Source organism: Arthrobacter zhaoguopingii (genome assembly GCF_009828605.1).
Classification (GTDB): domain Bacteria; phylum Actinomycetota; class Actinomycetes; order Actinomycetales; family Micrococcaceae; genus Arthrobacter_D; species Arthrobacter_D zhaoguopingii.
Genome location: NZ_WIAE01000002.1, coordinates 224186 through 277004 on the forward strand (window position 1 = coordinate 224186; position 52819 = coordinate 277004).

Annotated in this window: 64 protein-coding genes (2 of these 64 cut by a window edge); 37 read left to right on the plus strand and 27 right to left on the minus strand. The window is 65.9% G+C overall.

What is annotated here, in order from left to right:
• The 10 genes from GVV77_RS03890 to GVV77_RS03935 form a co-directional block, all read left to right on the plus strand.
• Positions 1–141 carry the 3' end of a gamma-glutamylcyclotransferase family protein gene (locus tag GVV77_RS03890; protein WP_246199624.1) on the plus strand. It extends 198 nt beyond the left edge of the window, so the window shows 141 of its 339 coding nt (coding positions 199–339); its start codon lies off the left edge, out of view; it ends in the stop codon at positions 139–141.
• Between the two features lie 339 nt (positions 142–480).
• Entirely contained in the window at positions 481–1575 is a 1095-nt protein-coding gene (locus GVV77_RS03895) for a ferredoxin reductase (protein ID WP_246199625.1), read from the plus strand.
• A gap of 17 nt (positions 1576–1592) precedes the next feature.
• Positions 1593–2750 carry a fatty acid desaturase family protein gene (locus tag GVV77_RS03900; RefSeq protein ID WP_159616537.1) on the plus strand — a complete coding sequence of 386 codons (1158 nt, stop codon included), beginning with the start codon at positions 1593–1595 and terminating at the stop codon, positions 2748–2750.
• 131 nt (positions 2751–2881) lie between these two features.
• Positions 2882–5752: an FAD-binding and (Fe-S)-binding domain-containing protein gene (locus tag GVV77_RS03905; protein ID WP_159616539.1), complete on the plus strand. Its 2871-nt coding sequence runs from the start codon at positions 2882–2884 to the stop codon at positions 5750–5752.
• Positions 5753–6318: 566 nt separating this feature from the next.
• On the plus strand, positions 6319–6648 hold the full coding sequence (locus tag GVV77_RS03910; protein ID WP_159616541.1) for a DUF4190 domain-containing protein: 330 nt from the start codon (positions 6319–6321) through the stop codon (positions 6646–6648).
• A 27-nt stretch (positions 6649–6675) separates the two neighbouring features.
• Entirely contained in the window at positions 6676–6864 is a 189-nt protein-coding gene (locus tag GVV77_RS03915) for a TetR/AcrR family transcriptional regulator C-terminal domain-containing protein (RefSeq protein WP_159616543.1), read from the plus strand.
• Positions 6865–6927: 63 nt separating this feature from the next.
• Positions 6928–7539, plus strand: coding sequence for an HD domain-containing protein (locus GVV77_RS03920; protein WP_159616545.1), 612 nt, complete (start codon positions 6928–6930; stop codon positions 7537–7539).
• A gap of 61 nt (positions 7540–7600) precedes the next feature.
• Positions 7601–8020 (plus strand): hypothetical protein, encoded by a 420-nt coding sequence (locus tag GVV77_RS03925; protein ID WP_159616547.1) that lies wholly within the window; start codon positions 7601–7603, stop codon positions 8018–8020.
• Between the two features lie 89 nt (positions 8021–8109).
• Positions 8110–9090: a DUF2332 domain-containing protein gene (locus tag GVV77_RS03930; protein ID WP_159616549.1), complete on the plus strand. Its 981-nt coding sequence runs from the start codon at positions 8110–8112 to the stop codon at positions 9088–9090.
• Between the two features lie 56 nt (positions 9091–9146).
• Positions 9147–9602 carry an ASCH domain-containing protein gene (locus tag GVV77_RS03935; RefSeq protein ID WP_159616551.1) on the plus strand — a complete coding sequence of 152 codons (456 nt, stop codon included), beginning with the start codon at positions 9147–9149 and terminating at the stop codon, positions 9600–9602.
• Positions 9603–9711: 109 nt separating this feature from the next.
• On the opposite strand, the gene GVV77_RS03940 is transcribed toward GVV77_RS03935, so the two are convergent.
• Positions 9712–10602, minus strand: coding sequence for an alpha/beta fold hydrolase (locus GVV77_RS03940; RefSeq protein WP_246199652.1), 891 nt, complete (start codon positions 10600–10602; stop codon positions 9712–9714).
• Positions 10603–10797: 195 nt separating this feature from the next.
• Here GVV77_RS03940 and GVV77_RS03945 point away from each other — a divergent pair, with 195 nt between their 5' ends.
• Entirely contained in the window at positions 10798–11334 is a 537-nt protein-coding gene (locus GVV77_RS03945) for a helix-turn-helix domain-containing protein (RefSeq protein WP_159616555.1), read from the plus strand.
• A gap of 86 nt (positions 11335–11420) precedes the next feature.
• On the opposite strand, the gene GVV77_RS03950 is transcribed toward GVV77_RS03945, so the two are convergent.
• Complete coding sequence (locus GVV77_RS03950) at positions 11421–11810, minus strand: hypothetical protein (protein WP_159616557.1); 390 nt, start codon at positions 11808–11810, stop codon at positions 11421–11423.
• 355 nt (positions 11811–12165) lie between these two features.
• Here GVV77_RS03950 and GVV77_RS18270 point away from each other — a divergent pair, with 355 nt between their 5' ends.
• The gene (locus GVV77_RS18270; protein ID WP_246199626.1) at positions 12166–12657 is read left to right on the plus strand and encodes a hypothetical protein; all 492 of its coding nucleotides are present in this window, start codon (positions 12166–12168) and stop codon (positions 12655–12657) included.
• A gap of 214 nt (positions 12658–12871) precedes the next feature.
• Here the strand turns inward: GVV77_RS18270 and GVV77_RS03960 are convergent, their stop codons facing one another.
• Positions 12872–13249 (minus strand): hypothetical protein, encoded by a 378-nt coding sequence (locus GVV77_RS03960; RefSeq protein WP_159616559.1) that lies wholly within the window; start codon positions 13247–13249, stop codon positions 12872–12874.
• A 541-nt stretch (positions 13250–13790) separates the two neighbouring features.
• Here GVV77_RS03960 and GVV77_RS03965 point away from each other — a divergent pair.
• Positions 13791–14066, plus strand: a complete 276-nt coding sequence (locus GVV77_RS03965) for a hypothetical protein (RefSeq protein WP_159616561.1) — start codon at positions 13791–13793, stop codon at positions 14064–14066.
• Positions 14067–14222: 156 nt separating this feature from the next.
• On the plus strand, positions 14223–14828 hold the full coding sequence (locus GVV77_RS03970; protein ID WP_159616563.1) for a GNAT family N-acetyltransferase: 606 nt from the start codon (positions 14223–14225) through the stop codon (positions 14826–14828).
• Between the two features lie 50 nt (positions 14829–14878).
• On the opposite strand, the gene GVV77_RS03975 is transcribed toward GVV77_RS03970, so the two are convergent.
• Positions 14879–15259, minus strand: a complete 381-nt coding sequence (locus GVV77_RS03975; protein WP_159616565.1) for a MerR family transcriptional regulator — start codon at positions 15257–15259, stop codon at positions 14879–14881.
• Between the two features lie 176 nt (positions 15260–15435).
• Between GVV77_RS03975 and GVV77_RS03980 the strand changes: the two genes are divergently transcribed.
• Positions 15436–16959: a SulP family inorganic anion transporter gene (locus tag GVV77_RS03980; protein ID WP_159616567.1), complete on the plus strand. Its 1524-nt coding sequence runs from the start codon at positions 15436–15438 to the stop codon at positions 16957–16959.
• Between the two features lie 227 nt (positions 16960–17186).
• Positions 17187–17696, plus strand: a complete 510-nt coding sequence (locus GVV77_RS03985; RefSeq protein WP_159616569.1) for a hypothetical protein — start codon at positions 17187–17189, stop codon at positions 17694–17696.
• Positions 17697–17814: 118 nt separating this feature from the next.
• Here the strand turns inward: GVV77_RS03985 and GVV77_RS03990 are convergent, their stop codons facing one another.
• The 5 genes from GVV77_RS03990 to GVV77_RS04010 form a co-directional block, all read right to left on the minus strand.
• Complete coding sequence (locus GVV77_RS03990; protein ID WP_159616571.1) at positions 17815–18183, minus strand: DUF7793 family protein; 369 nt, start codon at positions 18181–18183, stop codon at positions 17815–17817.
• A gap of 157 nt (positions 18184–18340) precedes the next feature.
• Positions 18341–18835, minus strand: a complete 495-nt coding sequence (locus GVV77_RS03995) for a hypothetical protein (protein WP_159616573.1) — start codon at positions 18833–18835, stop codon at positions 18341–18343.
• Positions 18817–19128, minus strand: coding sequence for a hypothetical protein (locus GVV77_RS04000; protein WP_159616575.1), 312 nt, complete (start codon positions 19126–19128; stop codon positions 18817–18819). The genes GVV77_RS03995 and GVV77_RS04000 overlap by 19 nt, the downstream gene beginning before the upstream one ends.
• Positions 19128–19712, minus strand: coding sequence for an RNA polymerase sigma factor (locus GVV77_RS04005; protein ID WP_159616577.1), 585 nt, complete (start codon positions 19710–19712; stop codon positions 19128–19130). The genes GVV77_RS04000 and GVV77_RS04005 overlap by 1 nt, the downstream gene beginning before the upstream one ends.
• 258 nt (positions 19713–19970) lie before the next feature.
• Positions 19971–20840, minus strand: coding sequence for a hypothetical protein (locus GVV77_RS04010; RefSeq protein ID WP_159616579.1), 870 nt, complete (start codon positions 20838–20840; stop codon positions 19971–19973).
• Positions 20841–21317: 477 nt separating this feature from the next.
• Between GVV77_RS04010 and GVV77_RS04015 the strand changes: the two genes are divergently transcribed.
• The 7 genes from GVV77_RS04015 to GVV77_RS04045 all read left to right on the plus strand — a co-directional run bounded on the left by GVV77_RS04015 (position 21318) and on the right by GVV77_RS04045 (position 26801).
• Positions 21318–21743: a hypothetical protein gene (locus GVV77_RS04015; protein ID WP_159616581.1), complete on the plus strand. Its 426-nt coding sequence runs from the start codon at positions 21318–21320 to the stop codon at positions 21741–21743.
• A gap of 120 nt (positions 21744–21863) precedes the next feature.
• Positions 21864–22814 (plus strand): aminoglycoside phosphotransferase family protein, encoded by a 951-nt coding sequence (locus GVV77_RS04020; protein ID WP_159616583.1) that lies wholly within the window; start codon positions 21864–21866, stop codon positions 22812–22814.
• 127 nt (positions 22815–22941) lie between these two features.
• The gene (locus GVV77_RS04025; RefSeq protein WP_159616585.1) at positions 22942–23562 is read left to right on the plus strand and encodes a hypothetical protein; all 621 of its coding nucleotides are present in this window, start codon (positions 22942–22944) and stop codon (positions 23560–23562) included.
• Positions 23563–23748: 186 nt separating this feature from the next.
• Positions 23749–24801 carry a S66 family peptidase gene (locus tag GVV77_RS04030; RefSeq protein WP_159616587.1) on the plus strand — a complete coding sequence of 351 codons (1053 nt, stop codon included), beginning with the start codon at positions 23749–23751 and terminating at the stop codon, positions 24799–24801.
• Complete coding sequence (locus GVV77_RS04035; RefSeq protein WP_159616589.1) at positions 24764–25372, plus strand: GNAT family N-acetyltransferase; 609 nt, start codon at positions 24764–24766, stop codon at positions 25370–25372. The genes GVV77_RS04030 and GVV77_RS04035 overlap by 38 nt, the downstream gene beginning before the upstream one ends.
• 186 nt (positions 25373–25558) lie before the next feature.
• The gene (locus tag GVV77_RS04040; RefSeq protein WP_159616591.1) at positions 25559–25894 is read left to right on the plus strand and encodes a hypothetical protein; all 336 of its coding nucleotides are present in this window, start codon (positions 25559–25561) and stop codon (positions 25892–25894) included.
• A 235-nt stretch (positions 25895–26129) separates the two neighbouring features.
• Positions 26130–26801: a DNA alkylation repair protein gene (locus GVV77_RS04045; protein WP_159616593.1), complete on the plus strand. Its 672-nt coding sequence runs from the start codon at positions 26130–26132 to the stop codon at positions 26799–26801.
• Between the two features lie 17 nt (positions 26802–26818).
• On the opposite strand, the gene GVV77_RS04050 is transcribed toward GVV77_RS04045, so the two are convergent.
• The 4 genes from GVV77_RS04050 to GVV77_RS04065 all read right to left on the minus strand — a co-directional run bounded on the left by GVV77_RS04050 (position 26819) and on the right by GVV77_RS04065 (position 30144).
• Positions 26819–27958 (minus strand): PQQ-dependent sugar dehydrogenase, encoded by a 1140-nt coding sequence (locus GVV77_RS04050; protein ID WP_159616595.1) that lies wholly within the window; start codon positions 27956–27958, stop codon positions 26819–26821.
• 109 nt (positions 27959–28067) lie between these two features.
• A complete protein-coding gene (locus GVV77_RS04055) occupies positions 28068–28781 on the minus strand; it encodes a VOC family protein (RefSeq protein ID WP_159616597.1) in 714 nt (237 codons plus the stop codon).
• A 122-nt stretch (positions 28782–28903) separates the two neighbouring features.
• Positions 28904–29302, minus strand: a complete 399-nt coding sequence (locus GVV77_RS04060) for a YunG family protein (protein ID WP_159616599.1) — start codon at positions 29300–29302, stop codon at positions 28904–28906.
• Positions 29299–30144: a class I SAM-dependent methyltransferase gene (locus GVV77_RS04065; protein ID WP_159616601.1), complete on the minus strand. Its 846-nt coding sequence runs from the start codon at positions 30142–30144 to the stop codon at positions 29299–29301. The genes GVV77_RS04060 and GVV77_RS04065 overlap by 4 nt, the downstream gene beginning before the upstream one ends.
• A 144-nt stretch (positions 30145–30288) precedes the next feature.
• Between GVV77_RS04065 and GVV77_RS04070 the strand changes: the two genes are divergently transcribed.
• From GVV77_RS04070 to GVV77_RS04090, 5 genes are all read left to right on the plus strand, one after another.
• Positions 30289–30705, plus strand: coding sequence for a GNAT family N-acetyltransferase (locus GVV77_RS04070; RefSeq protein WP_159616603.1), 417 nt, complete (start codon positions 30289–30291; stop codon positions 30703–30705).
• Positions 30706–30800: 95 nt separating this feature from the next.
• Complete coding sequence (locus GVV77_RS04075) at positions 30801–31313, plus strand: GNAT family N-acetyltransferase (RefSeq protein ID WP_159616605.1); 513 nt, start codon at positions 30801–30803, stop codon at positions 31311–31313.
• A gap of 102 nt (positions 31314–31415) precedes the next feature.
• A complete protein-coding gene (locus tag GVV77_RS04080) occupies positions 31416–32840 on the plus strand; it encodes a dihydrolipoyl dehydrogenase family protein (RefSeq protein ID WP_159616607.1) in 1425 nt (474 codons plus the stop codon).
• 322 nt (positions 32841–33162) lie between these two features.
• Positions 33163–34557, plus strand: a complete 1395-nt coding sequence (locus tag GVV77_RS04085; RefSeq protein ID WP_159616609.1) for an FAD-binding oxidoreductase — start codon at positions 33163–33165, stop codon at positions 34555–34557.
• Positions 34558–34566: 9 nt separating this feature from the next.
• A complete protein-coding gene (locus GVV77_RS04090) occupies positions 34567–34809 on the plus strand; it encodes a hypothetical protein (RefSeq protein WP_159616611.1) in 243 nt (80 codons plus the stop codon).
• A 184-nt stretch (positions 34810–34993) separates the two neighbouring features.
• Here the strand turns inward: GVV77_RS04090 and GVV77_RS04095 are convergent, their stop codons facing one another.
• The 3 genes from GVV77_RS04095 to GVV77_RS04105 all read right to left on the minus strand — a co-directional run bounded on the left by GVV77_RS04095 (position 34994) and on the right by GVV77_RS04105 (position 38022).
• Positions 34994–36184, minus strand: a complete 1191-nt coding sequence (locus tag GVV77_RS04095) for a glycosyltransferase (RefSeq protein ID WP_159616613.1) — start codon at positions 36182–36184, stop codon at positions 34994–34996.
• 150 nt (positions 36185–36334) lie between these two features.
• Entirely contained in the window at positions 36335–36556 is a 222-nt protein-coding gene (locus GVV77_RS04100; protein ID WP_246199628.1) for a hypothetical protein, read from the minus strand.
• The gene (locus GVV77_RS04105; protein WP_159616615.1) at positions 36553–38022 is read right to left on the minus strand and encodes a glycosyltransferase family 2 protein; all 1470 of its coding nucleotides are present in this window, start codon (positions 38020–38022) and stop codon (positions 36553–36555) included. The genes GVV77_RS04100 and GVV77_RS04105 overlap by 4 nt, the downstream gene beginning before the upstream one ends.
• Positions 38023–38521: 499 nt before the next feature.
• Between GVV77_RS04105 and GVV77_RS04110 the strand changes: the two genes are divergently transcribed.
• Complete coding sequence (locus tag GVV77_RS04110; protein ID WP_159616617.1) at positions 38522–38989, plus strand: hypothetical protein; 468 nt, start codon at positions 38522–38524, stop codon at positions 38987–38989.
• A gap of 16 nt (positions 38990–39005) precedes the next feature.
• Here GVV77_RS04110 and GVV77_RS04115 read toward each other — a convergent pair whose 3' ends face one another.
• The 7 genes from GVV77_RS04115 to GVV77_RS04145 all read right to left on the minus strand — a co-directional run bounded on the left by GVV77_RS04115 (position 39006) and on the right by GVV77_RS04145 (position 43174).
• Positions 39006–39386, minus strand: a complete 381-nt coding sequence (locus GVV77_RS04115; protein ID WP_159616619.1) for a VOC family protein — start codon at positions 39384–39386, stop codon at positions 39006–39008.
• Between the two features lie 240 nt (positions 39387–39626).
• On the minus strand, positions 39627–39863 hold the full coding sequence (locus GVV77_RS04120) for a hypothetical protein (protein WP_159616621.1): 237 nt from the start codon (positions 39861–39863) through the stop codon (positions 39627–39629).
• 117 nt (positions 39864–39980) lie between these two features.
• A complete protein-coding gene (locus GVV77_RS04125; RefSeq protein WP_159616623.1) occupies positions 39981–40820 on the minus strand; it encodes a sigma-70 family RNA polymerase sigma factor in 840 nt (279 codons plus the stop codon).
• 87 nt (positions 40821–40907) lie between these two features.
• Positions 40908–41669: an ABC transporter permease gene (locus tag GVV77_RS04130; protein ID WP_159616625.1), complete on the minus strand. Its 762-nt coding sequence runs from the start codon at positions 41667–41669 to the stop codon at positions 40908–40910.
• A complete protein-coding gene (locus GVV77_RS04135) occupies positions 41666–42481 on the minus strand; it encodes an ABC transporter ATP-binding protein (protein WP_159616627.1) in 816 nt (271 codons plus the stop codon). The genes GVV77_RS04130 and GVV77_RS04135 overlap by 4 nt, the downstream gene beginning before the upstream one ends.
• A complete protein-coding gene (locus tag GVV77_RS04140) occupies positions 42471–42845 on the minus strand; it encodes a DUF1048 domain-containing protein (protein ID WP_159617001.1) in 375 nt (124 codons plus the stop codon). The genes GVV77_RS04135 and GVV77_RS04140 overlap by 11 nt, the downstream gene beginning before the upstream one ends.
• On the minus strand, positions 42845–43174 hold the full coding sequence (locus tag GVV77_RS04145) for a PadR family transcriptional regulator (protein ID WP_159616629.1): 330 nt from the start codon (positions 43172–43174) through the stop codon (positions 42845–42847). Before GVV77_RS04145 ends, GVV77_RS04140 begins: the two co-directional genes overlap by 1 nt.
• 207 nt (positions 43175–43381) lie before the next feature.
• Between GVV77_RS04145 and GVV77_RS04150 the strand changes: the two genes are divergently transcribed.
• Positions 43382–43783 (plus strand): VOC family protein, encoded by a 402-nt coding sequence (locus GVV77_RS04150; RefSeq protein WP_159616631.1) that lies wholly within the window; start codon positions 43382–43384, stop codon positions 43781–43783.
• 46 nt (positions 43784–43829) lie between these two features.
• Here the strand turns inward: GVV77_RS04150 and GVV77_RS04155 are convergent, their stop codons facing one another.
• On the minus strand, positions 43830–44702 hold the full coding sequence (locus tag GVV77_RS04155) for a pentapeptide repeat-containing protein (RefSeq protein WP_159616633.1): 873 nt from the start codon (positions 44700–44702) through the stop codon (positions 43830–43832).
• A gap of 304 nt (positions 44703–45006) precedes the next feature.
• Here GVV77_RS04155 and GVV77_RS04160 point away from each other — a divergent pair, with 304 nt between their 5' ends.
• The 3 genes from GVV77_RS04160 (at position 45007) to GVV77_RS04170 (ending at position 47112) form a co-directional block, all read left to right on the plus strand.
• Positions 45007–45771 carry a class I SAM-dependent methyltransferase gene (locus tag GVV77_RS04160; RefSeq protein WP_246199629.1) on the plus strand — a complete coding sequence of 255 codons (765 nt, stop codon included), beginning with the start codon at positions 45007–45009 and terminating at the stop codon, positions 45769–45771.
• 172 nt (positions 45772–45943) lie between these two features.
• Positions 45944–46453, plus strand: coding sequence for a TetR/AcrR family transcriptional regulator (locus GVV77_RS04165; protein WP_159616635.1), 510 nt, complete (start codon positions 45944–45946; stop codon positions 46451–46453).
• Positions 46450–47112, plus strand: a complete 663-nt coding sequence (locus tag GVV77_RS04170; RefSeq protein ID WP_159616637.1) for a GAP family protein — start codon at positions 46450–46452, stop codon at positions 47110–47112. Before GVV77_RS04165 ends, GVV77_RS04170 begins: the two co-directional genes overlap by 4 nt.
• Before the next feature lie 3 nt (positions 47113–47115).
• Here GVV77_RS04170 and GVV77_RS04175 read toward each other — a convergent pair whose 3' ends face one another.
• Positions 47116–48849, minus strand: coding sequence for an ABC-F family ATP-binding cassette domain-containing protein (locus GVV77_RS04175; protein WP_159616639.1), 1734 nt, complete (start codon positions 48847–48849; stop codon positions 47116–47118).
• Positions 48850–49042: 193 nt separating this feature from the next.
• Between GVV77_RS04175 and GVV77_RS04180 the strand changes: the two genes are divergently transcribed.
• The gene (locus GVV77_RS04180; RefSeq protein ID WP_159616641.1) at positions 49043–49708 is read left to right on the plus strand and encodes an SDR family oxidoreductase; all 666 of its coding nucleotides are present in this window, start codon (positions 49043–49045) and stop codon (positions 49706–49708) included.
• Between the two features lie 41 nt (positions 49709–49749).
• Positions 49750–49953, plus strand: a complete 204-nt coding sequence (locus GVV77_RS04185) for a hypothetical protein (RefSeq protein WP_201291339.1) — start codon at positions 49750–49752, stop codon at positions 49951–49953.
• A 99-nt stretch (positions 49954–50052) separates the two neighbouring features.
• Here the strand turns inward: GVV77_RS04185 and GVV77_RS04190 are convergent, their stop codons facing one another.
• Complete coding sequence (locus GVV77_RS04190; protein ID WP_159616643.1) at positions 50053–50775, minus strand: AAA family ATPase; 723 nt, start codon at positions 50773–50775, stop codon at positions 50053–50055.
• A 199-nt stretch (positions 50776–50974) separates the two neighbouring features.
• Between GVV77_RS04190 and GVV77_RS04195 the strand changes: the two genes are divergently transcribed.
• Together GVV77_RS04195 and GVV77_RS04200 are read left to right on the plus strand one after the other, a co-directional pair.
• On the plus strand, positions 50975–51553 hold the full coding sequence (locus GVV77_RS04195) for a GIY-YIG nuclease family protein (protein ID WP_246199630.1): 579 nt from the start codon (positions 50975–50977) through the stop codon (positions 51551–51553).
• Between the two features lie 210 nt (positions 51554–51763).
• Complete coding sequence (locus tag GVV77_RS04200; RefSeq protein ID WP_246199631.1) at positions 51764–52273, plus strand: GNAT family N-acetyltransferase; 510 nt, start codon at positions 51764–51766, stop codon at positions 52271–52273.
• 142 nt (positions 52274–52415) lie between these two features.
• Here the strand turns inward: GVV77_RS04200 and GVV77_RS04205 are convergent, their stop codons facing one another.
• Positions 52416–52819, minus strand: the 3' portion of a protein-coding gene (locus GVV77_RS04205) for a MarR family winged helix-turn-helix transcriptional regulator (protein WP_159616645.1). Its footprint extends 22 nt past the window's final position; 404 of the gene's 426 nt are visible here — the last part of the coding sequence; its start codon lies off the right edge, out of view; its stop codon occupies positions 52416–52418.

Sequence of the window (52819 nt, forward strand, 5' to 3'; positions counted from 1 at the left end):
GATTTCGTCGAAGGCACGGTGTTTGAGGTCTCCGACGAGGAGCTCGCTGCGGCCGATCTCTACGAGGTGGGCGAGTACGAGCGGGTGCAGCTGCGCCTGGAATCAGGAATCCACGCCTGGGTCTACGCCGATGCCCCCTGACATGGGCCCCTCAGGAGGGCACCGGCGCCCGGCGTGCTGCTGCGCCGGTGCATGGCTCCGCCGTTAGTAAGCACACTTGCTATTGTTCCTCCCGCTCCGTATCGTCTAAAGAGTAGAGCGCAACGGTGGAGCACCCTGCGCGTGCGCCTCTGCCATACGTAACCCGGTCCACTTTGGGCCGTTGGATCCGTTGACGGTCTCACTACATAATTAGGAGGATCCCTGTGTCGAACAACACCAACGCCGCCCGAGGTGGTCCCCCTGCTGGAGTTTCGGCCTCCGCAAGGCGATCAGTTCATTCCCCGCTAAGACTGAGGTAGACCCGTTTTGTTTCGTCACTTGGCGCGTGCCGCCTCCGCCCTCACGACTCCGCTGACCCCGGAGGACTTCCTCGCGTTGTTCAATCCGGTGCACTCCTCCCGCCAGCTCCGCGGGATTGTGACCCGCGTGGTCCACGAGACCGAGGACTCAGCCACCATCTACTTCCGGCCGGGCCACCGCTGGCAGGCCCACCAGGCCGGCCAGTGGGCGCGCATCGGCGTCGAACTCGACGGAGTGCGCCAATGGCGCTCGTACTCGTTGACCACTGCGGCCGGCCACGATCCCGCGATCACCGTGAAGGACGCCGGTGCCGTCTCCCGGGTGCTGGTCCGCGGCACCAAACCGGGCGATGTGCTCTTCCTTTCGCCCCCTCAGGGTGACTTCGTTCTGCCCGAGCACCCGCGGTCCCTGCTCATGCTCACGGCCGGCAGCGGCATCACCCCCGTGATGTCCATGATCCGCACCCTCATCCCCCGCCGCCCCGACGCCGATGTGGTGCTGATCAACTCAAACAGCACCCCCGAGAAGAGCCTCTTCCGTGAAGAACTCGCAGAACTCGCCGACCAGTTTCCCAACCTGACGGTCCGCCACTGGTTCACCAGCGCCCGAGGGCGCCTCGAGTTCACCGCCAAGACCATCGCCGATCTCTGCCCGGACTGGCGCAGCCGGGCCGCCTACGCCTGCGGGCCTGAAGGTTTCCTGAACGACGCCGAGGAACTCTGGAAGAGCGAGGCGGCCCTCGAGGCCGCCGGCACGTCGCCGGGCATCGCAGCCGGAGCCGAAGCGAAGGGCGCCCGCCCGGGAACCCTCACCGTCGAGCGCTTCAGCACCGACCTCACGGCGGGTGCGGGGCACGACGGCGGAGTGGTCGTCTTTGAACAGTCCGACCGCGAGGTTCAGGCCGACGGTGACACTCCCCTGCTGGATGCGGGCGAGGACGCCGGCGTGTTGATGCCCAGCGGCTGCCGCATGGGTATCTGCCACAGCTGCCTCGTCCCGCTGCGCAGCGGACAGGTCCGCGACCTCCGCACGGGCGAACTTCACAACGCCCCCGGCCAACTCATCCAAACCTGCGTGTCGGCCGCGGCCGGTCCCGTAAGCCTCGACCTCTAACCCCTCGAAGGAGCCCCATGACCACCACGCTGACCCGCCCGGGCGCCCTGGCGACGTCTGGCCATCCCCTGGTCCGTCCCGATGCCGCCAAGCACCTCTCCGATGAGCAAATCGCCGAGCTCGGCCGTGAGCTGGATGCTGTTCGGGACGAAATCCTCGCCAAGCGCGGGGCAACCGACGCTGCCTACATCCGGCGCATCATCAAAATCCAGCGCACGCTCGAATTCACCGGACGCGGTGCTCTGATGTTCAGCAAGTACAAGGCTGCCTGGGCCGCCGGCACGGCCATGTTGAGCCTTGCGAAGATCCTTGAAAACATGGAGATCGGCCATAACGTGCTTCACGGCCAGTGGGACTGGATGCGCGACCCGGACATCCACTCCACCACCTGGGAATGGGACTTCGTCACCCCGGCGCGCTCCTGGCAGCACACCCACAACGATCTCCACCACCGGTGGACAAACGTCATCGGTAAGGACAAGGACATCGGGTACAACCTGCTGCGGATGGATGCCGACCAGCCCTGGCGCCCGTTCAACCTCGGCAACCCGCTGTACAACGCGATCCTGGCTCCGGTGTTTGAGTGGGGCATCGCGCTCTACGACCTCGAAATCCCCGACTATAAGGAGGGCGTGAAATCCAAGGAGGCGATGAACCGCGACCTCAAGGCCGTCGGACTCAAGGCACTCAAGCAGTTCTCCAAGGACTACGCCGCCACGCCCCTGCTCGCCATGGCCACCGGCTCCGGCCGCCGGGCACTCTATGGGACCCTCGCCGCAAACGCTATCCGCAACTTCTGGGCCCACGCGGTGATCTTCTGCGGCCACTTCCCCGACGGCACCGACACCTTCACCGAAGAGATGGTTGAAGGCGAGACCCGCGGCGACTGGTATGTCCGCCAGATGATCGGCTCGGCGAACATCTCCGGCTCGAAGTTCATGCACCTCATGACCGGAAACCTCTCCCACCAGATCGAGCACCACTGCTTCCCGGACCTGCCGTCCAACCGGTACGCCGAGGTGGCGGTGAAGGTGCGGGAGATCTGCGCCCGCTACGGCCTGCCCTACACCACCGGTCCGCTTCCGAAGCAGGTTGGGTCCACCTGGGCGAAGATTTTCAAGCTCGCCCTGCCCCCGAAAAAGACCTCCCGAAGCCCGAAGTCCTCTCCTGCCTGAGCTTTCCGACATTTGCAGCGTGCCCCGGTGTCGTCGACGCCGGGGCCCGCTGCGCAGGATGGTGGCAGGCCCGCCGGCGGGTCCGCTGAGTCGGGCGGGTCCGGCGCGCCGCAACAGATAGCATGCTACTCATGACCGTGCTGGCCTTGCCGAGCTCCCTGGCCGGCACCCTGCGTGGCCGGGGCATCTCGGACGTCCGCGACGACGAAACCACTCGCTCCGCCTACTCGAGCGATGGCTCCCTGTACCGGGTGAGGCCGTCCGTCGTCGTTTTTCCACGGGACGCCGACGACGTCCTCGCCGCCCTGGAGGTGTGCCGCGACCGCGGGGTGCCGGTCACCTCCCGCGGGGCCGGGACGTCGGTGGCCGGCAATGCCGTGGGGACCGGCGTGGTTCTCGAGTTCAGCCGGTACATGAACCAGGTTCTCGACCTCGATCCGGAGGCCCGCACGGCTGTGGTGCAGCCCGGCGCCGTGCACGCCTCCCTGCAGCGCAGGGCGCAGACGCAGGGGCTCCGGTTCGGACCGGACCCCTCGACCCACAACCGCTGCACCATCGGGGGGATGATCGGCAACAACGCGTGCGGCTCGCGCACCCTGGCCTACGGGCGCACCGTGGACAACGTGACGCACCTCGACGTCGTCATAGGGTCCGGAACCCGACTGATGCTCGGCCCCGACGGAACGCCCTCCACGCCGGAGACCGATGCGCTCCGCGCGCTCGTGCAGGGCGAACTTGGCACGATCCGGACCGAACTGGGCCGGTTCGGACGCCAGGTCTCCGGCTACGCGCTCGAGCACCTGCTCCCCGAGCACCGGTTCGACCTGCGCCGCGCGCTGGTCGGAAGCGAAGGCACCCTTGCGGTGGTGCTTGAAGCAGGGGTGCGCCTCGTCGCGGACCCGGCACACCGCACTCTGGTGGTCCTGGGCTTCGCCGACATCGGCTCCGCCGGGGACGCGGTGATGGACGTCATGGGCTTCCGTCCCACCGCCTGCGAGGGGCTGGACTCGCGCATCGTCGACGTCGTCCGGAGCCGTAAGGGTGACCATGCGGTCCCGGAACTGCCTGCGGGCGCCGCCTGGCTTTTCGTCGAGATCGCCGGCGAAGACCCTCTGGAGGTCGTAGACCGCGCCCGGCGCCTCAGCCGCGCGGCGGCCCTTCCGGCCCGGGTGATCACCGATCCGTCCGACGCGGCGGCGCTGTGGAAGATCCGCGAGGACGGGGCGGGCCTGGCGGGCCGCTCCCCGGCAAACATGCCCGCCCATTCCGGCTGGGAGGACTCGGCCGTGCCACCGGAGCGCCTCGGGGACTACCTTCGGGACTTCGACGCCCTACTCCTCGAACATCACCTCATGGGCTTTCCGTACGGGCACTTCGGGGACGGCTGCGTCCATATCCGCCTCGATGTGCCGTTCGACCGACCCGACGGCAGCGCACTCTTCCGCAGCTTCATGACCGCCGCCGCTGAACTGGTGGCCCGCTACGGCGGGTCCCTCTCGGGTGAGCACGGTGACGGGCGGGCCCGCAGCGAACTGCTGCCCTACATGTACTCCCCCGCCGCGATCGGTCTCTTCGGGAAGGTCAAGGCGGTGCTCGACCCGGACAACCTGCTCAACCCGGGCGTCATCGTCGATCCCCGGCCGCTCGACGCCGACATCCGCATCGCCGAGGCCAAACCGCTGCGCTCCCGCCTCGGCTTCCGCTATCTGCACGACGGCGGTGACTTCAGCCAGGCCGTCCACCGCTGCACCGGGGTGGGCAAGTGCCGTGCGGAGAACACCGATGGCGCCGGCGTCATGTGCCCGTCCTACCTCGCGACCCGGGAGGAGAAGGACACGACCCGCGGCCGGGCGAGGGTCCTTCAGGAAATGATCAACAAGGGAGGCGCCGGCTGGCGCTCACCCGAGGTCCACGACGCCCTGGACCTGTGCCTGTCCTGCAAGGGATGCGCCTCGGACTGCCCGACCGGTGTCGACATGGCCACCTACAAGGCCGAGATACTTCACCAGAGCTACCGGGGACGGCTCCGGCCAGCCTCGCACTACTCGCTGGGGTGGCTGCCGCGGTGGGCTCGCCTTGCCTCCACCGCGCCCCGCCTGGTCAACGCCCTCACCCGGCTGCCGGGGATCGGCCGGCCCGGGCTGCGCCTGGCCGGGGTGGATTCCCGTCGCACCATCCCCGCCTTCGCATCCCAGACCTTCTCCTCCTGGTTCCGCGCCCGGCCGGCGTCCGCTACCGGTTCCGGGCTGATGCCTGAAGGAGGACCCCAAGGGGATCAGGTGGCCACCCCGCGGCCGCCGGTGCTGCTGTGGGCCGATTCCTTCACCAATTACTTCACCCCCGAGGTGGGGCGCGCAGCCGTGCGGGTGCTGGAGAAGGCTGGCTTCGAGGTGCTGATTCCGGACAAGGCGCTGTGCTGCGGGCTCACCTGGATCTCCACCGGCCAGTTGGATGCGGGACGGCGGATCCTGGGCCATACGGTCGCCGAGCTCAGGCGTTACGCCGACATCGGCATTCCCGTCGTCGGGCTCGAACCCTCTTGCACCGGGGTATTGCGCTCCGACGCCCTGGAGCTCCTCGGCGAGGACACCGCCGGCCCGGTCGCGAAGGCCACCCACACGCTGGCGGAGCTGCTGGCGACAGTCCCCGGCTGGACGCCGCCCCCGATGGAGGGCACGTCCGTCGTGGCCCAGCCACACTGCCACCACCACGCGGTCATGGGGTGGAGTCCGGACGCGCAGCTGCTTCGACGCGCGGGTGCCCGGGTGTTGGAACTGGGCGGGTGCTGCGGCCTTGCAGGCAACTTCGGCGTGGAGCGCGGCCACTACGAGGTGTCGGTCGCGGTGGCCGAGCAGCAGCTGCTCCCGGCCGTGCGAGCCGCCGACGCCGAAACCGTCATCCTCGCCGATGGTTACTCGTGCCGCACCCAGCTGACCGACCTCAGCAACCGGCAGGGCCTTCACCTTGCGCAGCTCCTGGACGGTGCACCACCCGACGGGTGACCGCCGCCGCCGTGCGCAGCAGTACCGGAACTCCATTCGGTCGGAAGGCATGGCATTGGAACGTTGTGAAAGGCGCATTAGCAGCTTCCCTCGAATTGCTGGTCGAATCCCATGAGGACTCCACTCCGATACCTGTTTCCCTGCAATGAATACTCATTTCACCGTTGAGGGAAATTTCTATCTTTGCAGAACCAGAGTCCGGGCGTACCGTGATGCGCACCGAACTTCAATGGGTCTTCAGGGAAACTGCCGGAACTCTCCTTTCGCCCGTTCTCATCCTGCCTAGGTTAGGAGGACGATATGAAAATTGACAGGCAAGGCCTCCGGGTGGCGTCCCTGGGGTTTGTTTTCGTCCTTATCGGGCTGTAGTGGCTGACGCTGCCGGAAATTCCGCGAGGGGCGGTTGTCCTCCTCCTCGGGGGCGCCGCGTTCATCACTGGCGGCGTTCTGAGGTGGCGCGCGGAACGCCGGCACCGGGCTGCGGATCGCTCGCCGTGAATTCCTCGAATAGCGGGCCGTATTTCACAATTGAAAATCGAAAAACGATCACTCCATGGGGAATTCGCATGACTCAGGGTTTCCAGCAGTCACCGCCAACGAGACGTGAGGAGCGCACCAATCCCGGCAGATCCCTCGGCATCGCTGGATTCGTCCTGTCGATTCTGGGGCCATTGAGCGTCATCGGGCTGATCCTCAGCATCATCGCCTTCCTGCAGTCGCGGCGGGCGGGAATGAGAAACGGTTTTGCCCTTGCCGGGACCATCATTGGAGCTGCCCTCACGGTCGCCGGGGTCACCCTCCTGACCGTTGGAATCACGAGCCTCATTCAAACCTGTGCCGAACTCGGGAACGGAGTTCACGAGCGGACCGGCATCACCTACACCTGCAATGTCTAGCCGGCAGGCGGGGTGGCCCAGAAGCGCATGCTCCGCGCTGACATGGATGCCATGGCGGAGCACATGTTCGAGCCCCTCCCCGCCGGTGAGTATCCGAACCTTGCGGAATTCGTGAACGCTCACGTGCTGAAGCCCGGCTACGACTACGTCGAGGAATTCGAGTACGGCCTCGAGGTGATTCTGGATGGGCTGGAAGCAGCGCTGGGCACAGACTGATCGGGCTACCGGAGCCATTCCGACTTCCCCGGGTGGCTTGCGTTCGTCTGCAACGATGTCTCTATGCGTCTGCACGACTTCACCGCTCCCAGCACCCAGGCAGCCCGGGCCGCCTTCCAACTGGCAGCTTCGTATCACTCGCCCGCGCTACTCAACCACGTGGTCCGATCCTGGCTGTGGGCAGAGGCATTCGCCCTGCTCGAGGAACGGCGGAACGTGGATCATGAACTGCTGTACACCTCCGCAATGCTGCACGATATGGGGATCGTCCCTGCTTTCGACAACGTTGCGCTTTCCTACGAGGAAGCCGGCGGGCACGTCGCGGTCGCGCTCACCGCTGGCGCGGGCTGGGCGCCGGACCGACGACAGCGCGCACTCGACGTGATCGTGCGGCACAACTGGCCGTCGGTGGATCCAGCGATGGATGTGGAGGGATACCTGCTGGAGGTCGCAACAGGCCTGGACATCAGTGGCTCCCGAGCGGACGTCCTTCCCCGGGACTTCGTGCAAGAGGTCCTCTCCACCTATCCGCGCCTCACGCTCGCGGATGAATTTACTGCGGGCGTGACGGACCAGGCCCGGCGGAAGCCCACCACAGCGGCTCACCGGCTCGTCCATGACGGCGTCCCCGCGAAGCTGGCCCACCATCCGCTGGAGCAAAACCCGAACGCCTAGGCAGGTGCGCCAGCAGGCTGTGTGCGCCCTGACGAGCGGGTGGGATGTCTTACAGTGAGGCATGCACCTGACGAGAAACCACGATCAATCGCCCGCACGGCAATGGGCGTCCGTCGCCCTGATCGCACTTCTGTCCGCGGGACTCTGGGTTGGCTGGTTCGCCTGGGATACCGAGTACCAGTACGACGAATCCACCGGCGAAATGGCCGGACCGTATGCAATATGGCAGGGGGTGGGGGCGTTCTTGTGCGGCATCGTGGTGGCAGGGCTCGCCTACCGTCTTCTGCCCTTTGGCGTCGCTCTCCTGATCCTCCCGGTCTCCTTCACCCTCGCGTGGATCGGCACGGCCGCCGTCAATGATGTGACCGGACTGTGGATGATAGGGGCGGTACTGGTCGCTTTCGGCACCACCCTGGGCGCGCTTGTGCTGCTCGGCATCGCGGCCGCCGTCGTACCGGTCCACCGGGGACGCCCTTCATAGGGCTCCGGTGCCTGAAGGTCGGTTCATCAAGATCTCAGGCCCGCTGTTCCTTCATCACCGGGGCGGGCCCGCCGGGTTAGGATCCGCCCATGACCATCGCGGAGCATTACCGGCGTTTCGCTGAACTCGAGGCACACGGCGTTTCCGGCATCTACGAGGACTGGGCCCTGGGCGTCGCAGGAGACCCGGTCGTGCAGGCATTGGTGGGTGGACTCCCGCCGGCGAAGCGGCAACCGAACCTGGTCTTCGCCGCCGCCCGGTCCCACGGCGCCCCGCTGGGGAGCTACGGGAACGTCCGGCCCTGGCTGCTGGCTAACTGGCAGCGCGTGGATCCGGTCATCCGCACCCGTTCCACGCAGACCAACGAAGCCGGCCGGTGCGCGGTCCTCCTGCCCCAGCTCGCCGCCGTCGAAGGACCCGTCGCGCTGCTGGAGGTGGGTGCCTCCGCCGGACTCTGCCTCTACCCCGACCGGTACGGCTATACCTACCAGGGCGCGGACGGTACGGTCCGGCTGAATCCTCCGCAAGCCGCGGACGTGCTGCTCGAGTGCGAACTGCGCGGCGGTGCCACCGCCCCGGCCCGGCTTCCCGAGGTGGTCTGGCGCGCCGGAATCGACCTGAACCCCCTCGACGTCGCCGATCCGGTAAGCCTGCGGTGGCTCCAGACACTGATCTGGCCCGAACACGAAGCCCGTCGCCGGCGCCTCCATGCGGCCGCGGCTGTGGTCGCCGCCGACCCTCCCCTGCTCGTAGCCGGCGACCTGAACAAGGAACTCGAAAAACTGGCACGGCAGGCACCACCCGAGGCCACCCTGGTCGTCTTCCACAGCGCCGTGCTCGCGTACCTCACGCCCCCCGAGCGACAGCAGTTCGTTGATCGGGTGGGCGCCCTCGACTGCATCTGGCTGAGCAACGAAGGCCGGCAGGTCCTGCCCGAGATCACCGCCCGGATCCCTCACCGGACCCCTCACCGGACCAAGCCACAAGACGGTGCCTTCGTCCTGGCCAGGAACGGCGTCCCGGTCGGCCTCACCGGCCCCCACGGACAGTACACCCAGTCCCTGAGCTGACCGTCGGTCATTCTCGAAGGATCACCCACCGCCGCGTTGCTGACATAGTGAAGACCATGGATGGTTCCCCGCCGCTGCCGGTCGCCGAGTTCGCGTTCCCCGGGCCGCTGCGTGACAAGCTCGTTGCCGCGGTCCTCGCCGGACGCAAAACCACCACCACCTCGCTTCGCATCGAGTACGACATGGAGGATGAGCTCCTGCCATCGGTAGGCGGGCGCCACCTGGTCATCGACTCAATGGCGCGGCCGGTGGCGGTTATTGAAACGGCCGCCGTTGAGCAGGTCCTGCTTGGATCGGTTTCCTGGGCGCATGCTTCCTGCGAGGGCGAAGGGCATCCAGACCTCCAGCAGTGGAGGAACGATCATGAATCCTTCTGGCACAGCCAGAGCATGCGGGACTTCCTTGGTGATCCGGGGTTCACGGTGGACGACGACACCCCTGTGGTCCTCGAGCGCTTCCGGGTCGTCGAAATCCTTCCGGATCCGCCCGCAAGACTGGGAGGGTATCCATGAGGGGTGGGAGTATTTCGGGACATCATGTGGCGCTCGACACAATTGCCGTGCGATGCAATGCGGTCAGGTGTCGCGAGGTATGTCCGGCAGGCGCGGTTTTCCTGCCAGGTCAGGGGGCGGCCGCGAGCTGCGCTGGCAGTGGCTGTGAAGTGATGTGTGCCAATACGGTCTGGGCGAAGAGGTCTGGGCTTTGGCCGTTCCACGCATGTCCGACCGCGGGTGCGATTCGTGCTTGCGCATGGGAGAAAGCGGCGGCAATTTCCGTGAGTGACTCAAGGATGAGAGGGTGTTCGTTCGCACCGGCGGTGGCGAGGACCCGGGTGGGACAGGTGGCTGCGGCGGCCGGCAGCCTATAGTTCATGAGTTCCTCGCCGATCGCGGTGAATGTGCCCTTGGCCATGGACCGGGCGGCGGCGACGTAGCCTTGGTAGTCCTCTCGGGGTACAGCCAGCGACCGCGCATTGGCGCGCAGCATCACCCCGCTGCGGATGAAGGGTGCCATCAGGTGACCGGCGGCGCGCATTAACCTGGGGCGTGGGAAAGGGAGTACGTTAACGCCACTGACCAAGGCACTCAACACCCTTTCCGGGTGCGCGGCCGAAATCTCGAGAGCGAGGTAACCGCCCAGTGACAGCCCCACGACGTGGGCGGTACCGTCAACCGTCGTCTCATCGATGATCTGGGTTAGGGCGAGGACCGTGTCGTCGATCGATACCCAGGGCCGAGAGGCGTTGTGGCCATGACCGGGTAGGTCGACCGTGACCAGGCGGACAGCTCCCTCTAGCCGACCGACCAGGCCCTGCCACATCCAGCTCGTCGTGCCGGCTGCGTGCAGGAGGACGCACGTCGGCGCACCGTCGGGGCCGGTGATCGTGGCGGAAAGGGCATCGGGCGACGAGCGCGCGGGCGGGGCCAGTGGGGTGCCTCGGTTCGGCCGGAGCAGCGGGAGTCGAACGCTTCGGGCCGCGACGCCGCGCCGCTGTCCTTTAGTCGAGACCATCACTCTCAGGACCCTGTTCGCGTCTGAAGTGGCCGCAGCTGACGCGGAGCTTCCATGACAGGCGCCACAGTTGCGAGTGGACCTGCGGCGCCGACAGGGAGGCGGAGCCGCAGGCGCCCTTCTTGAGGGATCGGAGTGGTCATGTGTCAACGTTATCGTCTATGAGAACATTGTCAACACTGATAATGTTCGGCCATGGGATCCGCCGAACTGCTCCTCCACCCGGTCCGTCTTCGGGTTGTCCAAGCCCTCCTAGGAGACAGGGCGCTGACAACGGCGCAGCTGGGCGAGCTCCTGCCCGATGTGCCGGCGGCCACGCTGTACCGGCAGGTGTCGGTTCTGGTAGAGGGCCAGGTCCTTCAAGTCGTGACCGAACGGAAGGTCCGGGGGGCTGTCGAACGTACCTACCGGCTCGTTCAGGCTGCCGCGGAGGTCGACGTGAGCGAGCTGCGGCGAATGACAGCGGATCAGCACAGAAGGGGCTTTCTCACCTTTGTGGCTGGCCTCCTTGCCGGTTTCGACCGTTATCTGGAGGCGCACGCCGATGGCGACGGGCGCGTCGATCCAGTAGCGGACAGGCTCACCTACCGGCAGACCGTCATGTATCTGTCCGACGACGAGCTCGACGAGATGCTTCACCAGTTCGGCAGGTTGGTCGCACAGTTCCGGGATACCCCGGCGGGCCCCGGCCGATCTCGGCGAGCGATAAGCATAGTGCTGCTGAAGGAATGAGTCTGGAATTTAGGTCATGACGACCGGGTTCCACCCCTCACTGCGTCCGAGCGAACCGCCTCGAGGCTTGCGCCCCGGCCACAGAACTAGCGAGCGGCTGCATTCTCCTGAACCCGGCAGGACTTGAAGAACTCCCGCAGATTCGCCGTCTCGCCGCGGCGGGCCGTCTCTACCACCGATGCCTCAAAAACTTCGGGGTTCTGATGCGCGGTCTCAATGATCGGCAGGGACGTGTACTTCTCGATCTGGGCCAGGGCACCCTCCTCCCGTCCGGCATCACCGGAATCGACGGCGCGAATGTATTCCGCCATCCACGCACAGAGCCAATAATCTGCGACAGCGACATCCTCAACTCCCTCTTCGATCACAACGTCCTGATCTGTGGAGACAGCGCCGACTGATTCGGTCGACCATGAGAAACCGTCCGGCAGCTCTTCGGGAAATTCCTCAATGGCCCTCAGTCTGTTCGCAGCCATGTCCTCCTGACCGATGAACCGGGATGGCTCCCCCGCCATCGTCCTGCCGGACGCATCGCCCTCACGCTGCCCAGACTCCGGTGATGCCTGCACGGGCGCGCTGGACTCAGGAGAGGCCGACCGCGCCGGCGGGTCGGCAGCAACACAACATCCCGCAAGGAACATGGTGGCAGCAACGGCACAGCACAACAGAATTCGCGATCGCATGGTCTCCCCCGGTTTTTCCCACCCCCCTGGGCAGTCCAAGAACAATAACCCAGATGAAGCATCCACCGGCCCGCAGGTAGCGCAACGGTACGGGAACGAATTCCGGTTGTCGGGAGAACATCGAGCGATCGGCACCACAATAGGGGTCATGAAGTTCCAACTCGGCTGTTCGAGCAGCAGGACGGACGGGCGGTTCGCCCTTTCCTCCGTGGTTGGAGCTGCGCTAATCACCGCCGCCAGCGGATGCTCGTCGTACATAGTCGCCGACCCGCCCTGCTTCCCGCCCGACTACTCTGTCACTCCAACCGACGCGAAGCAGGGAGAGATGGTCACAGTCGCAGCACAAGGGGCTGACTGTGATCCCCGGTACGGCGAGAACGCTCAAATTCAGGTAATCATCACCGATGATCAAGGTGTCGAAGTCATCAATGTGACAGCTCCGATGACCGATGCCGGCGCGTTCACCTACACCTTCCGCGTCCCGGCCCAGATGGCGGTCGGAGAAGCCGTCATAACCGCGACCCCACACAAGGTTGACTGGTGCGACGACACCGGCAGGAACAACCGAGCACGAGGCACTGTGGGTGTGGAGCGGGCATCCTGTGCGGAGCCGCGCAGGCCGCTCACCATCACGCGCTGACCCGCCTTCGGGCGACTGCCGGCCTCAATCCGGTACGTCCATGCGCGAGGACCGTCGGGCGCATTCGCCACCTCGGTTCGCGGCGGGATCCAGTCCCTGGAGTTTCTGATAAGCATCTTCGGCTCAGTTGAACAACCGGGACGATTTCTTCTCGGATCGCGGATCAGCGGTGACTCGAGCCGAAGCCCAGTGCGAGTATGTTGTATCGGCGGGCTCATTTCCGCCGCCTAAGGATCTTGAATCCGAGGAGGAGAACCACCACGGCCGCTGGAGTAAGAGCCAAGATATTGGCAACGAGGAAATGGTCGGTCACCGTGAGAGTACCCTGTCCAACCTCCGAAAAGGCGCACTTCACCCCCAGCGGCCACCCCGTATCGGTGCCCGTCCACGTGTAAATGCCGGTGAGGTATGAGTCCCAACCATCCGGCAGGTGGAACTTCTCGCAGTACTGGGGCGCCGAACGATGAAACCTATAGATGTACTCCCGGATGACGACCCAGACTGCGATGTACCAAGAAAACGCTATAGGTGGCCCCAGAAGCGACAGCTTCACCACTGACAGCCTGCCTCGTTCCCTCATCACGTTTTCCATATCGCCCCCAGGTCCTCACAAGCGTGCCACGGCCCGAACCGGTTAGGAAGACAGTCCATATTCACGGCGACTTCAGGAGGACTATCTCGAAGCAACCCGCGAAGTGTTTGGATTTGAGCCAAACCTTCTGGGCTGAGACTGATCACAGCCGAGGTGGCTCATGATTTCCTGATCGCGCAGTTCGTAAACATCGAAGGTGGTCCTCGCCTTTGTTATGGGGCTCGCGGATGGCTCCCAGGCAGCACCGAAGATCGTCTGTGGATTACGTAGGCCGAGACGAAAAACGTCATCGACTGGGTTCAATGGGCGGTGTGGCTAAGGGTGATGGAGGCTTTCCAGAGGGGCGATCACCAAGACGAGGGGCTCGGAACAGATGTTATCCGGTGGTTGATTGACGACGTAAGAATCGGCTAGCCGAATCGCGGAGGTTGCCCATTGAAGTCGAACAGGATTGTCTCGGCCTGATGGTGGTGGTCGCGCCGCCGCCCGTTCGATGACTACACTCGGCGAACACACGATTGCTTTTGATTTGGGGGAAATAATGGAATCAGCAGCTAAGAAGTGCATTCAGTGGGGAATTGCCCTGATTGTCGCCGGTGGATTCGTACTCGTGCTGCTCCCGCAGCTGCTCGGGCTCCTTGCCGAGGCGGTAGGCCCTTCGGCAGCTATCGGTGTCGGAGCAGTGGAGCTCCTCACAGGCCTGATCCGGTGGGCGATAATCCCCATGGGCACCACCCTGATCGGTGCTGCGGTCGTCATCCGGGTCCTCGCGCCGGAACTGCAGCGGAGCAGCGAAACCCAGCCCTCCGGGAGGTAACCTCGTCCTGCACCGCGGAAACGTAAACGGGAAGTAAGCCTGTTCCCGCGTTGAACCGTTGGCACGGGACAGTTCGACTTCGGCGTACTGGATGAGGGCACGCGACAGAGCCCATGCCGTAGGTCGGTGTTGGCTTGCGCCGGGGATACTGGACGAATGTTTGAAAAAGAGACGGGGGCAGGAATCAGCGTGCGTCCTGATGCCCGAGATGCGCAAACCCGAAGCGGGCGGCTGGCATTGTGCAGACCCACTCCTGACGATGCTGACGAGCTGTTCGAGATGTACTCGGACCCTCGCCTCGCGGAGGCTGACCCAATGCTTGCCCACCCCTCCATCACACACACCAGGACAGTTCTCCAGCGGCGGATCGCGGAATGGCGCCAGCACGGGCAGGGGCTATGGGTGCTACGGCACGTGCTTGGCCCCTCAGCGGGTGAACTGGTCGGTATCGGCGGATGCAGCCTCTACGCCAACACCGCCTGGAACCTGTCCTTCAGCATGCGGCCACAGAACTGGGGCCGCGGGTACGCCCAGGAGATTGCCGCGGCCGGTATGGCCCGGGCACAGGCCGTGCGACCCGACCTGCCCATCATGGCTGTCGTGGCCGCGCGCAACGCACGATCGTCTAGGGCAGTCGAGCGGGCGGGGCTCCATCAGGTGTGGCAGGGACCGGACAACCATGATCCCGACCCGACGGCGACAATGCTCTTGTACGCTGACCGATCCTTGTCCGACGGCCAGATCCACGCGCTGACCCGCTGATGACCCCGCCGCCCGGCAGTGCAGTGGCAGCGAGGCAAGCGATTGGTGGTTCAGGCCCGGTCGCGCAGCCGGAGGATGAACTCATCGGCCTGGGTCAGGTTTCGGGCCATCTTGTCCCGCTGATGGACGGCTCTCTCGAGAAATTCAGCCAGCGCCCCCGATCCTTCAGGGGCCGTCCCGTTGGGGTCCGCCAGGAGGTCAAGGATTTCGGCCATTTCCTCAAGGGTGAACCCGAGCGGTTTCATTTGCATAATGGCCCGGAGGCGTTCGTAATCCGCATCGGAGAACACCCTGAAGCCGCCCTCCGTGCGTGCTGTTGCAGGAAGCAGCCCCACGTCGTCGTAGTGGCGGATAGTCCGCAGGGACAGGCCAGTGCGTTCGGCGAGTTCTCCGATGTGCATGGTGTTGGTGTTGCTCGTCCTGGCCGTCATCAGCGCCTCCGTCCTGTTCGGATTTCAACTCTACCATTACGTTAGGTTAGGGTTGGTGGCGGGGTGAGAGCTTGAGAACCAGCTCCCCCTCTTCTCGGCGCGGCGCTGCGCCCCTCAGTCATTAGCACAAACGAAGCCGCACACGCGTGCCTTCTTGACCATGATCGGAGCCAGGAATGGCCACCACAACGAGCGAACACGCCCCGGCGTACACCCCCGAACAGCTCCAATCCGTGCGGAACACCTTGAGGTCGCCCCGCCGGTTGAAGACAGAAGTCCTCGCCGGCCTCGTCGTCGCCCTGGCCCTGATCCCGGAAGCAATTGCCTTCTCGATCATCGCCGGCGTCGACCCGCGGATCGGACTTTTCGCTTCCTTCACCATGGCGGTCACCATCGCGTTCGTCGGTGGGCGCCCCGCCATGATTTCCGCAGCCACCGGCGCCATCGCCCTGGTCATCGCTCCGCTGGTGAAGTCCCACGGGGTGGACTACTTCATCGCCGCCGTCATCCTCGCCGGAATCTTCCAGATAATTCTGGCAATCTCCGGGGTCGCCAGACTCATGCGGTTCATTCCACGCTCGGTCATGGTGGGCTTCGTCAACGCCCTGGCCATTTTGATCTTCATGTCCCAGGTCCCCGAGCTCCTGGGCGTACCGTGGCTGGTCTACCCGCTTGCGGCCTTGGCCCTGGTCATCGTCTTCGGCCTGCCGAAGCTCACCAAGGCCGTTCCGGCACCGCTCGTCGCCATCGTGGTTCTGACGCTGATCACCGTCGTCGCCGCCGTCGCAGTCCCGACCGTGGGAGACAAGGGCGACCTCCCCGATTCCCTACCGACCCTGTTCATCCCGAACGTGCCGTTCAGCCTCGAGACCCTACAGGTCATCTTCCCCTTCGCCCTCGCTATGGCCTTCGTGGGACTGCTCGAGTCGCTTATGACAGCCAAGCTCGTCGACGACGTCACCGACACCCGCTCCCATAAGACCCGCGAGGCCTGGGGCCAGGGCGTGGCCAATATCGTCACTGGCTTCACCGGCGGCATGGGCGGCTGCGCGATGATCGGCCAGACAATGATCAACGTCAAAGCCTCTGGGGCCCGCACCCGGATCTCCACCTTCCTCGCCGGCATCTTCCTGCTCATCCTCGTCGTCGTCCTGGGAGGTATCGTCTCCCTGATCCCCATGGCCGCACTTGTGGCCGTGATGATTTTCGTTTCCGTCGCGACCTTTGACTGGCACAGTGTCCGGCCCTCCACCCTGAAACGGATGCCCAAGAGTGAAACTGCGGTCATGGCCGCCACTGTGATCGTCACCGTCGCCACCCACAACCTCGCTATCGGCGTGGGCGTCGGCGTACTCGTGGCCATGGTCCTGTTCGCCCGCCGAGTGGCACACTTCGTCACCGTCGAACGGACCGTCCAGAACATCGGAGGCCGCGAAACGGCCACCTACGTCGTGAACGGCGAACTGTTCTTCGCCTCCTCCAACGACCTCTACACCCAGTTCGCCTACGCCCTGGACCCCGGGCACATCATCATCGACATGCACGCTTCCCATCTCTGGGACGCCTCGACGATCGCGGCACTGGATGCAATCACCGAGAAGTACCACCAGCACGGCAAGAACGTGGAGATCGTCGGTCTGAACGACGCCAGCACCCTCATGCGCGAACGCCTCGGCGGCAACCTAGGCGCCGGCCACTGACCGCACCAATCACAACCTGATGCCCTCGGTTCCGGGCGAGGCTGGTTTACTTGCCCTGTTCCTCACCCCCTCATTGCCTTCGGCGTCATCGTGGTCGTGATCCGGTGCTTCCGCTTCTCCGGTGGGGACACTGAGGCGGCCCAGATTGAATAGGTGCTGATCCGTCATCCCCTGAATCCGTCGGCCATACCTCTCTTCGAGTAGCATCCGTCAAGGAGGTCGATTCCGTGAACGGATACCCTGCCAAACCGCGGCTGAAGCAGTTGCTCTCAGCAGCTGCTGTGATCCTCCTCGGCGTGCTGCTGGCGGGTTGCGGCCCGGCAGGGGCCGAAGGGCCTGGGGCGCATGACCCCTCGGCGCAGATGCGTCCGGAGCTTCTCGATATCTCGACTTCCCCGGCCAACCCCGGACAGACCATCCGCATCCGATTCCCTCAGGAAACCGAACGCGGCATCGCCTGGGTCTTGGAGGAACAGTACGGCGACATCTGGCATGCCCGATACTTCCTGAGCGCCACGACCGGGGCCTACGAAGGCTCCGGCTCCCCGCTCTGGTGGTCGGTCGACGACGGCGAGGGCAGAGGCTGGGAGGACATTGGAATCGCCGGACCGGGTCCGGACACCCTCATCATCCCGGACAGCATCCGCCCGGGAAGATACCGGCTATGCACCGCCAGTAGCATGCCGAATGTCTGCACACCACTGGACATAGCTGAACGTCGCCAAGGCACCGGCTAGCGCCTCAAAAGTGCGGCATTCGCCGCTGCGTTCCCGGGCAGGTGTACCAATAGTCGCTGGAAAGCATCCGATAAATTGGCTTGCAGATCGGCCGCGAAAGCACCGCTGGACTTGTCTGTCAGGCAGCCGGCTCCTGCTGGGGATTCACCTCAGCCTCCTGAATCCACTGGAGGGCATCAGCCTCCGACGTGAAGTAGCGGGTGCTCGTCGGGGAGGCATAGGCGAAGCCCGCGAGCACTTCATCGACCGGGCCGTCTCCGATGAGCGCTACCCTGGCGAAGCCGCGGTAGGCATTCATGCCCAGGCGCGCCTGAAGCGTCAGTCCGTCGATGCCGCCCATTTCCACAATCAGGGGCAGGTTGTCCCCTGCGCTCAGCACCTCCAGCTCGCGCGCGGCTTTGACGGCGGCTGGGTGGGTGATCTGGATGCCGGACGTCCACCTCAGATACAGCACGTTGTCTGACCTGCCTGCAGTGAACTGATCCACCGTCAATACCTCCTTGTAGTGACCCGGCTGCACCCCACTGGATCAGGGCTCGGTATGGATTTACCGGAATAATCACCCCGCACCTTACATACCGCATGACAGGGGTCACCGGACAGCATAGACGAGCATGACGGCTCTGCGGCGATGGGCGAGGTTCCTAGGGGTCCTCCCTCATATCCGGCGGGCCCTCAATGACGAACTCACCGATCACTGTCTCGCCGTCCGCCTCGTAAACCGGCACAGCGAAGGACTTCCCCAGCCGCGCTTCCTGCCAGACCAGGGCGTCCTCCGGGCCGGTGAACTTTTCCGCGGCAGTCTCGCCCGATGCCTCATCCAGTTCACGCGCGTACGAGTAGCCGAATTTTCCATTGGTAGCGATGACGGAGAGCAGGTCCGGCTCGCCCCTGTCATTGGGAGCACCGTAGGTATCCCCGTTCTCATTGACCGCCCATTCGGTGGGCGTCTGGTTCACATACGTGGCCCTCAGGCGATAGCGCACTTCCGGGGTGCTCGTGCGGATCTCGGTCGAGTCCTTCCCAGGCTTCAAGTCGATGGTGAATCCGCCCCACCCGTCCATTCCATTGGGGCTACAAGTCATGGAAGCCCCGCCCTCCGCATACAGGGTGCCGGCGCTCAGGCACGACAGCTCCATGGAGATATGGGTCGCCCCCTCCGGAGCCGGACCCAGATCCACTGTCTGCGTTCCCGTGTGGACTCCCTCGGCCGGGCCGCGACCTCGGTGACGATGTCCGCACCGGGCTCCACGAAGAACCCGGCGGTGGCCGCCCCCACTCCCCCGACCAGCCCGACGCCGGCGAAAATACCCGCCCCGACCCACCAGCGGCGCCGCCGCGCACGGGCCGGTGAGGACGCGTTGACCTGCTTGACCAGGGCGCTTCTCAGTTTCTGGGCGAAGGTGTCGTTCATCCTGTCGAGGTTCATCATTAACCCTCCTCCGAGAGCGTGAGCTGTCGGGGTGCGGGGAGGCCGGGCAGGTGCTCCCGGAGTCGATGCCGGGCCCGGTGCAGCCTGGTTTTCGCGGCCTCCGGTCCCAGCCCCAGGATTCCGGCCGCCGACGCGAGGTCGTAGCCCTCGAGTACGACCAGGGTGATGAGCTGCAGGTCCACGGGTTTGAGCGCCCGCAACGCGGAGGCGAGGGGCCCGTCGACGCCTTGGAAAGGGTTGTCGCTCAAGAAGATATCCCCCGGGTCCGCGGCGGGCGGTGCGTGCGGAAGACTCTTCAGCAGGGCCTCGTAGCGCCGTCTGGAACGTCGGACGTTCAGGGCGCAGTTCGTGGTGGTGACCAGCAGCCACGGCAGGACCGAGCACTCCACCAGGCGCACCCTAATCCGCTGGCGCCATAGTTCCAAGAACGCCGCGGCGCTCACGTCCTCGGCGTCGGGCCGGTTCTGTGCAAGCCGGTAGGCGTGCCGGTACACCCGGTCGCGGTGGCGGTCGAACAGCACACCGAACGCCTCGCCATCACCGGCCAGGCTGCGCGACCACAGTGCGCCGTCGTCAGAATTCATATCCCCCAAACCGTGTGGTGTCCGCCCAGCCCCGAAAAGTTTCACTCACCTTCGAGAACTTTGTGCGATGCCGAAGAGGCCCGGGGATGACGCCAAACACAGGCCACAGCTTGGGCTTGAAGAATGGAATAGCGCCGGACTTCGTCGACTGGGCCGGGCTTAGTGCTAGCTGTAGAGGGCAGGGCGCGGAGTGGTGATTTGTCCCGGCGCGGGATCACGGTGTGAGGACCGCGGTCCGCGCCGGGACAGCCCGGCGAACTAGCGCTGTGCGCGCTCGAGTCGACGCATCCGCGCGGCCATGGCCACCGGAACTGCGACGCCGGCGGCCAGCAGCCCCGCAATGAGGGCGAGGGCTGCGCTGTTGTCCTCGGTTGCGGCGGCGGTCTGGACGTTCATGCCCTTGTTCGTGCCGGTGGGGGTGGGGATGACCGTCACCGGTACGGTGGGGTTGACAACCGGTGTGACTCCGATGGCACCGGCGTCACACGCGGCCAGGAACGCCTTGAACAGAGCAATGAGTTCCGCTGCGAGGGCTTCGTCGCCGCTGAGCTGTGCAATGAGGGCATCCGCCTGGACCACGGCCGCGTCGAAAGCGGCCTGTGCGGACACCAGTTCCGCGTTCACCTGCACGGCAGCGTAGGCGGCCTTCGCAGCAACCGCGGCCTCGGCCGCAATCCTTTCCTGCTCAGCCAGCGGGATCAGCGCCGCGCGCGCTGCGATGACAGCCGGATCGTTCTCCGGGTCCCCGTCGCCGTCAAGATCGGCAAGGATCGCAGCTTGCACCGCGGCCTCAATCGCGACCTCGGCCTCAATAACCAGGCGCTGAGCCTCCGCAGCGGCCGATGCGGTGGTCTCGGCCTCAACAGCCAGCCCCTCGACATTCAGCGACGCGGTGACAGTGGCGAGGGTTTCGCCGGCAGCAACCACAGCCGCGGTAGCGACCTCAAGCTGGTTGACGAATGCCACGTCGATCCCCGCAGCATTCAAAGCCGCGTTGAACTGGACGGAGGCCTGCAGGCAGGCAGCATCGCCCGGTGCGGCGGAAGCCGCCGGAGCTCCGAAGAACAGCCCGCCGGCGATAAGGGTAGCCGTTGATCCCGTTGCAACCCATTTTTTATTGGTGATCATGTATGCGCGTCTCCTGAAACACGTAGTATCCCCCGGGCCATCCCCGAAGGCGCAGCGTGCGGGCCCCCACAAGAACGAAACAGTGTGATCCGCTGACCGGGTATTCAAAGGCGCCAGACGAAAGATACTTCTGATACCTGCGGTCGCTGTCCGCTCAATGTAGGTCACATGTGTCACCGAAACAAGCAATAACGGCATTCTTATTGGTGGAGGGACGCATGCGACTCGGTATTCGCCCCAATTCACTGCCTTTTTTGCATCCCTGTTTTCAATAATCTGCAGACGCGGGATAGATCTCCGCGAAATCCACTAACCCAGGGCGGTACTTCATCGGCCGGTTGCGATCCCGTAACGATGACCGATTTGAGCCGCCCGCCGGTTTCCCAAGTGCTGCGGCCGTGATTGGGTCGAACCGGCGCCGGTGCGATTGGGTATCGGGAAGGCGCGGGCGAATCGGAGATATCAACGGGGAGATTGATGAATGAGCACGGACCGGTACAGGCGCTAGCGGCCCTTGCACTCGTCTGGGTTCTGGCCGGCTGCAGTGCGACCCCCGCATTCTCGGTGCTTGAGAATGCGCCCATCCATAAGGACCAGCCCGCACCCCTCGACACCGAGGGCATCGTCGCCCTGGACACCATGCGCTTCCTGGCCGAGCAGGACGGACGTTCCTATTACATCGCCCGGCCCGCCGATGAGTTCGAGCGGTCCATCTGCCTTGTCATCGATCAGGATGGCCAGGCAATCATCGGTTGCGGTGGCTACATCGAAGGCGCACGTACGCCCGCAGTCGGGGTCACCACCCCGGACGTTGAAGTGATGCTTGCCCCGGACGGCTACGACGTCGAGGGGTACGCAGCGCTGGGATGGGCTTCACCCCACCCGAACTTGATCCTGCGCTGAACCGCCGCGACTGACCACGCTTCTGCTCATTAGTGTGGATCCGCCGCACCCCGAGAAGATCCCGGTCGGCCAGCGGAACGGGCGGCGGATTCCGCCCGGGGATCGGCTAGTGTCGCCTCCATGGTGATGCACGATGACCAGTTGTTCCTCGACGATGAAACAGCCTGCAGGCTGATCGTCCAGCAGTTCCCCAACTGGCGCCACAAGCAGATCCGCCGCATCCGGACGGACGGGACGGTCAACGCCATCTATCGGATCGGCACCGATCTCACTGCGCGCTTCCCTCTTCGATCCACTCGCCCGGCCGCCATGCGGGCCGAACTGGCGCGTGAGGCCTCAGCCATGCGCGGGCTGACCGCCTGTTGTCCGTTTCCAACGCCCGTGCGCGTTGCCGAGGGCGCTCCGGGCCACGGCTACCCACTGCCGTGGTCGGTGCAGACCTGGTTACCCGGGCGCGTGGCAACACCCGGCGGTCTGGCCAACTCCAGCGCGTTTGCACACGACCTCGCGGACCTCGTGCACGCGCTGCGAACCGCCGACTCCGAAGGGCGCCACTTCGCGGGTACCGGCCGCGGCGGAAATCTGCGGGACTCCGATGACTGGATGGACACTTGTTTCCGCGAGAGCGGGGGCCTCCTTCCGGTCGATCGGCTCCGTGCCATTTGGGCTGAATTTCGAATCCTGCCGCCCGCCGGCGCCGACGTCATGACGCACGGTGACCTGATTCCCGGGAACCTCCTGGTCGACGGCGAGAGGCTGGTCGGGGTCCTCGATGGAGGCGGTTTCGCTCCTGCTGACCCGTCACTCGATCTTGTCGCTGGATGGCACCTGCTCGATGCAGAGTGCCGGGTCTGGTTTCGCCGGGAGCTGGCCTGCTCCGATCTTGAGTGGCGGCGCGGGGCAGCATGGGCCTTCCAGCAGGCGATGGGGTTGGTCTGGTACTACCAGCGGTCGAATCCAGGAATGAGCACGCTGGGGAAATGTACGCTGACGCGCATCCTCGACGACCGGGAACTGTCCGAGTCACTCCCTGCTGCCTCCGGTGCCTTCCCACATCGATCTGATGCGTGAGGACCGAGATGTCGGGGGCTCTTATTTGAGCGGCGCGTGGAATGATGACCGCATGGGGCCGGCTACACGTCATGCATCAACAGGCGAGCCGGGAGAACGGAATGCGTCCTAAACTTCAGCCGATGAAGTGCAGTTCCGGGTCGTTGGTGCGACGTTCCTTCAAACCATCGGCATGTTCCTGCTCTTTCATATCGCTCAGGTCGGTGGCCCCGATACCAATAAGTGGCTTGGACTGATCTACGGTGCCACGTATGTGGCTGTCGGATTATCCGTCCTGGGAATCAAACCCCCTCTTAAGGCTGTCGCCGTATTTATTCTTCCGGGGACCCTTTTGGCCCTCGTCGGGGCGATCGGCGGAGGCTACTGGGCCGGCCTGTGGGTGCCGGCGCTCACCCCATGGGCCTTCATCTCGATCGACGCTGCCGGCACGGGGTCCTCCGCTCCCCTTCTCCCCCGACTCCTGCGACTGCTCACCGGCTTGGCCGGCGCCGCCCTGCTTCTCGGCCTGGCGATCTTCTGGACGAATCCTTGGGCCTACCTGCTCGTTTTCCTGCCCTTGCCGCTGCTCCTGCTCGGCCATTACTCGCACCGCCCCTGGCGAGCCGCACTGGACTGCACTGCGGGCGTGGCCCTCCTTGTCTTGCTGATCGCCCTTCCGGAGTTCTGGCTGTCCCTCGAAGCATCTTTCGCCGGCGTTTCCGCCCTCGCAGGCCTTGCGCTGACCTGGCTGACGAGGTCTCGCGGATAGCTGCCCGCGCAAAGAGGCCCCACAGGACCACCGCTCCAATTGACCAGCCAACGACGACGCGCGGCCCGATTGTCGGCTGAAGTTCCTCACCGATTGCGCGGCGATGCTTCAGTCCGCCCCTTTAGCCCGGGCGCACCCGCAGCGCGGCTGAAGCCGTGAACATTGCCGGTGTGCTTGACTGGCGGGATGGAAATATGGGGACCCACCAGACCGGCATCGGCACTCCGTGAGGACGATCGGGTGGCGATCCTGTCGCCGTCCTTCGCGGCTCCGGGGTTCGCCCCCGCGGTCCACGAACAGGCCATGACCCGATTCGCGGCCGCGACCGGCCTTGTACCCGTGGAGTTCCCCACGACCCGGCGGCTCGGCGCATCCGCCGAGGACCGCGCGGCCGATCTCAACGCGGCCTTCGCCGATCCCACCATCCGCGCCATTCTCGCCACAGTCGGCGGCGACGATCAGATCACCGTCATCCCGCATCTGAACGCCGACCTCGCCCGAGCCGACCCCAAAATTTTCCTCGGCTACAGCGACAACACCAACCTGCTGAACTGGCTCTGGTCGCACGGTATCAGCGGGTTCTACGGCGGCTCCACCCAGGTCCACCTCGGTCCGGGTCCACGCATCGACGAGGTCCACCTCGCCTCCCTGAAAGCCGCTCTTATGACCGGCGGTGAGCTCACCATCACCGACCCAGGCGAATCCGAGGACTTCGGCCAGGACTGGAATGATCCTCGAGCGCTCGTCGAGTTCGGTGAGAGGGAGCCCACCGAACCCTGGGGCTGGGCCGGACCGGAGCGGGTTGCGTCGGGCAGGACCTGGGGCGGATGCCTCGAAGTCATCGACCAGCTCGCGTTGGCCGACCAGCTGCCGCCGGTCGAGACCCTCCACGGGGCCATTTTGCTGTTGGAAACCAGCGAGGAGCTCCCGCCTGCAGACTGGGTGAAACGGTGGGTCCGAGCGCTCGGCGAACGCGGCGTCCTCAACGCCGTCGACGCGGTACTTGTCGCAAGGCCTCCCACCAGCAGCTTCGAGCACCGGCCCGGTGCTGAGGAGCGCTCCCGTCTCCGGACGGCCCAGCGGGAAACTGTCATCGAAGAGATCACCCGCTACAACCCCGAGGCCGTCATCTGCGTCGGGGTTCCCTTCGGCCATACCCGCCCGCAGTGGATCCTGCCTTACGGCGGGACCGTGACATTGAATGGATTGGACCGCACAATCACCGCCCACTACGGCTGAGACAGTGGAAGCCCCTCTCGCTCTACCGGAGTGGCCCGTGGATGATCCGCGGCACTCCGGCGTGCTCCTTCGCCGGTTCCGTGACGCGGACGCCGGAATGGCCGTGGAACTTTCCCGCGACTCATACGTCCCCACTACGGGCACCCTGCCCGCCCACGCGTCGCACGAGGAGGCCCTGGCGTGGGTTGAACGCCAACGGCAGCGCCATTGCGAGGGGACAGGATTCTCCTTTGCTATCGCCGACGCAGGGACAAGCCGCTGCTTGGGCCAGATAGGGCTGTGGACGCGGGAGTTGAACAATGGCCGCGCCCAGGCCGGTTATGCGGTGATCCCCCGAGAGCGTGGCCGGCGGATTGCCGCCCGCGCGCTGCAGGCACTGCTGCATTTCGCCTGGACCATTCCAGAACTGCACCGGGTGGAACTTTATATTGAGCCCTGGAATACCGCCTCGGTCCGCAGCGCGGACCACGCCGGCTTTCAACGCGAGGGACTCCTCCGAAGTCATCAGGAAATCGCCGGAGTGCGCCGGGACATGCTGCTTTATGCCGCCATCGGGAACCGCCCGGTGTGATCATCGGAAACTATGGGCCTTAGGGGGTCAGCCACGAAGACGATTCCTCCGCCCGGGAGACCGCCCCTGACCGTGCCACCCCCCAGAATGCGATGTCCGCAATTAGCGGCAGATACTTCCAGCTCCTTCCAGGCAGGCGATTACCTTGCGCGGGCTCTCCACCGGTAGCGTCTGGAGAAATCCGCTGTGAGCGTTGGGGGCCTGATTGTGAAAGTAGTTTTTGTCCGGACTATGGCAGTGACGGCGAGCCTGCTGTTTGCCGGGCTGGCCGGTCTCTGGTTTGCAATAAAGATCCACCAATCGTTTTCTGTTGACGCCCCTCTCTGGGCACAAACGTTTATGGTCACCGTTGCAGTGCTTCTCTTCGCTCCTTTTCTTGCCCTGATATTTCTGAGCTTGAAACCCGGCATCCTGTTCAAGGAGGAAACCTGGCGGGGCAGCATAGCCGTCGCATCGATAGCGTTCGTGTGGTTTTTCTGCGCCCTGTTCTTATCAATGTTCGCGGGGTTCGGCGGTTTCTAGCCCCGGAGACCGGGCCACGATCTCGTGCTCAGCCGGCATCCACCGGCTCGGTGCTCCAACAGCCACTAGGGAGGGACCTCACGAAGACACTCACCCACGCTCCCTGTGTGAAGATCATGATGCTCGGCATGATCCTTGCTCGGGAATCGATCAGTTTCAACACCGCCTGTGGGACGTCGTGTCAGATGATGTTCAGGGCGACCTTCGGCGGCCACGACAAGAGGCGGAGGCACAGATGACGGGAATGACGGTGGACGAGCTGATGGCTGAACTTGCCTCTCTCGAGGATCCCCGGATGCGCACGGTGAACGAAAAGCACGGCGATGACCACGGGGTGAATCTCACCAAGCTGCGGGGCATCGCGAAGCGGCTGAAGACCCAGCATGATCTATCCAAGGGGTTATGGGCCACCGGTGACACCGCCGCGCGCCTGCTGGCCCTCCTGATCTGCCGGCCGAAGCAGTTCGGGCACGATGAGTTGGACGCAATGCTGCGCGAGGCCGGCGCTCCAAAGGTGCAAAACTGGTGCGTCAATTACGTGGTCAAGGTGAGTCCGTACGCCGAGCAGCTCCGCGTCGAATGGATCGCCGACGCCGATCCTTTGGTCGCCAGCGCTGGATGGGCCCTGACCAGCGAGCGTGTGGTGAAGAAGCCGGAAGGCCTCGACCTGCCCGGACTGCTCGACACAATCGAGGCGGAGATGAGAGAGGCTCCCGACCGGTTGCAATGGGCGATGAACCACACCCTGGCGCAGATCGGTATTGCACACGAGACCTACCGAAGCCGCGCAATCCTCATCGGGGAGAGGCTTGAAGTGCTGAAGGACTACCCGACCCCGCCGAACTGCACCTCACCTTTTGCTCCGATCTGGATTAATGAGATCGTGAGCCGTCAGTCGAGTCGGTGAGGACTGGAAAGCAGGGTCTACGGCAGTTCCGGTGGAATACTGATGAGGCGGTCGTCGTCTGCGCTCGGGCTGCCGCGACCGTCAGTGTTGCTGGTGAGGATCCACAGGGTGTTCTGGGGCCCGCGGATGACGTCGCGGATCCGACCGTATTCGCCGGCATAAAGTTCGATTGACGTGCTGAGGTCCTCGACCGGCACGGCGCGCAGAACCCGCCCGCGGAGATTTGCGATGTAGATCGTCCCGTTGAGATGGGTGATGCCGCTGGGGCTGGCCGTTTCCGGTGTCCACTGCTGGACGGGGTCTGTGAATGCCTCCGACCCCGCGATGCCTTCAACGAGCGGCCACCCATAGTTTGATCCGGGTGTGATGACGTTCAGTTCGTCCCAGGTGTTCTGCCCGAACTCAGCGGCATAGAGGGTGCCGGCGTCGTCCCAGGTGAGTCCCTGCGGGTTCCGGTGGCCGTAGCTGTAGACAAGGGAGCCGGGAAATGGATTGTCCTCAGGGACACTGCCGTCCGCTTCCATCCGAAGGATTTTCCCGCCCAACGATGTCCGGTCCTGTGCGACATCGGGTTGGCCCGCATCTCCGGTGGTGGCATACAGCATGCCGTCGGGACCGAAGGCGATGCGCCCGCCGTCGTGGTTCCTCGCCGCTGGGATGCCCGAGAGGATGGTTTCGGCTTCGCCAAGTTCCAACGCGCCCGGAGCCCCGGTGATGGGGAATCGTTGGATGCGGTTGCCGTCGGCTGCGGTGGAATACACGTAGAGTCGCCGCTCAGTATCCACAGCCAGCCCCAGCAGGCCTCCCTCCCCCGTGCCCGTGACCCCCTCGATGGTCGCGGCGACGCGCTGCGCGCCGTCGGCGGAGATCTCGAGGATCCGGGAGCTGTCACGCTCACTGACCAACGCCACCCCGTCCAGGAGGACTACGGACCAGGGCGCTTCAAGCCCGCCAGTGACCACCCGGGGACCCTCCGAGCCTGGTGTCTGACCGGGCTCGGAGGGTCCTGCCGTCACGGCCGCTGCGGGCGAGGCCGTCGACGCAGGTGCGTCAGGCCCGGGGGTGGCGGCGGGAGCGGGGCTGTCCCCCGTGCCGGTGCAGGAGGTCAGGAGCACCGCCGTCGTGAGACAGACGAGGTGCCGGGTTGCCGTGTCCATGATCCTCATGCTGCTCCTGCGCCTGCGGTATCGGTGATCGGATTGTCCCGGCGAAATCGGCGGGGAGCGGCCGGCCCGAGAGCCGGATGAGCGTGCGTGTGGCCGTGCCTCACGACCGCGCCGGCAGCACGCACAGCTCGTTGCCCGATGGATCGGCATAGAGGCGCCACGGCAGGTCACCCCAGCCTGGGTGGAGCTCCCGGCCGCCGCGTTCCGCGATGCCTGCCGCGACCGCATCCGGATTGTCTCCGACCTCCAGCCGGATGTCGAGGTGAAGCCGGTTCTTTTCCGGTCCCTTGGGAACCACCTCGGGGCACAACTCAAGGAGAGGCCCCCGCAGCGATGGATGGCGCAGGGAGGTTCCGGGCCCCGGGGTCCAACCGGTCAGCCAGGACCAAAACTCCAGGTCGCGATTCGGATCGGCGGAGTCCAGCGGAAGCGCTGCAATCGGCCCGGTGCCGACGTATGCACTCCGGTCCTCCATGACGCAGCAGGGATTTCCCTCGGGGTCGGCAAGTACCACCCATGGCACGTCGCCCTGGCCGATGTCCAGGTGTCGTGCACCCAGCGCAAGCAGCCGATCAACCTCTTCGGCCTCGCGCGCTCCACCGGCAAGGTCCAGGTGGAGCCGGGGAGTTTCATCGGAAGGAGGTTCGGTGACGCGCTGGAAGCACAGATCCAGCACCGGCCCTCCCTCGACCGCCAGCCGCGTCTCGAAAGCGTCAGACTCGTCGGTGAGCCGCTCACCGCCAATGACTGCCTCCCAGAACCTGCCCAGCCGCTGCGGCTCGGCTGCGTCGAAGACGAGGTTTTCCAAATACATAATTCACACCGTAAGCCCGCAGAGGATGGTGCCTCAAGCCATCACGCAATGCGTTCGCGCACGCCTTCGGACGATCGGCGACGGCGCTGGAACCGTACCTAGTGGGGTCGGCCGATCATCGCTCACTGAATCCTTGGGTCGGCGAGCGCGGACAGCACCCTTGAACGGAGCAGCCGGTACTCCTCCGCGTATGCGCGCGGCCCGCCTGCCGGTCGGACGACGACGCGCGGCGCCGCGATCATGCGGTGGGGTTGAAACTGTTCGCGGGTCAGGTCGATCTCCAGGCCGCTGGCGAAACGGTTCCAATAGTGGACCTCGTCCTCCTCACCCCCTCCGGTGACATCAGCCATGAGGAGGTCGCCGCCTAAAAGGTCCTGAATGACGAGGGCGGTTGGCCCGCACTGTCCGCGGGCCGGGTCGTCCGGCCTCCACTGCGCGAGGTGGGCGGCATCGAGGCACGTCGTGTCTGCGCTCCAGGACCGGCGGAAGGCCTGCTCAAGCTGGAGCAGCGTAAGAGTCATGGCTTCCGCGCAATTACCGTAAACGTGCATGGTACGAGGTCGCGCTCGCCTACTGGCCAGGCGAAACCGCCGGGCACCTCGACCATGCGGGGAGAGAATTTCCACGGCAGCGTTGCGCCCTCCTCGACACGAAGTAACTGAAGGCCTGCCCCAATGAGTGCGTTTATGATCTCGGACAAGGGATGCGCCCACTGATACGTCCGCTGGTGCTCCACCTTGCCGTCTCCGGCGTACGTGGTCGCGTCGTCCCATAGCTGAGCCTGGCCGTTGCCGAAGTAGGGGTAGCGAAGCTGCAACCCGTCTGCGTGCTCGTCGATGGAGTAGAGAGCAGGGTGCCCATCCCTGATGTAGAACAATCCTCCATTTCGAAGAAGCGCTGCCACCTGGCTCGCCCAGCGGCCCAGGTCCGGCAACCAGTTGATGGTTCCGATGCTGGTGTAGACAAGGTCGAAGTCCCCGGTCACAGCGGCACGGGCCTCCAGAACATCGCTTTCGACCCACGTCGCATCGATGCCGAGCCGATCCGCCAGGCCGGCTGCGGACCGCAGGGCGGCCGGAGAGAAGTCAACGCCGGTGACCCGGGCGCCTGCCCTCGCCAGCGAAAGCGTGTCCGTACCGATATGGCACTGCAGATGACACACATCGAGGCCGGAGACCGCTCCATCCGGCAGGAGGGGTGAGAGCGCCGCCAGGTCCGTGCGCACGACGGGGGTCAGGTAGTTGGGATCATCCAGCTGCTCAATCCCGTATGCCTCTTCGTGCAGGGGCACCCGGTCTTCCCAGTTGGCACGGTTGCTTTCGCGTGCGACATCCCAATCGATCGCCATCCGGCTCGTATCCATTTGGCGAGTCTATGCAGAGGACTGCCACGACCCCTGCACATTCGGGTCATCCTTCACTCCGTCGTGGTTTCCCTCACGGACCCGACGACCGGCAGCGGCCCGTACGTAGGCCGGCGGCCCACCCCGCCCCTCTAGGGTGTTGTCATGAGCAATCGCTATCTCTTTTCGACGGCTACCAGCAGGATCGATCGCGGCCGCGTCCACCGGTGGCTCAGTGAGCAGTCCTACTGGGCCACGGGCCGGGCCCGCCGGAGCCAGGATGAGGCTATAGATGCTTCCCGGAACTACGGCGTGTACGACGCCGAGACCGGGGAGCAGGTCGCATATGGCCGTGTCATCACCGACGGCGTCACGTTCGCCTGGCTCTGCGATGTGTTTGTCGCGGCAGAAGTACGGGGACAAGGAATCGGCAAGATGCTGACGGCCGGTGTCATTGATGATCTTGAAGCGCTGGGATTGAAGCGGATCCTCCTGTCCACTGGTGACGCTCACGGGCTCTATGCCCAATTCGGCTTCACCCCGCTGGCCGACCCTTCCAGACTGATGACCCGTACCCGATAACGCCCGGCCTACCTGCGCCGCGCGGTTCCCGCCGCATCCGGATCGGTCCCGCTGGGCAGGAAGCGGCATTGCCTTGTCCATGGAATGCTGAGGCTGTGATCACAGCCTTGATCCTTCCCGACGTCCTTCGCACCAACCATCGAACGTTCACGCTCCGGCGGGTTGCGGAGAGTGACCTCGGCGCGCTCATCTCTCTCCTCGCCGACGACCCGATCAGCGCGGTCCGGGGAGACCGGGCCGAGGAATTGGACACCGCGGCGTACCGCTCCGCGCTCAAGGAGTTGATGTCGGACTCCTCCAACGAGGTCCTCCTTGTCGTCAACGACGCCGGCGAGCCCGTCGCCACAATGCAGCTCACCCGCATTCCCGGTCTCTCCCGCCGCGGCGCCACCCGGCTTCTGGTGGAAGCCGTGCGCGTCCGCAGCATCGAACGCTCCAGCGGCATTGGTTCGGCGGTGATGCGCTGGGTCACCACGACGGCGGCAGCAGCAACCGGGGCCTCCCTCGTACAGCTCACCTCCGACCAGGAACGTGAGGATGCCCACCGCTTCTACGAACGACTAGGGTTCGTCGGATCGCACCGTGGGTTCAAATTCCAGGTGGATTGACCCTGAGGGCCCGCCGCACCCTCAGCCTCGAGGTAGCAGTCCGGGCAGTAATAAGCTGCATTGTGCTGGTGTCCAGGTCCAGCACAGGACCATCCTTGGAGCATGGACACCACACCGAGCACCATCGCCGCGGACGTCATCGTGATCGGTTTCGGCAAGGGCGGGAAGACCGCTGCGTCGACGCTCGGGCATCTCGGCAGACGGGTGGTCCTCATCGAGCAGTCGCCCCTGATGTACGGCGGAACCTGCCCCAATGTCGGCTGCGTGCCTACCAAGGCGCTGGTCTACCACGCGCACAATCGTCGGGAAGAGGACTCCCCCGGAGACTGGTACCGACGCTCGGTGACCACCGTGCACCAGCTCACCTCATCGTTCCGTGACATCAATTATGACGTCCTGGACGCCCACGATTCCCTGACGATCCTCACGGGAAAAGGAACGTTCGTCGACCCGCACACCGTGAGCGTCGACGTCGACGGCCGCCGGGTGACGGTCACGGGGGACACAATCCTGATCAATACCGGCTCGGAACCGATCATTCCGAACATCGAGGGCATCCGGGACAGCACCCATGTCATCACGAGCACCGACCTCATCCACCGAACGGATCTACCTGCCCACCTCGTCATCATTGGGGGCGGATACCTGGGCCTTGAACTCGGCGCCGTCTATCGGACGTTCGGCTCCGAGGTCACGATCCTCGAAATGACATCCCAGATCCTTCGGCGTGAGGACGATGATGTCGCCCAGACCGCCATCAGCATCTTCGAGAACGAGGGCATCAACATCGTCACGAACGCCAACGTGCTCGAAATCCGGAACGGCGGCGGCGGCGCGGTTGTCACCTACGAGAGCAACGGCAAGCAGTTTACGGTCGAAGCGGACGCGGTCCTCCCTGCGACCGGCCGCGCACCGGCAACGAAGGGCCTCGGTCTTGACGCTGCCGGCGTGAGCACCACGCCGCGGGGCGCGGTCGTTGTGGATGAGCACCTCCGGACAAGCCAGCCCCACATTTTCGCCCTGGGTGACGTCAACGGCGGACCTCAGTTCACCTATGTCTCACTCGATGACGCCCGCATTGTGCTCGACCAGCTGATCGGCGAGGGAAAGCGCAGCACCGCCGACCGCCACTCCGTCCCCCGCACGCTCTTCATTTCACCGCCACTCGCGACGGTTGGCCTCACCGAGAGGGAAGCGCGGGCCGCCGGCCACCGCATCAAGGTGGGCAGCCAGAACGTCGGCGAGATTTTCGCCATGCCGCGGGCCTACATCGTCGAGGAGACGCGGGGGATCATGAAGTTCATCATCGATCTCGACACGGACCTGATTCTCGGCGCCGCGCTGCTCAGCGTCGACTCGCAAGAAATGATCAATGTGGTTGCCCTCGCGATGCGCAGCGGCACCACGGCGACGCAGCTGCAGGATTCGATCTACACCCACCCAAGTTCCACCGAGGCCTTCAACGACGTGATCGGCGTCATCGTACGCAGCGACGCGCAGGCAGGTTCGGGCGCCGAGGCGGCATAGGCGCCCGGCGGGCCCCCTTCGAGTCCCGCCCTGCATCAAGTGGAATCGGCCGCTCGCGGTTCACGGCCCGCGGCGGCGAGGCGTCCGGGCCCGTTCAACTACGCTGCCCCCACGCCTGTCCTCCTACTGCCCGCAGGGCCGATCGGCGGACGCCCTGAAACCTTCCGTGGAAACTATCTGTATAATTGAACAGGTAGACAAGAAACCGCTGCGCGCCTGTTGCCGGCGGGAAGCCGACAGCCAACGCGGTGGCCAGGCGACCGGCGCCCATCCGAACACTCCACCCAGGAATATGCCCTCATTCTTCTTGAAAGGCCCACCCATGGCAGAAGTATCACTCCACCAGCTCAACCTACTGCGGACTCTCGTCTCCGGTCCGGTATTCGCACGCGGCGACGACGCCCTGGCCGCGGAGGTCGCCGCCTACAACGTTCTCGTCACACACGATCCGGACCTCGTCGTCGGGGCCGAATCCGAGGCCGACGTGGCGGCCGCCGTCCGCTTCGCCACAGAGCACTCCCTGCCCCTCACTGTCTTCGCGACGGGCCACGGATCCTATGTCGATGTGACGGAAGGGCTCATGCTGACGACCTCCAGACTCGCGGGCGAGGTGGCTGTGGACGTCGAGGGACGGACCGCCACCGTGGCGGCCGGCCATCGAGTCAGCGATATCGTTGCCGCCGCGGCCGCGCACGGACTGGCACCCGTCGTCGGATCGTCAACCAGCGTCGGAGCGATCGGCTACATTCTCGGCGGAGGCGTCGGGCCCCTCGCCCGCACCTTCGGGATGTCCTCCGACTGGGTCCGTTCCTTCCGTGTCGTCACGGCCGAGGGTGAGCTTGTCCACGCCGATGCCACTCACTCCCCCGACCTCTTTTGGGCGCTGCGCGGCGGTAAGGGCGGCCTCGGCGTGGTCACTGCCATGGAACTCGAACTCGTGCCACTGGAAACGCTCTACGGCGGCTCGATATTTTTTGACCCCGAGCACGTGGGAACGGTGTTCACGGCGTGGCTTGAATGGACGAAGACCGTGCCGGAGGCCCTCACGTCGTCCGCGGCTATCGTTCGGTTCCCGCCGCTTGAGTTCATTCCGGAACCCCTGCGCGGGAAGACAGCCCTGCACCTCCGGGTGGCGTATGTCGGGGAATCGTCCGAGGGCCGGCGGCTGCTCGCGCCGCTGCGCCGCGTTGCACCGGCACTCATCGATGCTGTCGGCGACATGGCGGCCTCAGACATCGGCTCGATCCACAACGACCCGGCGGACCCCATTCCCCTCTGGGACGGCAATGTCCAGCGGCTGCTGACCCATGCCGACGCCGGTTTCGCCGAGGCGATCCTGGAAACCGTTGGTCCCGATGTCGACGTCCCGGTGGTAGCGGCAGAGGTCCGCCACCTCGGCGGTGCCACCCGCCGTGACGTGCCCGAGGGCAGCGCTGTGGGCGGACGCAGCGCGGATTATTCGCTCCTGCTGGCCGGACTTCCCGATCCGAGCCTGTTCGAGTCGGCCCTGCCCCAGGCGATGGAGGGTATCACCGGCCGGCTCGCTCCATGGCTGTCGGAGACAACGCTGATCAATTTCCAGGCGAAGCCTGGCGAGGCGGCCGTGAGCTCGTGGCCCGCCGACATCCGCGCCCGGCTCGCTGAGGTGGGCGAGGCCTACGATCCCCGCGGCATCTTCTCTGGCCACGTCGCAGAGGAGGGATCCGGCAAAATGTAGTCTCCAAAGATGAGGGAACCCAACGGACGGTCGAATAAGCGGAACTGGAAGATCACCGGCCGTGAACTGACGACATGGCGCCTGCTTCTCCTGGTTTTCCCTCCGCCGATAGCCCTGCTTGTGGACGCCGTCTTCGGTCCGGTACCGGCGGTGATTGCGGGCACTCTGTTCTACCTAGGCATCATTTGGTTCGTGGTCACTGTTCCGAGAATGGACCGGGACAGTGACCGGGTGGGGTCTGACGATCCTTAGCCAGCCGTGTGCGGGCCCACCGCGGAAGCCGTTGGGCCGGCGCCTACGGAAGCACAGCGGAACGCAGTCCATCTGTGCCGCATGGGCGACCGGGTTTCATCTAGGCTCACCTGATGAACGCCGACGACGCCCCTCCGTAGACCCGTGCGTCGTCCCTGTGCACCGACGAATCCGCCGAGGAAGCTCAGCGGTGGAGTGTCTCGATGATGTTTACAGCAGCGGCCGGCCCGTCCTCCGCCGCCATGGCGCGTGCCACCCGTTGCGCCGCTGGACGATATTCCCCCGCCTGTGAGAGGGCGGCCGCAAGGCGGCCCGAGGTAAGTGCACGCTGTCGAATGGGTGAAGGGCCGAGGCCGCGTTCATGAACCCGGGCTCCCCAGAAGGGCTGATCTGCGATGAAGGGCACGATGACCGACACGGTTCCGGCTGCCAGCGCTGCCTGAACGGTCCCGATCCCACCGTGGTGTACGGCAGCCCCTGCAAGGGGCAGGACGAGGTCATGGGCGACGGAATCGGTCACGAGCACATCGTCATCGAGCACGTCAGGGGGAACGGACAGGCCGCCCAATCCGGCAGCTATGAGGGAACGCGCTCCGGTCCTGCGGATACCGCCCACCACCGCCCGTGCTCGGGCGACTGGATCCCCGGCAGCCATTGAACCGAACCCGGCATAGACGAAGTCCCCGCCCGCAATGAAATCTGCGACGTGATCGGGGAGGACGCCTTCCGCTGGCGGTCGCCACGGTCCGGTGAGGTGGACAGTGGCCGGCCAGTCCGGAGGGCGCTGCAGGACCGCCGGGCTGATAGGCATCAGCGTTGCCGCCGGCGGCGCACTGCGGCCGCCTCGGTTGCCAACGAGTTTCGCCACCTCCGCAAGATCCCGGCGGAACAAGGCCGCGCTCCCGGCGGCAGCCCGGTAGGTGTACCGGTTGAGTGGGCCCAGGTTTCGGCCGATGGTTCCCGCGGCTGGGAACGCGCGCGTTGGGGTCAGCACCGGCACCATTTCGACCCACACGAAGGGAATACCGAGTGCCTCGGCAACCAGCGGCGCCGAGAGGATCTTGGGGTGCGCCACCAGCACGTCGGGGGAATATTCAAGAGCCGCTTTCGCTGACTCGATCAGTACGCCGTGCATGACCGGGCGCACCACTGAGCGGTACGAGCGAAGCGCAGCACCGATGGAAACGCCCTGCTGCTTGATCAACTGGGTGTAATCGACCCCAAGACTGGAGACGTCGATGTCCGAGGTGTCCACTCCGGAATTGTCCGGAACAAGGAGGCGCACCTCATGCCCTGCCCGCAGCGCCCGACGGGCAAGCACCACAAAGGGGTCGACGTCGCCCCGCGTCCCCGCGGTCACTAGCAGAAGCTTCATTGCATCCCCTTCAACATCCTCGAACCACCCCTCAGCGGCATGCGCTGAACGACTGCAGCTATATCGGGTCGTCCCCTTAGCATTCCGCTCCTCATGGTGGGACGGCAAGGACGGGCATCGGGATGACCGCAGCTGCTGAGCCTAGTCCGGTCAGGAGGGCATGTCGGGGTGGATGCTGCGGGTTTCGCTGCGTTCCCCCCGTGAGCGCATCCACCCGGGTGCGTAGACCTTCGGCAGCACCTTCACGATGGCCAGTGCTGCGTACATAACGGTGTTGATGGCCACGAAGGTGGCCAAAACGGCGAACAGTTCGCTGTGCAGGATCGATTCGGGGAAGACAAGCCCGGTGGGCAGGTACGGGGCAGCAATCACAATGCCGCCTCCTGTCCGTCCAGGGCGCTGGTGTGGGGAACGTGCTTCCAGTCCGGGGCACGGCCAAGGGAGATATCGATGATGCCTTTCACGTAGACGACGTTGAGGAACATATCGAAGCAGAGTTCGGGCAGAAGAGTTGCGGCCAGCAGGCGGGCACGCCAGCCGCCCTTCCAGACGGTGCACACCCGTTCGACCATGAACAGGGCGCCAAGGCCCAGCCAGAACGGAAACCAGACCCACTCATCGAGGGAAAACACCATCAGGAGTCCGAGCAGCAGGTAGGAGCCGAGCGCGATGACCCCGTACCCGATGCCGAGCTGCTGCACCCAGTACCGCAGGGTCTGCGGCGTTACACCGTAGGCGCCGATGTTTTCAAGGGCCCCGCGCTGCCACCGGAGCCGCTGAGCCCACAGCATGGACCAGCTGGGCATCAGTTCGGTGACAACAGTGCATTGGTGCGGGGAGATGATCAGCGCGCCCAGGGACTTCAGCGCGATCGTCAGCTCATTGTCCTCGGTGAGGGCCGCCGTATCGTAGACGTCCCCGTTGGTGCCGGGGATCGAGATTCCCCTTTGCTCGGCGACGGTTCTCAATGCGGCAGGACGGAAGAGCGACGCCGTCCCGGTCAGCACGAACACTCGTCCGCCTCGGCGCCGGATTTGCCGGCTGTAGCGGATGTACTCGTTGCGCTGGAACTGGCCCAGCAGTCCGTGTCCCTGCTCTCCGTAGAACAGGCCGCCGACCGCCATCAGCGCCCGGTCATCGGTGAAGCGCTGTACGGCCGCCGCAAGAAATCCGTCGTCGATCCGGGTATCGGCGTCCATGACCATGACCACGTCGTTGGGGCCCTGACCCGGGAGGATCCGGGAGAGCGCCTGATTCAGGGCACCGGCCTTTTTCCGGCTGTTGTTGACCGACTCGAACACCTCGACCCCGGCGCGGCGCGCCAGTGCGACCGTGGCGTCGGTGCAGTTGTCCGCTACAACGATGATCCGCTCCGGGGGGTGCGACTGGGTCCGAAGCGAGGCGATCGTGGCCGGCAGCGAGGCCTCCTCGTTGTGCGCCGGGATCAGCACGGTGACAGTGACCGGGCCGGAATAGATACCCCTTGTCGCGGCCATCACGATGCGCGGCGCCAGCGGAGTGCTGACCGGATTGGCCGAACGACGCGACCGCGTCGCGATGCGCTGTTCAAGCAGCGCCACGCCAGCCGCCAGAAGCACCGCCAGGGCCATGGCGATGGCCAGTACGCGGACGGGGGGTGTGTCCGTGTTGTACAGCACGCGCCATAACCCCAGGATGACGCCGCTGGCCGGACCCTCCACCTGGGACGGCCCGCCGACGGCCACGGCCGCCCACAGGGCAGCTGCCGCTCCGGCCGCCAGCACGGCGATGATTAGGCCCACCGTCCGGTGGAAGCGTCCCCTCGCTGCCGGGCCCGGAGCGGTCCGGAGAGAGGACATCCTCTCCGCCGAGGGCGTGGAAGCGGAATCAGGAGCGGGCTGCCGGTGCGGGCGCGGCTCTGGAGTGCGGGGCGGGTGGGTTCTCGTCGTGTCCACGGATCGTCAGCCGGCAGCCGGCCGGGGACCACTACGGGCAGGATGAAGCGCCTGAGCATTCATGAGATTGAGACCTTTTCGCACGCGCTGCGGAGCGCAGCTTCTCGGATTGCCAGGTCCGCCCCACCCCAGCGGTGCGGCGGGTACTTCCTTCCCGGCCTGCTCACGGTACCGAAATGCATCCCATTCCGCCAGACAGCCACGGCAAAGCGGGCCGCGGCTCCGCGCCGACGAGCCGCTGGCACTGCCGCCGGGTCCCTCCGCCGGGGCGCCGGGAGCGGTCCGGGATGGAGCCGGCCGGCCGCGGAGCTGCCCCCCGAGGCACCGGGCACAATTGTGGAACCGACCTATCGTGCAAACCCGCTGTTCCCGCGTGCGGGTGCGCGCCCGAAAGGAACACGCCGTGACTCGCTGGCAACTCACCACACCGGAAACTGTCGAGCAGGCGGTCGCCGCGCTCGCCGAGGAGCGCAGGAAGCTGATCTCCGAAGGAGTGCCGGGAGACCTGCTCCTTACCGGCGGAAGCAGCTTGGCGGGCCTCCTCACCAAAGGGGATATCGACCTTCACCTCCAGGTGACGGCAGACGACTTCCCGGTGGCAATCTCCCGGCTTCCGGGGCTTTTCGCTGCTGCCCGGAGGGAGATCTGGACCTCCTGGTTCGCCGTCTTTGAGAGGGCCTCGATCCCTCCGGTCGGTGTGGCGGTCACCGTTGTCGGTTCCGAACACGACGTGAGGTTCGTCCGGTCCTGGGAACGGATGGGACAGAGCGCCGCTGCGCGGGAGCAGTACAACCTCCTGAAGCGGACCAGCACGGACGTCGAAACGGACAAGTCGCGGTTCTTCGACGACCTCACGGCCGCGGCGATGTAGTCACGCCGACGTGTCGTCATGACCAGGTGCGGGCCAGGGCGCTGAACGTCCCCTCGTCACTGTGGACCGGAATGACGCACAGCAGGTGGCCGCCGGGGGCACGGAGCGTATGGCACCCCTGCCAGCTCGAGACCTCCACGGCGCCCAGGGCGGTCAGCCGGGCCACCTCCGCCGGAACGTCATCCGTCTCGATGTCCACGTGGTAGCGGACGGAGTCCTCGACCGACTGCACCGCGACGACAAGGTTCGGCACGCAGTCCTTCAGGGTTCGAAACTGCGGTTCCCCGGGAGGACTTTGGGCCGGAACCCCGAGCGCGCTTGACCAAAAGCTGGTGCTTGCATCGGCCTGGTCGGACGGGGCGTCGATCAGGATTGTGGACAGGCGGCTGCGGTGCATGGACTGGCTCCTCGTTTTTGGGCTGCGCGGTCCAACGCCTTCGAACACGCAACGACGTCCGTGCCGCTGATCGTTCGACCGCTTCCCGGGGGATCATCACGGTGACTTCCTCATCTTCGCGCGGGGTGGGCTGCGGGCCAACCCCTGCAGGCGGTGGCGGGGAGCGGGCAGCTGCGGCGCGGAACGTCGGAACCGGCCGTTCTGGCCCTCCCCCGCGTTCCGCGCCTGCGCTGGACGGTCTCAGCCTTCGGGAAGCGATGCGAAGGCCTTCTTGGTGTCGCGGTACCACCCCATCCCCTTGACCGGGTTCCTCCACCGCCCCTTCATCGCGTCGTGGGCCTCCTGATGGGTGGAGTCCCCGGACTTCACGGCCTCCCGGAGGTGCCGGTCCTGGGCCTGAATGACGTCGTCGGCGGTGTCTCCGCTCAGCGCCAAGTCGCAGGGGCCGCCCAGCTGTTTGCAGGTCATGGTTTTCATCGCGGGTTCCTTCTTCTGTCGGTTGGGTCTGGGACCGCATCGCGAGTCCTGTCTCTATGACGGATGCCGCGCCGCAAATGTGACCACCGGGCACCGGACGTTCGAGAAGCCTGCGGATCACCTGCGTGCCGCAGCCTCCCGCCGCGTCAGCGATGCCAGCACGTCCGGCTGCGCGCGGAAGGTGATCGCCTGGACAACCCCTTTTGCGACGGTGAAGTCAAAGACCACGCGGGCCTGGCCGCGGTGGAACCAGGCCGCGCCGGGTCGGTCGCCGAGGAAGACCGGCAGGGCGGCCTTGGCCGCGCCGTCGAACATCGCGGCGACTTCATTCCGACCCTGAAGCCGGTGCGGAGTACCCGCAGCGATGGCCTCGGCGTCGGCGGTGACCAGGACGTCGGGTGCCAGGAGGTGGACTAGGCGCGCGAAGTTGCCGCCCCTGGCGGCGGACAGGAAGGCATCGACCACTTCCCAGTCGGCCGGCGTCCCCTGCGGCGCCAACTCCGACACCTTCGACCGCGCCCGTGAGGCCAGCTTGCGGGCAGCCATCGATGAGACATCGAGGACGGACGCGATGGTGTGGAAGTCCACGCTGAAGGTGTCATGCAGCACGAACGCGACCCGCTCCGCAGGCGACAAGCGCTCGAGGACCACCTGCAGCGCGACTCCGACCGAATCGGCCAGCACCACCCGTTCGGCCGGGTCCGGTGCAAACTGTGCCTCGGGCAGCTGCATCGGTTCGGTGGGCTCGGGAACCTTGGCGCGGAGACGGTCCAGGCACAGCCGTGTCGTCACGACGGTGAGCCAGGCGGGCACGCTGGCGATTTCGGCCCCCGTGCCGTCGAACCGCAGCCAGGCCTGCTGAACGATGTCCTCGGCCTCGGCCCGATCATCGAGCAGACCGGCAGCGATGCGGACGAGCCGGGGGCGCTCCGCCTCGAACTGCTCACTCGGGTCCATGGAGTTCACCCTATTGCGGTTCACGGTGGAGGGAAACGACGAAAGGCAGCCGGTCAGCGCACCCGTATGGGGGTCGGTGCGGTGCGATCAGCTGACCCTGCGTCGGTAGATCACCGCCGAGCAGCCGTAGGCGGCAACGAGGATCCCCACGCACCAGCCGACGGCAGTCCAGATGTCATCGCCGACGGGCTGCTGGGCGAAGAGGCTCCGGATGGTGTTGACGATCGACGTGACCGGCTGATTCTCGGCGAACCAGCGCACCGGCCCGGGCATGGTCTCTGTGGGAACGAAGGCGGAGCTGATGAAAGGCAGGAAAATGAGCGGATACGAGAATGCGCTTGCGCCGTCCACCGACTTCGCCGAGAGACCGGCCACCACGGCGATCCAGGTCAGCGCCAGGGTGAAGGCGGTCAGGATGCCGGTGACCGCAAGCCACGAGGAGACACCGGCCCCGGTGCGGAAACCCATCAGCAGCGCAACCCCCACAACGACGACGAGCGAGACCGCGTTGGCCACCAGCGAGGTGAGCACGTGCGCCCACAGCACGGAGGACCGTGCGATGGGCATTGACTGGAACCGGTCGACGATGCCGCCCTTGAGGTCAAGGAACAACCGGTAGGCGGTGTAGGCGATTCCCGAGGCCACGGTAATCAGCAGGATGCCGGGCAGCAGGTAGTTCACGTAGGACACGGCGCCGGTGTCGATGGCGCCGCCGAAGACATACACGAACAAGAGCAGGAAGGCGATGGGCATGACAGCGGTGGTGATGATGGTGTCAGGGCTGCGCGCGATGTGGCGCAGGGACCGCCCGGTCAGGACGGCGGTATCGCTGAAAGCGCGTATGGTCATCTTCTTTCCTTCCAGTCAGAGGCGGCGGCACCGTCCCGGGCAGCCTCGTGCCCGCCTCCCGCGGTGCCGATGATGGTCAGGAAAATCTCCTCGAGGCCCGGCTGCTTTTCGACGTACTCGACTGTGGCTGCGGGCATGAGCTGTTTCAGCTCAGCGAGGGTGCCGTTGGCGATGATGCGCCCCTCATGCAGGATGGCGATCCGGTCGGCGAGGTGTTCAGCCTCTTCCAGGTACTGGGTGGTGAGCAGGACAGTTGTGCCGCCCCGGGCGAGTTCCTTCACCGTCCTCCACACCTCCAGGCGCCCCTCGGGGTCGAGCCCCGTCGTTGGTTCGTCGAGGAACACCACCGGCGGATTGCCGATCAGGCTCATCGCGACGTCAAGACGCCGGCGCATGCCTCCGGAATAGGTCGAGACCCTGCGCCTCCCGGCGTCGGCGAGCGCGAACCGCGCAAGCAGCCCGTCGGCGATCCTGCCTGCGTTCTTGAGGTGCCGCAGCCGGGCGACGAGCACCACGTTCTCCCGACCGCTGAGAATCTCGTCAACGGCGGCAAACTGGCCGGTGAGGCTGATGACCTCCCGCACCCCGGCCGCCTGCGCGGTGATGTCGAAACCGTGAACGGTGGCCGTTCCCGAATCGGCCGTCAACAGAGTTGAAAGTATTCTGACCGCGGTGGTCTTGCCCGCGCCATTCGAGCCGAGAAGAGCGAAAACACTCCCCCGCGGCACGTCGAGGTCGACCCCCCTCAGCACGTGCACGTCCCCGAATGACTTCCGCAGACCGCGCACCCGGATGGCCGCCTCAACCGTCATTGCGGTCCTCCCGCGCCGCGTCGTCGATGGCCTTGGTCAGCCGCGCGCGTTCTCTATCGATCCACTGCTTGCCGCTGTAGGCCTGGGCGAAGGTTTCGGCGAACTCGACCGGGTCCTCGCCTACGATGGCGCGCACCGCAGTGCCGTCCTCGGCGGCGCGTTCCCAGAGGTCGACGGAGTCGCCCATCATGGTCAGTAGAGTCTCGCCGTCCGTAGCGCCCCCGTAGTACATGAGGTACCGCTGCACGGCCTTCGCTACGGTGCCATACGGCTCGGGCAGGGCCTCGATGCGCGCCCTGTACTGCTTGTACTGCTTCTTCTGCCCGAGCGGGCCGGTGAGAGTCTCGATCCAGTTGGCCATGATCACTTCTTCCCTTCGCGGAGCTGTTCGAGACGTTCGGTGAGGAAGCTCCAGGTCCTCCAGAACTCGTTGAGATATTCCTGCCCCTGAGCGTTCAGTGAGTACACCTTGCGCGGAGGTCCCTTCTCCGAGGGGACTTTCTCCACATCGACAAGGTGCCGCTGTTCGATCCGCACCAGCAGCGCGTAAATGGTTCCTTCGGCAATATCGGTGAAGCCCTGGTCCCGCAGCCACCCCGTGATCTCGTACCCGTAGGCGGGCCGGGAGGAAAGCATCGCCAGCACTATCCCCTCGAGGACCCCCTTGAGCATCTCTGTGGCTTGCTTACCCATAGGGGCCTCACTTCGCTAATCATTGTTGCTAGGTACCGGTACATAGTAACACTGGGTAGCCGGGATGCAACGGCCGGGCGCAATGGCCTGCACGCAGGGGCCGAGTGGCGCAGCGGATCCTCCGGATCAACCACAACGGACTTCCCGCAGGGGTTGGAGCAATTCCGCACAGGTACCGTTGCCGCGGCGGATTTGTAGACTGTGCCCATGACGGCCCCGCAGATCTACCTCAGCTTCCCCGGCACCGCCCGTGAAGCGCTTGGCTTCTACGCCGACGTTTTCGGCGGCACGCTCTCCCTACACACCTTCGAGGACTTTGGCCGGACCGACGGACCTGCGGACGCGATAGCGCACGGAGTGCTCAGCGGCGTGGTCGATCTGGCCGGATCCGATGCGGCAGCGGGAGAGAAGAGTGTCCGGTTCGAAGGCGTCATGCTCTCCTTGCTCGGCACGGCTGAACCAGACACGCTCCACGGATGGTTCGACCGGCTCGCTGTCGACGGCGAGGTCGTCGACCCGCTTTCGCCGAAGCCGTGGGGCGCCTCCGATGGTCAGGTCATCGACCGTCACGGAGTCCACTGGCTGATCGGGTACGAACCCGGGCAGTGATTGGAATGGGCCGGGCCGTAGCGGGCCCGGGGCCTGTCGATCTCCATCAGCTGTCCCCCCAGTGGTCGGGCACCTTCAGGTCCGCCGGGAGGCGGGTGGACCGGCTGCCTCCCGCTGCGTCCAGGTGGGACTGGGTGAGGTACAGGGCCCGGGAGAGATCCGCGCCGTCGAGGTGGGCGTCGCGGAGATCGGCCCCAAGCAGGTCGACGCCGGAGAGGTCGCTGAACCGCAGGTCCGCCCCGATCAGGTACGCACCGCGAAGGTCCGCCCCGCACAGCCGCCTCGACCTGAGATTCCTGCCGATCAGGTCCGCGCCCGGCACCAGCGCGGCATCGAGATGCTCGCGGCCGGCTGCAGAGTAGGACATCCGCACTTCCTCACTTATCTCTATGAGGAGCGCCCTGACGCTGACGTGCACTTCCTCAACATTCAATCCCAGGAGCCGATGCACCCCGCCGCCCATGGCCGCCTCGATTGTCGTCCTCAGCCGGCCCGCCCGATGCCGGGCCTCCGGGTCGAAGGTCCGGCCCTGAGCCTCTTCCAGGTACCAAGGCATCTCGTGAAGCTGCCGCGCGGTCTTGAACGCGGCGCGCATGTCCTTCCCCGACTCCGGGTCCGCGGCCCAGCTGATTCCTCCGAACAGTCCTTGGGAGACGTGCTGGCCCGCCCCGAAACAGTCGAAGACGGTGCAGCCGCGGAACCCACGCGGCCGGAGGACCTCATGGATGGTGCAGGAGAAGTCGGATGCGAGGTTCCGGCATGGGATTCCGGCCGGTTTGTCGACGGCGAAGTCCGCGGACCGCGAGAAACCAAGGGCGGTACAACAGAGGGCGAAGCAGTTCGTGCAATCCGGACGCAGGGAGCGCCGGTCAAGGGCCGGTGGGGTGTCCGTGGTGGATGACATTGGTGCTGGGCGCATGAGATTCTCCAGGGGTGACGTCGGTGAGGGGCTGGAGGCTCGGGGAACTCGCTGCGGAGCTCCCTTCCAGGACGCACGGAATCACCACCCCTTCAGGGAGCGACGGGCAAATCACTGAAACTCTGGCTCACAGAGGAAATTGGAGTATCACTGCCGACAAAATACACCGACGAAACGGCGGACGCCACGGGCAATTCCGCCGGACACCCGCCCGGCCGGGCGGCTTTGATGTGCGGCTCGAGGTCCCGTTCCACCATGCGACGCCGGCTGATGCGTCCACCCAAAGAGGCATAAAACTAGGGAGATGAAGGCGGAATCCATGGTTGATCCGATGCACTTTGACCGGCGGGCGGCGGTGTACGAGAGGTTCCGCCCGCCCTATCCGGATGAACTGTGGGAGCGGCTGCGCGACCTTGGCCTGCTGCTGCCGGGCAGGCGCGCGGTCGAACTGGGCGCCGGCTCCGGGCAGGCGACGGCGGCCCTAATCGAGGCCGGCCTCAGCGTGACGGCCGTTGAACCCGGTCCTCACCTCGCCGGGAGGCTGCGGGCACGCCTGCCGCAGGTCACCGTGCTGGCCGGCACGGCCGAAGAAGCCGAGTTGCCGGAGGCCGGCTTCGATCTGGCCGTGGCGGCCACCTCGGTGCACTGGCTCGATCTCGGAATAGTTCTGCCAAAGCTCCACCGCGCCCTGGTGCCCGGCGGTAGTTTCGCCGTGTGGCGCACCGCCTTTGGTGATCCGGCCGTCAGGACGCGCTTCCGCGAGCGGACCGGGCAGATTGTCGGGCGGCGGCGCGGCGCTCCGGCGAGGCCCGGCCCCGATGACCTCGATACCGCTGGATGGGTGAGGGAGCTCACCGCGGGCGGACTGTTCGCCGAAGTCTCAACGGATACCTTCCGGTGGAGCATCCTGCTTGGCGCCGATGAGGTTCACGGCCTCTTCAGCACCTTCAGCAACTGGAGCGCGGCGGAGGTCGAGGAGGCCACCCGGGCCGTGCATGACCTCGGCGGGTACGTCACCGAGCACTACGTCACGCCGCTGATTGTGGTGGAACGCGTATCCCTCCCGTAGCGCTTGTCTCCGTCTGGTTCCGGCTCGGGCGCTCGTGCTCACCCTGGTGCTTGCCTGGGTTCTCGCCGGGCGGGGAGCCGTCACAATCTTCACCGCGGTGCTTAGGGATCCGCAGTTCCGGGGGTTCTCCAAAAGACCGACTGGTCGGTCGGTTCTGTGCTAGAGTTCCTGCATGAGCAACCGGGAACGCATCCTCCAGACCGCACGGAGGCTTGCCATCGAGGCCGGTTCCGTCCCGTCCCTCGACGCCGTCGCCGCAGCATCGGGAGTCTCCAAGGGCGGACTCATGCACCACTTCCGCTCAAGGGCCGCGCTCCTCGACGGCATCGCCGCGCACGCCATCGAGGCGATGGACGAGGCGCTGGCCGCTGCGGCCGAGCGCGGGAACGTCACCGAGACATGGCTGCGCCTGTCCATGTCGCGCGAGGACGCCGACCTGTACCGGGCCCTGCTGGTGTCCTTCACCGACTCCGGCTCGACGACCGAGGCCCTGCTCAGGCGCTCGGCGGAGGCGACCCAGCGGTGGGAACGCCTGATCACCGAGGAGGTGGGCGACCCCGTGGCGGCGGCCGCCATCCGGCTCCTGGGAGACGGCATGGTCATGAACTCGGTGACCGGCGACCGGCTGCCGCCGCTGGAATCGGTGCTCGAGTGGTTGAAGCCAAGGACCGGCCGGAAGTGAGCGGGGGGCTGCTCGCCGCCATCGCCGGGCTCGCGATCGCGGACTCCTTCAATCCCGTCACGATCGTGGCGATCACCCTGATCCTTCTGACAGTGCGAACGCGGCCGCTGGCCTCGGCCATCACCTTCGTCCTGGGCGCCGTGAGCACCGTTGCCGTGCTGGGAGCCGCGATCTTCCTCGGCGCCGATGCGGCTGCGGGAATGGTGGGAGACGGCCTCATCTGGCTGCGGCGGATTGTGTTCCTCATCGCCGCGGCCGCCCTCTTCACAGCCGGCATTCGACGGTTCAAGGACCGCCCGCGGAAGGGCGTCAATCTGCCGTCATGGTTCGGCGTAGGGACTGCCTTCCCCCTCGGGGTGCTGATGACCGGTGCTGACCTTCCCAACGCCTTTCCCTACTTCATCGCCATAGAGCGCCTGATCGACGCCGACACCGGGCTGGCCACGGGCCTGCTGGTGCTCGCGGGATACTCGATCGTGTACTGCATTCCCTGCCTGATCCTCCTGGCGCTCGGCATGGCACACGGCGGACAGGTCCGGGCCCGCCTTCAGTCCGTCTACGACCGTTTCTCCACGGGCACCCTCAAGCGGTCCATTCCCGCGGCCCTTGCGCTCCTCCTCCTCGCCGCCGGAGTCCTCGCCATCGCGCTGTGGCCATGAGCATCACCGCACCCCGGCGAGGCTGAGCCGGTTCCCCTTCCAGGTGCGGCGCAGCCACCGGTCGTGGGAGGCGACGACGACGGCGCCCGGATAGTCCGGGATCGCCGCTTCCAGCTGGGTGGCGAGGAAAAGTGAGAGATGGTTGGTGGGCTCATCGAGCAGCAGCAGGTCGGGCGGGTCAGCAAGCAGCACGGCCAGAGCGAGCCGGCGCTGCTGACCGACGCTGAGCGCGGCAACGGGCCGGTTTTCGTCCCGCGGTGCAATCAGGCCGAAGCTCCGGAGGGGAACCTGTTCGGCGCGCGCCTCCCCCACGAGGTCCTGGTAGGCCCGCCGCGTGGTGCGTCCGGACCCGCGCCCGCGGGGGTCCGGCAGGTCGACATCCTGGGCCAGGAGGCCGGCCCGGAGGGTGGGTGCCGCCGTCACTGTTCCGGCATCAGGGAGAAGCGCTCCGGCGAGCAGGAGCAGCAGCGTGGATTTGCCCGATCCGTTGGGTCCCGTGATCAGCACCTTCTCCCCCGCGCTGAGGGTCAACGAGGTGGCGCCGAGGCGGCCGGCGACGGCCGCCTCGGCAACGGTGAGGACCGGCCCGGTGTCCTGTCGGCAGGGCCCGGACCTGCCTGCGGTGAGTCCCTGGAAGCGAAGTTCCCGGGGCGGCTTGCGGATCTGCCGCTCCTCAAGGACCTCGAGGCGGGCCCGCGCGTCGTTGACCCGCCGGGAAACCGTCTTGGCGTTCCGGTCGGAATAGAACTTGGCCGAGCTGCGGGCCTCGGACCGCGGTGACCAGTCCTCGTGGCCCACGACGTAGTTGGACGGAGCCGCGGCTCGCAGCCGCGCGAGCTGTGCCTGTTCGTCGCGGTACTGCCGGGCCCACCGTTCCCGGGCATCGAGGCGGGCGTGAAGATACTCGGTGTACGTGCCCGTGAACCGCACCACGCCGATGGCCGCTCCATCGCCGTCGCCGACCAGGGGTCCGGCCACGGCGTGGGGCAGCGGCGCAGGATCAAGGTCGAGGAGCGACGTCACCACATCGTCAAGGAACGCCCGGTCGTGGCTGGCGATCAGTACCGGTCCCGGCCACGACACCACGAGATTGCGCAGGTAGCCGGCGGCGTCGTCGTCAAGGTGGTTTGTCGGCTCGTCCAGCAGGAGCACGTCGGGCCTGCTCAGCAGCAGCCAGGCCAGGGACAGCCGCGAGCGCTGTCCCCCGGAGAGCTGCCCAGTGTCCCGGTCGGGCGGCAGGCCCGCGAGGCCAAGACCGGCCACCATGGCTGCGATGCGGGCATCGAGATCCCAGGCGCCGATCCGCTCCGCGGCCTCCAGAGCCGCCGCATAGTCGCTGGCTGCTGCCTCATCATCTGGGCGCCGTGCAAGAACCACCCCTGCGGCGGTGACCGCGTCGGCGGCCGTGCGAACGGGAGCCACGGCGGATTCCAGCGCTTCGGCGACCGATGCTGTCGGCCCGAAGGGAGGCTCCTGGTGCAGCAGCCCAATGCGGGGCCGATCGACACCGGGAAGCGTCACCGACACCGTTCCCCGATCGGGCGCCAGGAGGCCGGCGAGGATGCGCAGCAGGGTGGTCTTGCCCGATCCGTTGTCCCCGATGACACCGGTCCGGCCCGCCGGAACCGTAAAGGACACGTCGGTGAGCACGCGGCGGGAACCGAAAGAGATTGAGATGCCCTCAGCCCAGAGATGCGCAGCGGCGCGGGCGGGACGGGAAAAAGAAGAAGTGCTCATGGGGATCCTCGACGTCGATCGACCTCCCGCCGGGCAGCGGCCGCGGACGCAGGAGAAGAACGAGGATCACAGGAACATGGACCAACTATAGGCACACGGGGATCGCCGGGCGCAAGGGCGGCGTCGGCGGCGTCACCTGGGTTCTGCCATGGTTCCGCCGGGGCCGGCCTGGAGGTGGACTACGGTAGAAGGCATGCCTCTTGCCCTCGTCACCGGAGCCGCCCGCAGCAACAGCATTGCCGCAGGGATCGTGCCCCGGCTGGAATCCGACGGGTGGGAGGTCGCCACCAGCGACCTGGACTCCACGGACTACCCCTGCGATCTGTCCCGACCGACCGGCCCCGATGAACTCTTCGCCGCCGTCACGCGGGACCGCGGGCCGGTCAGCGCGCTGATCCTGAGCCACGCCCACGATGTGGAGACCGGGATCCTCGACACCACCGCGGAGAGCTTCGATCGTCACACCGCCGTCAATGCCCGCGCCAGCCTGCTGCTGATCGCTGCCTTCGCCCGGCAGGCACCACCCACCGGTGGGGCCATCATCGCGTTCACCAGCGACCACACCACCGGAAACCTGCCCTACGGCGCCTCCAAGGGAGCCCTGGACCGCATCGTCATCTCCGCGGCCCGCGAGTTCGGCCCGCGCGGCATCTCCGCCAATGTCGTCAGCCCGGGCCCGATCGACACCGGCTGGATGAACGAGGACCTTCGCAATACCCTGACCCCTCGGCACCCGCTGGGCCGGCTCGGCACGCCCGCGGACATCGCAGGCGTCGTCTCGTTCCTCGTTTCCCCGGAGGGGCGCTGGATTACCGGGCAGCTTCTGTTCGCCGACGGCGGTTTCTCGGCCCGCTTCTGACCGGGCCGGACGTCAACGAGTTCCTGGCCAGGTGCGCGCCGATGCATGTGGAGGGAACCCACACCGATTCCAGCGACTGGGATCTCGGGTTGTACTGCCGCGGCCGCTTCGACCCTGAGGACCTGCGCAACGTCGGATGGCCGGGCGAGGTGTCGGAAATCGGAGGGTGGGACGGTGGCGTCTTCAATGGAGGCGCCTGGCTGACCACCGAGCAAAGGCGGGTCGCCAGCCACCTCTTCGGCTAGCCGCCCGGACCACCTAACCCAGGCTCTGATCCGCCCGTAGCGGATCCGTGACCGGTTCTCATCGGGCACCGTCTCGGGCCGACGGCGTGACGACCACCTTCAGAGGTGCCGCAGATACCGCTGCGGAGCGGTGAGGAACTGCTGCCAGTTGATCACCAGGTCCAGCTCGTCCCACTCCCGGCGGCGATAGCCCCACGGCCCCAGTTCCAAGATCTGCGCCCCCGGCAGCGCGGCGAGCAGCGGTGAGTGGGTGGACAGGACCACCTGAGACCTGCCCGTGGCGACCTTGTCCTTGAGCATGCCCAACAACGCCAGGCATCCCGAGAACGACAGCGCCGATTCCGGTTCGTCCAGAATCCATAGTCCGGGCCCCTTGAAACGGTCCCCGACAAGCTGCAGGAAGGATTCCCCGTGGGACATCTCGTGAAAGGCTAAGTCGGGCCGGTACATGCTTGGGTTTGCCTCAAGGTAGCTGTAAAAACCATGCATGGTCTCGGCGCGCAGGAAGTATCCGCGCCGAGCAGCACCTGCATTGCGAATCAGCTGTAGATGCTCGGCGAGCGCAGATTCAGATGCGCGCGTGCTGTGCCGGGCACCGGTTGAGCCTCCCTCGGCGGAGAGCCCGTACGCCAGGGCGAGCGCTTCAATGATCGTGGACTTGCCTGAGCCGTTCTCCCCCACCAACACGGTGGCCGGTGCAAGGTCCAGCCCGTCGTCGAGCAACTGGCGGACCGGGGCGAGAGTTGCCGGCCAGGCGCCTCGATCCAACCTGTTCAGCTCATGCTCACTCACCGCGCGGAGCGGGTACTGCTTGAGTTCCATGCGCCAGTGTGACATAACCAGGGCCGCTGCGGACCCGGCGCAGGACTCCCCGCCTGTCACTGACAATCGGGAAGACCACGATGCCGGACCCGGACTCGCCACCGGATTCCCCGCCGTCGAGTCGTGGCTCTGACCGTCAACCCGGCGCGCAGCCCGCGCGCCTTGCGCCCGGGCGGTTAAGGGCGGCAGAATCGAACGTATGTACGACTCCGCGCGGGGCGACCGCCAATGCGTGCTGCCCAACGGCGACGGACGCCCCTGCGGCCGGCCTGCAGCCGATTCCCCGTTTCCGCTCTGCCCGGCGCATGTGGCCGCCGTTCTGGAGTGGGCGGATACCGAACTGGGGCGCACCGACGTTATGCCCGGGCCGTGTCTGGCCTGCGGGGCGCGGATCGGCGTGAAGTATCCCTCCGGCTGGGTGTGCGCGGCCTGTGAATGGCGCGTCGGGGACGTTCCCGACGGGGACCTGCCTCCCCCGCGGGTCGACGTCGTCTACTACATCCGCTTCCAGAACCGGATCAAGATCGGCACGACCGCAAACCCCCGCCAACGGCTCGCACGGCTCTGGCATGACGAAGTGCTGGCATTCGAACAGGGAGACCGACTCGTCGAACACCGGCGCCACGAGCAGTTCGCGCACTGCCGGCTGAACTGCTCCGAATGGTTCGAGCCGGCGCCGGTGCTCGAGGAACACATCCGCTCGCTCGCGGCGGGCGTTGACGATCCCTGGGCACGCTACGCCCGATGGGTGGGACAAGTGGCCGCCCTGCGGGGGTGAGTCCGCAGGAGCGGAGATCAACGAAGTCCTGCTGCGCTTCCTGGCCGGCTAGCTGGGACCGCTGATACGGGGCGCCGACCCGAAGGCCGGCGCCCGTGCACGCCTCCACTCCCCCGGGATCCCTGCGGTCCTGCCGGGGCTTCCCGCGAAGCCGCCGCGCCGGGTCGCGGAGTACCCCGACCGGTCGGCAGTTCCCCCTATGCTCCTCGTATGTCCAAGGGAATCGAGGTCCGTGCTGCGCGCGTCGAGGACGTCCAGGCGATGGCGCAGGTTCATGTTGAGTCGTGGCAGGAGACCTACCGCGGCCTCGTGCCCGATGCGGTGCTCGATGATCCTGGTTTCACCGCAGCCCGGGAACGCCAGTGGCTGAACGCGCTCACCAACCCGCGGTGGACAACCCACCGCATCGCCGTCGCCGAGCACGACGGGCCGCTCATCGGCCTCGCGATGGCGGGGCCCTCGGAGGACGATCCGGGTCTTATGCACCTCTACGTCCTGTACCTCCTCGCGGAACACCACGGCTCCGGGACAGGCGCGGAGCTGCTGCGCGCCGTGATCGAACCGGACAGAGTGACGACGCTGTGGGTCGCCGAACGGAACCCGCGGGCCCAGGTGTTCTACCGAAAGCACGGCTTCGAACTCGACGGTGGCAGCAAGATCGAGGGAGAGGTCCTCGATCTGCGCATGGTCCGGCACCCCGGCCCGCTCTGCCGCACCTGAACCTCAGCCTCCGAGCCGCCCTGCCGGGAAACGGCCCGGCGCCATCGACTCCACCAGCGAGAGGGACGCGCCCTCGAAGCACACAGCATCGACGGCGATAATCGCAACCGCATAGTCCGCCGGCCGGTGGTAGATGGCCGGCCTACCCGCCGGCGCGTTCCAGCTTCTCCAGAAGCATCCTCAACGTCTCCTGCTCGGCGTCGTCCAGCCCCTCGGCAACCGGAGAATTGTCCATGAGCCGGGTCCACAGGCTGCGGTGGAGCGCCCGGCCGTCGTCGGTAAGGGACAGCACCTTGACCCGACGGTCCCCCGGTGACGGGAGCCGTTCCAGCAGGCCACGGGCTTCCAACCGATCCGAGACGCCCGTCATGTTGGAGGCATCGCACGAGAGCCGGACGGCGAGTTCACCCATGGGCGCGGGCCCGGCGGTCAGTTCGCGCAGCACCTGGGCCTGTGTCGGGGTGAGGTCGAACTCGTCGGCCCGCCGGGCATAGTGCTGCCGCATGCGCTCCCCTAGGCGGATCACGAGTTTGACGAGTTCGAAGG

What these genes read in the sequence shown, in the direction of transcription:
- GVV77_RS03900 (WP_159616537.1), top strand. Translation starts at nt 1,593, where the DNA reads ATGACCACCACGCTGACCCGCCCGGGCGCCCTGGCGACGTCTGGCCAT.
- GVV77_RS03905 (WP_159616539.1), top strand. Translation starts at nt 2,882, where the DNA reads ATGACCGTGCTGGCCTTGCCGAGCTCCCTGGCCGGCACCCTGCGTGGC.
- GVV77_RS03910 (WP_159616541.1), top strand. Translation starts at nt 6,319, where the DNA reads ATGACTCAGGGTTTCCAGCAGTCACCGCCAACGAGACGTGAGGAGCGC.
- GVV77_RS03915 (WP_159616543.1), top strand. Translation starts at nt 6,676, where the DNA reads ATGCTCCGCGCTGACATGGATGCCATGGCGGAGCACATGTTCGAGCCC.
- GVV77_RS03920 (WP_159616545.1), top strand. Translation starts at nt 6,928, where the DNA reads ATGCGTCTGCACGACTTCACCGCTCCCAGCACCCAGGCAGCCCGGGCC.
- GVV77_RS03925 (WP_159616547.1), top strand. Translation starts at nt 7,601, where the DNA reads ATGCACCTGACGAGAAACCACGATCAATCGCCCGCACGGCAATGGGCG.
- GVV77_RS03930 (WP_159616549.1), top strand. Translation starts at nt 8,110, where the DNA reads ATGACCATCGCGGAGCATTACCGGCGTTTCGCTGAACTCGAGGCACAC.
- GVV77_RS03935 (WP_159616551.1), top strand. Translation starts at nt 9,147, where the DNA reads ATGGATGGTTCCCCGCCGCTGCCGGTCGCCGAGTTCGCGTTCCCCGGG.
- GVV77_RS03940 (WP_246199652.1), bottom strand. Translation starts at nt 10,602, where the DNA reads ATGGTCTCGACTAAAGGACAGCGGCGCGGCGTCGCGGCCCGAAGCGTT.
- GVV77_RS03945 (WP_159616555.1), top strand. Translation starts at nt 10,798, where the DNA reads ATGGGATCCGCCGAACTGCTCCTCCACCCGGTCCGTCTTCGGGTTGTC.
- GVV77_RS03950 (WP_159616557.1), bottom strand. Translation starts at nt 11,810, where the DNA reads ATGGCTGCGAACAGACTGAGGGCCATTGAGGAATTTCCCGAAGAGCTG.
- GVV77_RS18270 (WP_246199626.1), top strand. Translation starts at nt 12,166, where the DNA reads ATGAAGTTCCAACTCGGCTGTTCGAGCAGCAGGACGGACGGGCGGTTC.
- GVV77_RS03960 (WP_159616559.1), bottom strand. Translation starts at nt 13,249, where the DNA reads ATGGAAAACGTGATGAGGGAACGAGGCAGGCTGTCAGTGGTGAAGCTG.
- GVV77_RS03965 (WP_159616561.1), top strand. Translation starts at nt 13,791, where the DNA reads ATGGAATCAGCAGCTAAGAAGTGCATTCAGTGGGGAATTGCCCTGATT.
- GVV77_RS03970 (WP_159616563.1), top strand. Translation starts at nt 14,223, where the DNA reads ATGTTTGAAAAAGAGACGGGGGCAGGAATCAGCGTGCGTCCTGATGCC.
- GVV77_RS03975 (WP_159616565.1), bottom strand. Translation starts at nt 15,259, where the DNA reads ATGACGGCCAGGACGAGCAACACCAACACCATGCACATCGGAGAACTC.
- GVV77_RS03980 (WP_159616567.1), top strand. Translation starts at nt 15,436, where the DNA reads ATGGCCACCACAACGAGCGAACACGCCCCGGCGTACACCCCCGAACAG.
- GVV77_RS03995 (WP_159616573.1), bottom strand. Translation starts at nt 18,835, where the DNA reads ATGGAGCTGTCGTGCCTGAGCGCCGGCACCCTGTATGCGGAGGGCGGG.
- GVV77_RS04000 (WP_159616575.1), bottom strand. Translation starts at nt 19,128, where the DNA reads ATGATGAACCTCGACAGGATGAACGACACCTTCGCCCAGAAACTGAGA.
- GVV77_RS04005 (WP_159616577.1), bottom strand. Translation starts at nt 19,712, where the DNA reads ATGAATTCTGACGACGGCGCACTGTGGTCGCGCAGCCTGGCCGGTGAT.
- GVV77_RS04010 (WP_159616579.1), bottom strand. Translation starts at nt 20,840, where the DNA reads ATGATCACCAATAAAAAATGGGTTGCAACGGGATCAACGGCTACCCTT.
- GVV77_RS04015 (WP_159616581.1), top strand. Translation starts at nt 21,318, where the DNA reads ATGAATGAGCACGGACCGGTACAGGCGCTAGCGGCCCTTGCACTCGTC.
- GVV77_RS04020 (WP_159616583.1), top strand. Translation starts at nt 21,864, where the DNA reads ATGGTGATGCACGATGACCAGTTGTTCCTCGACGATGAAACAGCCTGC.
- GVV77_RS04030 (WP_159616587.1), top strand. Translation starts at nt 23,749, where the DNA reads ATGGAAATATGGGGACCCACCAGACCGGCATCGGCACTCCGTGAGGAC.
- GVV77_RS04035 (WP_159616589.1), top strand. Translation starts at nt 24,764, where the DNA reads ATGGATTGGACCGCACAATCACCGCCCACTACGGCTGAGACAGTGGAA.
- GVV77_RS04045 (WP_159616593.1), top strand. Translation starts at nt 26,130, where the DNA reads ATGACGGGAATGACGGTGGACGAGCTGATGGCTGAACTTGCCTCTCTC.
- GVV77_RS04050 (WP_159616595.1), bottom strand. Translation starts at nt 27,958, where the DNA reads ATGGACACGGCAACCCGGCACCTCGTCTGTCTCACGACGGCGGTGCTC.
- GVV77_RS04055 (WP_159616597.1), bottom strand. Translation starts at nt 28,781, where the DNA reads ATGTATTTGGAAAACCTCGTCTTCGACGCAGCCGAGCCGCAGCGGCTG.
- GVV77_RS04060 (WP_159616599.1), bottom strand. Translation starts at nt 29,302, where the DNA reads ATGACTCTTACGCTGCTCCAGCTTGAGCAGGCCTTCCGCCGGTCCTGG.
- GVV77_RS04065 (WP_159616601.1), bottom strand. Translation starts at nt 30,144, where the DNA reads ATGGATACGAGCCGGATGGCGATCGATTGGGATGTCGCACGCGAAAGC.
- GVV77_RS04070 (WP_159616603.1), top strand. Translation starts at nt 30,289, where the DNA reads ATGAGCAATCGCTATCTCTTTTCGACGGCTACCAGCAGGATCGATCGC.
- GVV77_RS04080 (WP_159616607.1), top strand. Translation starts at nt 31,416, where the DNA reads ATGGACACCACACCGAGCACCATCGCCGCGGACGTCATCGTGATCGGT.
- GVV77_RS04085 (WP_159616609.1), top strand. Translation starts at nt 33,163, where the DNA reads ATGGCAGAAGTATCACTCCACCAGCTCAACCTACTGCGGACTCTCGTC.
- GVV77_RS04090 (WP_159616611.1), top strand. Translation starts at nt 34,567, where the DNA reads ATGAGGGAACCCAACGGACGGTCGAATAAGCGGAACTGGAAGATCACC.
- GVV77_RS04095 (WP_159616613.1), bottom strand. Translation starts at nt 36,184, where the DNA reads ATGAAGCTTCTGCTAGTGACCGCGGGGACGCGGGGCGACGTCGACCCC.
- GVV77_RS04105 (WP_159616615.1), bottom strand. Translation starts at nt 38,022, where the DNA reads ATGTCCTCTCTCCGGACCGCTCCGGGCCCGGCAGCGAGGGGACGCTTC.
- GVV77_RS04115 (WP_159616619.1), bottom strand. Translation starts at nt 39,386, where the DNA reads ATGCACCGCAGCCGCCTGTCCACAATCCTGATCGACGCCCCGTCCGAC.
- GVV77_RS04120 (WP_159616621.1), bottom strand. Translation starts at nt 39,863, where the DNA reads ATGAAAACCATGACCTGCAAACAGCTGGGCGGCCCCTGCGACTTGGCG.
- GVV77_RS04125 (WP_159616623.1), bottom strand. Translation starts at nt 40,820, where the DNA reads ATGGACCCGAGTGAGCAGTTCGAGGCGGAGCGCCCCCGGCTCGTCCGC.
- GVV77_RS04130 (WP_159616625.1), bottom strand. Translation starts at nt 41,669, where the DNA reads ATGACCATACGCGCTTTCAGCGATACCGCCGTCCTGACCGGGCGGTCC.
- GVV77_RS04135 (WP_159616627.1), bottom strand. Translation starts at nt 42,481, where the DNA reads ATGACGGTTGAGGCGGCCATCCGGGTGCGCGGTCTGCGGAAGTCATTC.
- GVV77_RS04145 (WP_159616629.1), bottom strand. Translation starts at nt 43,174, where the DNA reads ATGGGTAAGCAAGCCACAGAGATGCTCAAGGGGGTCCTCGAGGGGATA.
- GVV77_RS04150 (WP_159616631.1), top strand. Translation starts at nt 43,382, where the DNA reads ATGACGGCCCCGCAGATCTACCTCAGCTTCCCCGGCACCGCCCGTGAA.
- GVV77_RS04155 (WP_159616633.1), bottom strand. Translation starts at nt 44,702, where the DNA reads ATGCGCCCAGCACCAATGTCATCCACCACGGACACCCCACCGGCCCTT.
- GVV77_RS04160 (WP_246199629.1), top strand. Translation starts at nt 45,007, where the DNA reads ATGAAGGCGGAATCCATGGTTGATCCGATGCACTTTGACCGGCGGGCG.
- GVV77_RS04165 (WP_159616635.1), top strand. Translation starts at nt 45,944, where the DNA reads ATGAGCAACCGGGAACGCATCCTCCAGACCGCACGGAGGCTTGCCATC.
- GVV77_RS04175 (WP_159616639.1), bottom strand. Translation starts at nt 48,849, where the DNA reads ATGAGCACTTCTTCTTTTTCCCGTCCCGCCCGCGCCGCTGCGCATCTC.
- GVV77_RS04180 (WP_159616641.1), top strand. Translation starts at nt 49,043, where the DNA reads ATGCCTCTTGCCCTCGTCACCGGAGCCGCCCGCAGCAACAGCATTGCC.
- GVV77_RS04185 (WP_201291339.1), top strand. Translation starts at nt 49,750, where the DNA reads ATGCATGTGGAGGGAACCCACACCGATTCCAGCGACTGGGATCTCGGG.
- GVV77_RS04190 (WP_159616643.1), bottom strand. Translation starts at nt 50,775, where the DNA reads ATGGAACTCAAGCAGTACCCGCTCCGCGCGGTGAGTGAGCATGAGCTG.
- GVV77_RS04195 (WP_246199630.1), top strand. Translation starts at nt 50,975, where the DNA reads ATGTACGACTCCGCGCGGGGCGACCGCCAATGCGTGCTGCCCAACGGC.
- GVV77_RS04200 (WP_246199631.1), top strand. Translation starts at nt 51,764, where the DNA reads ATGTCCAAGGGAATCGAGGTCCGTGCTGCGCGCGTCGAGGACGTCCAG.